At 35.1% G+C, this 42,392-nt stretch carries 41 protein-coding genes and 1 tRNA gene; 15 read left to right on the top strand and 27 right to left on the bottom strand.

Features of this window, described 5'->3' with window-relative positions; translation table 11 throughout:
- Positions 1–303, top strand: a 303-nt coding sequence (locus IQ05_RS14665) for a transposase (RefSeq protein ID WP_144894212.1), incomplete at its 5' end; no start/stop codon positions are given.
- Between the two features lie 422 nt (positions 304–725).
- On the opposite strand, the gene IQ05_RS14660 is transcribed toward IQ05_RS14665, so the two are convergent.
- On the bottom strand, positions 726–1,340 hold the full coding sequence (locus IQ05_RS14660; RefSeq protein ID WP_144894211.1) for a thioredoxin family protein: 615 nt from the start codon (positions 1,338–1,340) through the stop codon (positions 726–728).
- Positions 1,341–1,447: 107 nt separating this feature from the next.
- Here IQ05_RS14660 and IQ05_RS14655 point away from each other — a divergent pair, with 107 nt between their 5' ends.
- The 3 genes from IQ05_RS14655 to frr all read left to right on the top strand — a co-directional run bounded on the left by IQ05_RS14655 (position 1,448) and on the right by frr (position 3,638).
- The gene (locus IQ05_RS14655; RefSeq protein WP_144894210.1) at positions 1,448–2,227 is read left to right on the top strand and encodes a patatin-like phospholipase family protein; all 780 of its coding nucleotides are present in this window, start codon (positions 1,448–1,450) and stop codon (positions 2,225–2,227) included.
- 67 nt (positions 2,228–2,294) lie between these two features.
- The gene (gene pyrH, locus IQ05_RS14650; RefSeq protein ID WP_144894209.1) at positions 2,295–3,002 is read left to right on the top strand and encodes a UMP kinase; all 708 of its coding nucleotides are present in this window, start codon (positions 2,295–2,297) and stop codon (positions 3,000–3,002) included.
- A 72-nt stretch (positions 3,003–3,074) separates the two neighbouring features.
- Positions 3,075–3,638, top strand: coding sequence for a ribosome recycling factor (gene frr / locus IQ05_RS14645; RefSeq protein ID WP_144894208.1), 564 nt, complete (start codon positions 3,075–3,077; stop codon positions 3,636–3,638).
- Between the two features lie 120 nt (positions 3,639–3,758).
- Here frr and IQ05_RS14640 read toward each other — a convergent pair whose 3' ends face one another.
- From IQ05_RS14640 to IQ05_RS14605, 8 genes are all read right to left on the bottom strand, one after another.
- Complete coding sequence (locus IQ05_RS14640) at positions 3,759–4,064, bottom strand: YbjQ family protein (protein WP_144894207.1); 306 nt, start codon at positions 4,062–4,064, stop codon at positions 3,759–3,761.
- Positions 4,065–4,278: 214 nt separating this feature from the next.
- Positions 4,279–4,635: a hypothetical protein gene (locus IQ05_RS14635; RefSeq protein ID WP_144894206.1), complete on the bottom strand. Its 357-nt coding sequence runs from the start codon at positions 4,633–4,635 to the stop codon at positions 4,279–4,281.
- 142 nt (positions 4,636–4,777) lie between these two features.
- The gene (locus tag IQ05_RS14630; RefSeq protein ID WP_144894205.1) at positions 4,778–6,049 is read right to left on the bottom strand and encodes an MFS transporter; all 1,272 of its coding nucleotides are present in this window, start codon (positions 6,047–6,049) and stop codon (positions 4,778–4,780) included.
- A gap of 5 nt (positions 6,050–6,054) precedes the next feature.
- Positions 6,055–7,761, bottom strand: coding sequence for a single-stranded-DNA-specific exonuclease RecJ (recJ, locus tag IQ05_RS14625; protein ID WP_144894204.1), 1,707 nt, complete (start codon positions 7,759–7,761; stop codon positions 6,055–6,057).
- 66 nt (positions 7,762–7,827) lie between these two features.
- Positions 7,828–8,172 (bottom strand): HopJ type III effector protein, encoded by a 345-nt coding sequence (locus IQ05_RS14620; protein WP_144894203.1) that lies wholly within the window; start codon positions 8,170–8,172, stop codon positions 7,828–7,830.
- An 11-nt stretch (positions 8,173–8,183) separates the two neighbouring features.
- Positions 8,184–9,236 (bottom strand): flavin monoamine oxidase family protein, encoded by a 1,053-nt coding sequence (locus IQ05_RS14615; RefSeq protein WP_144894202.1) that lies wholly within the window; start codon positions 9,234–9,236, stop codon positions 8,184–8,186.
- Positions 9,229–9,951 (bottom strand): 16S rRNA (cytidine(1402)-2'-O)-methyltransferase, encoded by a 723-nt coding sequence (gene rsmI / locus IQ05_RS14610; RefSeq protein WP_086454766.1) that lies wholly within the window; start codon positions 9,949–9,951, stop codon positions 9,229–9,231. Before rsmI ends, IQ05_RS14615 begins: the two co-directional genes overlap by 8 nt.
- Before the next feature lie 69 nt (positions 9,952–10,020).
- Positions 10,021–11,058, bottom strand: a complete 1,038-nt coding sequence (locus IQ05_RS14605; RefSeq protein ID WP_144894201.1) for a hypothetical protein — start codon at positions 11,056–11,058, stop codon at positions 10,021–10,023.
- A 252-nt stretch (positions 11,059–11,310) separates the two neighbouring features.
- Between IQ05_RS14605 and IQ05_RS14600 the strand changes: the two genes are divergently transcribed.
- A complete protein-coding gene (locus IQ05_RS14600; protein ID WP_144894199.1) occupies positions 11,311–11,904 on the top strand; it encodes a thymidine kinase in 594 nt (197 codons plus the stop codon).
- Between the two features lie 80 nt (positions 11,905–11,984).
- On the opposite strand, the gene rpoN is transcribed toward IQ05_RS14600, so the two are convergent.
- On the bottom strand, positions 11,985–13,451 hold the full coding sequence (gene rpoN / locus IQ05_RS14595) for an RNA polymerase factor sigma-54 (protein WP_144894197.1): 1,467 nt from the start codon (positions 13,449–13,451) through the stop codon (positions 11,985–11,987).
- A gap of 117 nt (positions 13,452–13,568) precedes the next feature.
- Positions 13,569–15,014: an asparagine--tRNA ligase gene (gene asnS, locus IQ05_RS14590; RefSeq protein WP_144894195.1), complete on the bottom strand. Its 1,446-nt coding sequence runs from the start codon at positions 15,012–15,014 to the stop codon at positions 13,569–13,571.
- A 282-nt stretch (positions 15,015–15,296) separates the two neighbouring features.
- Between asnS and IQ05_RS14585 the strand changes: the two genes are divergently transcribed.
- On the top strand, positions 15,297–15,755 hold the full coding sequence (locus tag IQ05_RS14585; RefSeq protein WP_144894193.1) for an RNA methyltransferase: 459 nt from the start codon (positions 15,297–15,299) through the stop codon (positions 15,753–15,755).
- 32 nt (positions 15,756–15,787) lie between these two features.
- Here the strand turns inward: IQ05_RS14585 and IQ05_RS14580 are convergent, their stop codons facing one another.
- Positions 15,788–18,205 (bottom strand): efflux RND transporter permease subunit, encoded by a 2,418-nt coding sequence (locus IQ05_RS14580; protein WP_144894191.1) that lies wholly within the window; start codon positions 18,203–18,205, stop codon positions 15,788–15,790.
- Between the two features lie 196 nt (positions 18,206–18,401).
- On the opposite strand from IQ05_RS14580, the gene IQ05_RS14575 reads away from it, so the two are divergent.
- Positions 18,402–20,669: a cation:proton antiporter gene (locus tag IQ05_RS14575; protein WP_144894189.1), complete on the top strand. Its 2,268-nt coding sequence runs from the start codon at positions 18,402–18,404 to the stop codon at positions 20,667–20,669.
- Positions 20,670–20,671: 2 nt separating this feature from the next.
- On the top strand, positions 20,672–21,001 hold the full coding sequence (locus IQ05_RS14570; protein WP_144894187.1) for a DMT family transporter: 330 nt from the start codon (positions 20,672–20,674) through the stop codon (positions 20,999–21,001).
- 40 nt (positions 21,002–21,041) lie between these two features.
- On the opposite strand, the gene IQ05_RS14565 is transcribed toward IQ05_RS14570, so the two are convergent.
- Complete coding sequence (locus IQ05_RS14565; RefSeq protein ID WP_144894185.1) at positions 21,042–21,800, bottom strand: UDP-2,3-diacylglucosamine diphosphatase; 759 nt, start codon at positions 21,798–21,800, stop codon at positions 21,042–21,044.
- Positions 21,801–21,804: 4 nt separating this feature from the next.
- Positions 21,805–22,269, bottom strand: a complete 465-nt coding sequence (locus IQ05_RS14560) for a 6-pyruvoyl trahydropterin synthase family protein (RefSeq protein ID WP_144894175.1) — start codon at positions 22,267–22,269, stop codon at positions 21,805–21,807.
- A gap of 310 nt (positions 22,270–22,579) precedes the next feature.
- Between IQ05_RS14560 and IQ05_RS14555 the strand changes: the two genes are divergently transcribed.
- Together IQ05_RS14555 and IQ05_RS14550 are read left to right on the top strand one after the other, a co-directional pair.
- Positions 22,580–25,366 (top strand): beta strand repeat-containing protein, encoded by a 2,787-nt coding sequence (locus tag IQ05_RS14555; protein WP_144894173.1) that lies wholly within the window; start codon positions 22,580–22,582, stop codon positions 25,364–25,366.
- 50 nt (positions 25,367–25,416) lie between these two features.
- Entirely contained in the window at positions 25,417–25,638 is a 222-nt protein-coding gene (locus IQ05_RS14550) for a hypothetical protein (protein WP_144894171.1), read from the top strand.
- 117 nt (positions 25,639–25,755) lie between these two features.
- Here the strand turns inward: IQ05_RS14550 and IQ05_RS14545 are convergent, their stop codons facing one another.
- Positions 25,756–26,523: an enoyl-CoA hydratase/isomerase family protein gene (locus tag IQ05_RS14545; protein ID WP_144894169.1), complete on the bottom strand. Its 768-nt coding sequence runs from the start codon at positions 26,521–26,523 to the stop codon at positions 25,756–25,758.
- A 119-nt stretch (positions 26,524–26,642) separates the two neighbouring features.
- Between IQ05_RS14545 and IQ05_RS14540 the strand changes: the two genes are divergently transcribed.
- A tRNA-Ala gene (locus IQ05_RS14540) sits at positions 26,643–26,719 on the top strand.
- Positions 26,720–26,868: 149 nt separating this feature from the next.
- On the opposite strand, the gene mtgA is transcribed toward IQ05_RS14540, so the two are convergent.
- Positions 26,869–27,615 (bottom strand): monofunctional biosynthetic peptidoglycan transglycosylase, encoded by a 747-nt coding sequence (gene mtgA / locus IQ05_RS14535; protein WP_144894167.1) that lies wholly within the window; start codon positions 27,613–27,615, stop codon positions 26,869–26,871.
- On the bottom strand, positions 27,615–28,727 hold the full coding sequence (locus IQ05_RS14530) for an NAD(P)/FAD-dependent oxidoreductase (protein WP_144894164.1): 1,113 nt from the start codon (positions 28,725–28,727) through the stop codon (positions 27,615–27,617). Before IQ05_RS14530 ends, mtgA begins: the two co-directional genes overlap by 1 nt.
- Before the next feature lie 210 nt (positions 28,728–28,937).
- On the opposite strand from IQ05_RS14530, the gene IQ05_RS14525 reads away from it, so the two are divergent.
- Both IQ05_RS14525 and IQ05_RS14520 read left to right on the top strand, forming a co-directional pair.
- Positions 28,938–30,839, top strand: coding sequence for a S9 family peptidase (locus tag IQ05_RS14525; RefSeq protein WP_144894162.1), 1,902 nt, complete (start codon positions 28,938–28,940; stop codon positions 30,837–30,839).
- A 111-nt stretch (positions 30,840–30,950) separates the two neighbouring features.
- Positions 30,951–33,386, top strand: a complete 2,436-nt coding sequence (locus IQ05_RS14520; protein ID WP_144894160.1) for a hybrid sensor histidine kinase/response regulator — start codon at positions 30,951–30,953, stop codon at positions 33,384–33,386.
- Here IQ05_RS14520 and IQ05_RS14515 read toward each other — a convergent pair.
- From IQ05_RS14515 to pdxA, 9 genes are all read right to left on the bottom strand, one after another.
- The gene (locus IQ05_RS14515) at positions 33,383–34,729 is read right to left on the bottom strand and encodes a sigma-54-dependent transcriptional regulator (protein WP_144894158.1); all 1,347 of its coding nucleotides are present in this window, start codon (positions 34,727–34,729) and stop codon (positions 33,383–33,385) included. The genes IQ05_RS14520 and IQ05_RS14515 overlap by 4 nt on opposite strands.
- A 204-nt stretch (positions 34,730–34,933) precedes the next feature.
- Positions 34,934–35,230 (bottom strand): hypothetical protein, encoded by a 297-nt coding sequence (locus IQ05_RS14510; RefSeq protein ID WP_144894156.1) that lies wholly within the window; start codon positions 35,228–35,230, stop codon positions 34,934–34,936.
- 32 nt (positions 35,231–35,262) lie between these two features.
- Positions 35,263–35,559, bottom strand: coding sequence for a hypothetical protein (locus IQ05_RS14505; RefSeq protein WP_144894155.1), 297 nt, complete (start codon positions 35,557–35,559; stop codon positions 35,263–35,265).
- 419 nt (positions 35,560–35,978) lie between these two features.
- Complete coding sequence (accC, locus tag IQ05_RS14500) at positions 35,979–37,325, bottom strand: acetyl-CoA carboxylase biotin carboxylase subunit (protein WP_144894153.1); 1,347 nt, start codon at positions 37,323–37,325, stop codon at positions 35,979–35,981.
- A gap of 94 nt (positions 37,326–37,419) precedes the next feature.
- A complete protein-coding gene (gene accB, locus IQ05_RS14495) occupies positions 37,420–37,899 on the bottom strand; it encodes an acetyl-CoA carboxylase biotin carboxyl carrier protein (protein ID WP_144894151.1) in 480 nt (159 codons plus the stop codon).
- Positions 37,900–37,922: 23 nt separating this feature from the next.
- Positions 37,923–38,921 (bottom strand): beta-ketoacyl-ACP synthase III, encoded by a 999-nt coding sequence (locus IQ05_RS14490; RefSeq protein WP_144894149.1) that lies wholly within the window; start codon positions 38,919–38,921, stop codon positions 37,923–37,925.
- A gap of 175 nt (positions 38,922–39,096) precedes the next feature.
- Positions 39,097–39,291, bottom strand: a complete 195-nt coding sequence (gene rpmF / locus IQ05_RS14485; protein WP_007137315.1) for a 50S ribosomal protein L32 — start codon at positions 39,289–39,291, stop codon at positions 39,097–39,099.
- A gap of 9 nt (positions 39,292–39,300) precedes the next feature.
- Positions 39,301–39,843 (bottom strand): YceD family protein, encoded by a 543-nt coding sequence (locus tag IQ05_RS14480; RefSeq protein WP_144894147.1) that lies wholly within the window; start codon positions 39,841–39,843, stop codon positions 39,301–39,303.
- An 85-nt stretch (positions 39,844–39,928) separates the two neighbouring features.
- Positions 39,929–40,978: a 4-hydroxythreonine-4-phosphate dehydrogenase PdxA gene (pdxA, locus tag IQ05_RS14475; RefSeq protein WP_144894145.1), complete on the bottom strand. Its 1,050-nt coding sequence runs from the start codon at positions 40,976–40,978 to the stop codon at positions 39,929–39,931.
- A 57-nt stretch (positions 40,979–41,035) separates the two neighbouring features.
- Between pdxA and IQ05_RS14470 the strand changes: the two genes are divergently transcribed.
- Positions 41,036–41,623 carry a riboflavin synthase gene (locus IQ05_RS14470; protein WP_144894143.1) on the top strand — a complete coding sequence of 196 codons (588 nt, stop codon included), beginning with the start codon at positions 41,036–41,038 and terminating at the stop codon, positions 41,621–41,623.
- An 18-nt stretch (positions 41,624–41,641) separates the two neighbouring features.
- On the opposite strand, the gene IQ05_RS14465 is transcribed toward IQ05_RS14470, so the two are convergent.
- Positions 41,642–41,854: a hypothetical protein gene (locus tag IQ05_RS14465; RefSeq protein WP_144894141.1), complete on the bottom strand. Its 213-nt coding sequence runs from the start codon at positions 41,852–41,854 to the stop codon at positions 41,642–41,644.
- 254 nt (positions 41,855–42,108) lie between these two features.
- Between IQ05_RS14465 and IQ05_RS14460 the strand changes: the two genes are divergently transcribed.
- Positions 42,109–42,392: ISAon1 family transposase N-terminal region protein (locus IQ05_RS14460; RefSeq protein ID WP_144889776.1), on the top strand; the 284-nt coding region annotated here is incomplete at its 3' end.

Below are 42,392 nucleotides of genomic sequence, written 5' to 3'. Positions count from 1 at the left end.
AAAACATATAATTTAGCCCAAGAGTTGAGAAATATATTTGAGAAAACAACAGATAAAATCATTGGACTCTCAAGATTAGCTAAATGGCATGAAAAAGTAAGTCAATCTGGATTTAAGTCTTTCAATACAATCTCAAGATCTATAATAAATCATTACCAAACCATACTAAACTATTTTGATAACAGAAGCACAAACGCATCTGCAGAGTCGTTCAATGCTAAAATAAAAGCTTTTAGAACTCAATTTAGAGGCGTTAAAAATGTTGCATTCTTCCTTTTTAGGCTAACAACTATTTATGCTTAATTTTTCATTCCCCACAGGTTTTGGGATTGATCCGTTGAAAACTTTCTAGAAAACAATACTATTTACAATAAAAAAAACACATGATAAATACATTTTATGTTTTATCATGTGTTTTCATTTTCAAGACCTATAGTTTTAAACTAACTTATACTAAAGGTCACAGTCATTAGTTAATAATTAGGCAAATGTTTTCCACCAAAAAGTGCAAAAGATAAGTAATCATAAACCCTTTCTAATAATTTTTTCATAATAATGTTTTTTTATTGTTAAACAACAGACAAACACCTATAAAAAAAGCAAACTAAAAAGTAGACTTGGTTAGCAATGAGCAAGTTACGATTATTTTTTGATTTAAAACTAAAAAAAATTAAAAAATTTTTAAATCCGTTTAATGTATCCCGCTAGACGTTGATTTCATTAAACTAGAGGGTACTTTTATCAAGTTCACGCATTAAATTTATCAATTCGTTTTGAGTAGATAGTCCCTTATCGTGGTGGTACCAGAGTTGTAAATTTGTTTTTAAGTTTTCGTCAATAACACCAAACTCTTTTTTATAATTCAAAACTAGATCTTTTGCCGCTTGTGGTCTTGGCCCCCAATGCCCTAATACACCACCTGTTTCTTTTTTGATAATTACTAGAATTGGTATGGAACGTGCTTTATTTGTTAAGAAAGAATCCATAAACTCTAGGTTTTCATCTCTAAGTACAATTTTTAAATCAATTTTGTCCGTTGCTTCGGCCATTTTATGATATACGGGTAAAAGTTGAGCAGCATCGCCACACCAACCCTCTGAAATAACCAACCAGATATACTCTTCTTGTAACGCTTGTAACTCTTGAATTGTAGTTTCGGTAAGCACAATGGTTTTATCAAGGCGCTTCATACGGGTTTCATTGAGTTCACTGTAATGCGTTAAATCTATAGACTGTACGGGTCCAGTAGATTTTTTTTCATGCAATAAATCGATGATTTTTTTTCTATATTCAGCGTAAGAAAGACTGTTAAACAAGGCTTTAGCTACAGTAATTTTCATGATATTTGATTTGTTTTTACAAAGCTACTACAAAAATTGATTTTTAAAGTTGATATATATCATTCTCCATTCTATAAAAAAGAGTAATTTTAGCACAAATAGCGAATATGGATCTTAAAACAAAATCAATAGGACTTGTTCTTTCTGGAGGAGGTTCAAAAGGTTTAGCACATGCAGGTGTAATAAAATTTCTGGAAGAGCAAAAAATAAAACCCAGCCAAGTAGCTGGAACAAGTGCAGGCTCTATTGTGGGAGCACTATATGCCTGGGGCAAAACACCCGAAGAAATTTTAGAATTTTTTAAATCTATTTATCTTTTTCATTGGAAACACTTAACTTTTAAAAAAGCGGGATTGATAGACTCAGAGTCTTTTAGAATCTATTTTGAATCTATTTTTAAAGATGCCACAATAGGAGACCTGAAAATTCCAGTACAAATTACAGCCACAGATATGGTGCGAGGAAAGCTTAAAATTTTTGGGCCAAAAACAAAAATAGTTGATGCCATATTAGCCTCATCAGCATTTCCAGGTATTCTATCCCCATATGAAATTGATGGTAATATTTATAGTGATGGTGGCATACTCAACCATTTCCCCACAGATGTTTTACAAGGACAATGTGAAACTATTATTGGTATTTATGTGAGTCCCATTCAAAAAATTGAAGCTAAAGATTTACGCTCTATTAAAGCAGTAACTACACGCGCCTTTGACATCCTTTCGGCCAACTCGAACATTCATAAATTTAATATGTGCGATTGGGTAATTGAACCTAAGGATTTATGTCTTTACAGCACCTTTGAAACCAGTAAAATAAAGATGGACCAAGTATTTAATATTGGCTACCAAGCTGCCAAAAAATCCTTTGAAAAACTTAGTTTATAAATTACAATCAAGATTATATTAAAAAAAAAGAAAATTCTATATTTGCACCAATCAACGCAACACACACATGAAATACAAAAGAATTCTACTGAAATTAAGTGGGGAAGCTTTAATGGGCGACTTACAATACGGAATTGACCCAAAAAGACTCGCTGAATATGCTGATGAAATCAAGCAAATTCATAACAAAGGAGTAGAAATTGCCATTGTAATAGGTGGTGGAAACATTTTTAGAGGAGTAGCTGGTGCTAGTGCAGGAATGGACAGAGTGCAAGGAGACTACATGGGAATGCTAGCAACGGTAATAAACGGAATGGCCTTACAAGGCGCTCTTGAAGAAAAAGGAATGAAAACCCGTTTGCAAACGGCCTTAAAAATGGAATCCATTGCAGAGCCTTATATTAAGAGAAGAGCCGACAGACACCTTGAAAAAGGTAGAATTGTAATTTTTGGAGCTGGAACAGGAAACCCGTATTTCACAACAGATACTGCTGCTGTTTTAAGAGGAATTGAAATCAACGCTGATGTCATCCTAAAAGGAACTCGTGTTGATGGTGTTTATGATTGTGATCCAGAAAAAAATGCTTCGGCAATAAAATTTGATTTTATTTCTTTTGAAGATGTATTGAAAAAAGGATTGAATGTAATGGACACAACGGCTTTTACACTAAGTCAAGAAAATAAATTGCCTATTGTAGTTTTTGACATGAACAAAGTAGGAAACTTGCTCAAAATTTGCGAAGGAGACAATATAGGAACCGTAGTTAATATATAATAGACAGTCACAAGGAACAACTGCTGCAATGGCAAAACCGTACACTGAGACTGAAAACTGAAAACTAAAATTATGACTGAAGAAATTGATTTTATATTAGATAGTACACAAGAATCCATGATAGGATCTATTGCTCATTTAGAAAAAGAATTCTTAAACATTCGTGCCGGAAAAGCATCACCTGCTATGTTAGGAAGTGTTTTTGTGGATTATTACGGATCAGCAACACCATTATCTCAAGTATCAAAAATCAGTGTTCCTGATGCTAGAACTATTACATTACAACCCTTTGAAAAAAACATGTTACACCCTATTGAAAAAGCAATTATGATTGCTAATCTTGGGTTTAACCCAATGAACAATGGGGATGTCATCATTATAAGTGTTCCTCCCTTGACAGAAGATCGTCGTAGAGATTTAGCCAAACAAGCAAAGTCAGAGGCCGAGGATGCAAAAATAGGGATTCGTAATGCGCGTAAAGATGCCAATACCGACATCAAAAAACTAGAAAAAGACGGTACCTCAGAAGACATTTGCAAAAGTGCCGAAGAAGAAGTACAAAACTTAACTAATACGTATATCAAGAAAATAGATGAACTTTTAGTGGTTAAAGAAGCCGAAATCATGAAGGTGTAAACCTTCGTTACAAACATATTAAAACCGACTTGTTTTTCAACAAGTCGGTTTTAATATGTTTATACTAACCAATCATTCGATATATTTAATGCTAAACTAGTTTAGAAAAAAAGCAATAACCTAGCGTTTCACAACACTTACTGCCGTTCCTGTAATGATTACGGCAATTAAATTTTCGCTGCTTTTTAATTCTACATCTACTTGAATGCCTACTACTGCATTAGCGTTCAATTTCTCGGCATTTTCTCTTAATTTGGTAAATGCATGTTCTTTAACCTCTAAGATGCTGTCACTTATTCCGTCGTAGTATTTTTGCATGTTGAAAGTCATCGCCATCTTTTGCATGTTGACAGCGCTTCCAGACACTATGCCGTTATACTCTAATATTTTGTAATCTTCAATAGAATTAGTTGTCGTTAAAATCATAATTATAAGGTTTAAGTTAGTTTCTTTATTAGACTACAATTTCATACTCCTGTTACGCAATACCATCTGATAAAGCTCTAATTTATAATGGAAAACTATAATACCACAGTTGACTTAGATTTTATGACGTTACAATTGTAAAAGGAGTGCTTCATTGCAATAAAACTACTTCAGTTTTGTGTCTAAAAGTAGTATTGAAATTAATTAACAAACTTCAATTCATTCCCTCTCCAAAAAGATAATATTCTAACTTTATTTTAAACAAAGTTCCTTCTACTAAATCTTTAACAGCATTTAATTCCTCCATAGAAACGGCCAAATCAATTTGAGAACAAGGTGTTTTCAACAAAAACTTATGGCATTTGTTTTTTAGTTCGCAAGAGGCGCAACAGTTATTTTGGATGTAACTCTCGTCAATACAGCACTTAAATAGCTGCAATTCTTGTGGGGTAAAATAAAATCCCGTTTCTCTAAAAATCAGTTGGACTTTGTCCCATAGAACTGCATTGTCTTTTTTCCAGTAAAAAGCGCTGCCTAAATTATTTCGATATATCTGTTTTATTTCTTGCATCTGTATTCCGTTTGACACAAAAATACGTATTATTTATATTTATTCTAAATAATAAAAGCTAAAAAAGACATAAAATAGTTTGAGAATGATAATGGGAATCGTCTTTTAAGTAATGACTATGAGGTACTCATTTCAAAAAAAATTATTCTTCGCTTTTTTCATGATCTTCAACATCTTGTTGCAGGTCTAATTTTCTAAAAGTTGGAGATACGATACCTGTAAAAAGAACAGTAATTAAAGTCATGCTTCCGCCAAAGACCACTGCACTCACAGTGCCCATCAGTTTAGCCGTTAAGCCACTTTCAAAAGCCCCTAATTCGTTTGATGAACCTACAAAAATTGAATTTACAGCCGCTACACGACCGCGCATGTGATCAGGAGTTTTCAGTTGTAGAATGGTTTGACGAATCACCACAGAAAATCCATCAAAAACACCACTTAAAAATAACGCGGCAACGGACAACCAAAAAATAGAGGATAGCCCAAAAACAATGATGCAAATTCCAAATGCAAAAATGGCTACCAATAATTTCATTCCCGCATTTTTTGTAAAAGGAATGTATGCTGAGATAATCAGCATTAAAAAAGCGCCAACAGCGGGAGCAGCTCTCAAAACACCAAATCCCTGCGGTCCTACTTTTAAAATATCTTGCGCAAAAATTGGTAAAAGAGCTACAGCACCACCAAAGAGGACTGCAATCATATCCAGTGACAAAGCACCTAGAATGGTCTTATTGTTGAACACAAATTTTACACCTTCTTTGAGACTTTCCATAATTGGCTCACCAATTTTTGGGTTCAAAATAGGTTTGGTTCCAATTTGAGTCAAAGCCAGTAACGCAAAAAGCGAACAGCCTAAAACAATACACATAGACCAATGAACGCCAATCCAATTGATAGAGAAACCCGCTACTGCAGGCCCTAAAACCGAACTAATTTGCCAAACGGAACTGCTCCATGTAGCCGCATTTGGATACACTTTTTTAGGAACAATCAAGGCCAAAAGAGAGAATATGGTTGGTCCCAGAAAAGCACGAACTAATCCACCTAAGAACACACAAAAGTAGATAGAATATAGAATGGTTTGGGTTGCAAAATCTTTTATAAAAGGAGGCCACGTCAATAAAAACAAACCCAAACTGATGATTGCAAAACCCAATATACATTTAAACAGCAATCCTTTTTTCTCCTTTTGATCTACAATATGACCCGCAAATAAGGCCATTCCTACTGCTGGAATAACCTCCATCAAACCTATTATTCCTAATGATAAGGGACTTTTAGTCAAACTATAAACTTCCCATTCTATGACGATAAACTGCATAGACCAGCCAAAAACCATCGCAAAACGGAGTACTAAAAAAATGTTAAATTCTCTATAGCGTAATGCGGAGTACGGATCATTTTGTTTCATCGATTCTAATTTTGTGCTTTAATGTCTCTTAGACGCAATTGTAAACTTACTTTGCCGTTCCACTCATTTTCATCAATACAATAAACGGCTTGAAAAGGTTTTTGATGTGCAGTTAATTCGATTTTGTTTCCTAAATTAAACCCAATAGCTGCCAAACCTTCGGTGCCGAGGCTTCGGGATTGTTTTACAAAAAGTTTTAAATGATCGTCTTCTTGTCCCATTGTTTTTCCATAGCCCGTATCTTTAATGTTTTCGGTTAGAAAAATGGGAGTCATATTTTGTGGCCCAAAAGGTTCAAATTGTTTGAGTATTCGAATAAGTTTTGGCGTAATATCCGTAAAATTAATTTCGGCATCAACAGCAATTTCTGGTATCAACAAATCAGGATGAATCGTATTTTTAACTTCTTTTTCGAAAGCATCTTTAAATTCCTGATATTTTTCTGGAAGTAATGTCATGCCTGCTGCATACATGTGACCTCCAAATTGTTCCAAATGTTCAGCACAAGATTCAAGTGCATTATACACATCAAATCCTTTTACAGACCGAGCCGAAGCAGCGTACTTATCACCACTTTTAGTAAAAACAAGTGTCGGACGATAATAGGTTTCTATCAATCGAGAAGCAACGATTCCAATCACACCTTTGTGCCAATCTTCTTGAAAAACAACCGAAGTAAAGCGTTCTTGTTCCCCTTTATTCTCAATTTGTTGTAACGCTTCTTTGGTAATTAATTTGTCTAAATCTTTACGTTCCACATTGTAGGATTCGATTTCTGAGGCAAATTGTTGTGCTTGTTCAAAATCAAATTCGGTTAACAATTCCACAGCGTGATTGCCATGTTTAATTCGACCTGCGGCATTAATTCTAGGTGCAATGATAAAAACTACATCGGTAATGTCCAATGTTTGTTTTTTTATTTGATGAATAATTGCTTTAATTCCTGGTCTGGGATCACTGTTGATAACCTGTAAGCCAAAATGTGCCAAGACTCTATTTTCACCAGTCATAGGAACAATATCGGCCGCAATAGCTGCTGCTACTAGATCCAAGTACGGAATCAAATCAGTAATACTTTGCTCTCGGTTACTGCCTAACGCTTGAATGAGCTTAAAACCTATTCCGCAACCACACAACTCGTCATAGGGATAGGTACAATCGTCACGTTTTGGATCCAAAATTGCAACTGCATCAGGCAAAGAATCACCTGGTCTGTGATGATCACAAATGATAAAATCAATATTTTTTGCCTTAGCATAGTTGACATGATCTATGGATTTAATACCACAATCTAATGCAATAATTAAGGTAAATTCATTGTCATCAGCAAAATCAATACCTTTAAATGATACCCCATAACCCTCATCATAACGATCAGGAATATAAGTAGCCACATTGGGATAAAAGGATTTTAAATATGAGGATACTAGCGAAACAGCAGTAGTACCATCTACATCATAATCACCAAAAACTAGAATATTTTCACCATTTTTTATCGCTGTTTCAATACGAGACACTGCTTTATCCATATCTTTCATCAAAAATGGATCATGTAAATTGTCTAAACTTGGACGAAAAAAAGCTCTAGCTTCCTCAAAAGTGGTGATGCCACGTTGCACTAATAAAGTCGCCACAAAGTCTTCTACATTTAAGGCTTTCGCCAAATGTTTCACAGTCTCCTCAGGTGGATTTGGTTTAAGAGTCCAACGCATATTGATGTTATATTATAAATTTGAAATTTCGAAATGAAGTAGTATCGAAAGGGTAGTTTAGCTGTTTTATTTCAACGTTAAAGCACTGCCGTAAAAAGCGATTCCGTCCAAGCCCGTTTTCATAAAATTGCGAATGTTTTGATGATCAGTCCCGTCAGGATTTCCTAAAACATCTTCAAAATAGTATGCTCCAAAACAAGCTAAAGTTGCTTCAGGTGTTAGTTCCTGCATTTCTGCAAAAGCAAATATTTTACAAGATCCTGAGTTTTCACCAGCAGCATTGTGCTGAGTACCATTCTCAAACGCAGTGGGTTCAAAATCATAATGTTGCTCAATAATTGCAATGGTATCTGCAAATGCGATAGATTCTGGCGTTGTATTTAATTTTTCTAAAAAAGTGTTGATTGTCATAATCAAAAATATTAAAATTGAGATGAGATAGTTTTTGCGGCAGCTACCGCGCCATCCATATAACCTGGATGTTGCAAAGCGGTTTCTGAACCGGATAGATACAGTTTTCCGTTCAAAAGTGGTTTTTGAAAAACCATGTGGCCGTTGTTTTGATGTGCTAAAACAAGTTGGTCGTAAGGATGAAATGTTAGAGATTCTTCTCTCCATACCTTTTCATTATAGGAAACATAATGAGCTGCTTCGGGACCAAAAAAAGTTGTCAATTGAGTGATTACTTTTTGTTGGCGCTCCTCTTTAGAAAGTACAGACGTTCCCGCATTTAAAAAGCCTTTTAAAGCAAAACCGTTATGATCAAAAGAAGTGTGGTCATACATTTCCTGAATAATACTTGCTTGGCTGAATAGCGTTCCTGAGTAATTTTGCTCCCTCCAAAAAGGAGTTGTATAGGCTACCGCAAATTTAATACTTTCGCCCATCCAAGTATGCGTTTTCTGGGCTACTTGAACTAAATTATCGGGTAAATTAGGTTCAAAAGTTATGGTGTTAATGCCCAAATTAGGAGGAACGGTACTGATAACTTTGTCAGCAAAGTAGCTGTTCCCATTGGTGTCGGTCACAACCAATTGATTGCCTTGCTCTTTGATAGAGGTAACTTTAGTTTGTGTTTTTATATGCTCGATGCCAACTTTACTGATGAGTTGCTCTATCAATACCTTGGTTCCACCTTCTATTCGAAACGAAGGCTCTTCAGCCTCTGAGATTTCGAACTTTTGCGGTGGTACAAACGACATCGTTTCAAATAAGGAAATACCTTGAGTATGCTGTCTGAAATAGGGAATATTAAATTCGTGAACTAATGTTAAGAGATTGTGGTGTTGGTTCCCAAACCAAGTCGCACCCATTTCGACAGTAACTCCAGTTGAGGCAGTAACGGTTTTTATGCGTCCCCCTATTCGATCATTCGCTTCCAAAACTAAAACCTCAAATCCTTTTTGCTGTAGTAAATAAGCAGTATACAAGCCACACAAACCAGCACCAATAATGATTACTTTATCCTTACTCATGTAACTCCTCTCCTGAAAATTTACTCTTTTTAGGTTCTTTTGTAACAGGCTTTCCTGCAACAACAACCACGATTTCCCCTCTTGGTGCTGTTTTATCAAAATGCGCTGCTACCTCTTTTACAGTACCTCGCACATTTTCTTCATGTAATTTTGATAATTCTCTGGAAACACAAATTTGACGGTCTTCGCCAAAATAAGTACCAAACTCTACTAAAGTTTTTACTAACTTATGTGGTGAGACATATAAAATCATCGTTCTAGTTTCTTCGGCTAAAGCCAAATAACGGGTTTGACGCCCTTTTTTATCAGGCATAAAACCTTCAAAAATAAATTTATCATTGGGCAAACCACTGTTTACTAAAGCGGGTACAAACGCCGTAGCTCCAGGTAAACATTCTACTTCAACACCGTTTTCTATACAAGCACGCGTCAAAAGAAAACCAGGATCAGAGATGGCTGGTGTTCCCGCATCAGAAATCAAAGCGATGTTTTCACCCGCTTTCAATCTTGAAATAAGGTTCTCAACCGTTTTATGTTCGTTGTGCATGTGATGGCTGTACATGTGCGTGCCAATTTCAAAATGCTTCAACAATTTGCCGCTCGTACGCGTATCTTCGGCAAGAATCAAGTCGACTTCTTTTAATATTCGAATGGCTCGAAAAGTCATGTCTTCGAGATTGCCGATTGGTGTAGGAACGATATATAATTTTGACATAGTCATAGAGGTTACATACAAGCAATTGCTTGTAATTGTTCAAATTGATTGCTCAAGAAGGAGATGGATTTACAAGAATTTCTTTTCAATGATATCCATAAAACGGTCTTCGTAATCTTGTTTCCCAACCCAATTGTTATAATCCGGTTTCACCATTTCAAGAACAAAATCGCGAGTTTCATAAAAAGTATTGAAAGAGTTCAACTGACTTAAAACTCTGTTGTAATCTTCGCTACTGTTCCCAAAAAGATGCTTGATAAATGCCAAACGATCATTCAAATCGATGTTTATTCCTTTGGCCAATTTATCGTTTAATGAAACTGCTTTTACAGCTGGTATTTCATTTGTGCTTTCTGCAACAGGCTCTGGCGTTGTGTCAGGTTCAACAGCAACTTCCTCCTCGATTTCAAGGCGCTCTATTGCAGGCGTATTTTCAACTGCTTGTTTTTTTACAAAAAGCGTATCATGGTAATCACCTCCTAATAAATCCTGAAAAGAAATCTGAATAGGTTCTTGATTTGCTTTTTTAGGAGTTTCTTCAACCGTTTCTATCTCATGCGAAAGTTCAAATGCTGGCTTAAACTCTACTTCAATTACTGGCTGCTCTACTTCTATTTCTAAATCGGTTGAGGACTCTGGATCTGGAATTTCTTCGATAATTTCTTCTTCTAAATCCGTATTCGTTTCTTCAGGAGCTACTTCTACAACTTGTTCCTCAACTGTTAGCTCTTGTTCTGGTTCTTCTAGTACTGGTATCGCTTCTTCTACTGGTGTTACTTCTTCTGGAACCTCTTGATTTACTTCTGGCTCAGGAACTAGATCTTCTGTAGGTTCAACAGTACTTGTATTTTCGTTATCAACTGCAACAGTTTCATTATCAATAGGTGTATCAAGTTTTTCAAAAACTTCAACTACTTGGTCTGTCATTGCAGCAAGTCCAATAGTAGGTTTTACATCCCCAAAATTCTCCTCCACAAAGCGTAAAACAGTAAGTTTTTCATACAGTTTTTGGGTCTCAAAATACAATTGATTGATGTCGGATTTATTTTTTAGCTGTAATATTCGGTGTGCAATGCTGATCAAATCGGCTTCCAATTTCTTTTTCATAACTGTTGACATTATAGCGTTTTAGGTGATTTTTATTGTTTTGTAATTTGTTTTGGGCGCTTTGTTGAATTGTTTCAAAACCTGTTTCTAGAAATCTGATACTTTTATTTTTTTGAAATAAGTGTTCCCGAATCCCGGATTTGATATAAATTGTATACTTTTGAAACGACGTAAAAGTATAAAATTTTTAAGTCTAAAATTCTATTACAAAGTAATAAAAACTATTCATTTTTTAAGTCAGAAAAAAACAAAATGTTTCTCGAAAATACAGTAAATCACAAAGAACAATTTGGTTGGATCGAAGTCATTTGTGGCTCAATGTTTTCGGGTAAAACCGAAGAGTTAATCCGTCGTTTGAAAAGAGCGCAGTTTGCCAAGCAAAAAGTAGAAATTTTCAAACCATCAATAGACACACGCTATGACGAGGAAATGGTAGTGTCTCATGATGCCAATGAAATCCGCTCTACACCCGTTCCTGCAGCAGCAAATATCGCTATACTGGCACAAGGTTGTGATGTTGTGGGTATTGACGAAGCACAGTTTTTTGATGATGAAATTGTAAAGATTTGTAATGATCTTGCTAATCAAGGAATCCGGGTTATTGTTGCAGGGTTAGACATGGATTTTAAAGGAAATCCTTTTGGACCTATGCCTGCCTTAATGGCTACTGCAGAGTATGTAACCAAAGTACATGCGGTATGCACCAGAACTGGAAATCTTGCAAATTACAGTTTTAGAAAAACCGATAATGACAAGCTGGTAATGCTAGGTGAAACCGAAGAATACGAACCTTTAAGCCGTGCCGCCTATTATCATGCGATGCGGAAAGATGCAGATAAAAAATAAGGGGAATTATACTTTTATAAAAAAAGGGAAACTTGTATTTCAACAAATTTCCCTTTTTTAGTATTTCTAAGTCAGCAATTTTACATTTTCTTCCTCATTCTTGCCACAGGAATATCCAGTTGCTCTCTGTATTTTGCAATGGTTCTTCTAGCAATAGGATAGCCTTTTTCTTTTAGGATTTCTGCTAATTGATCGTCTGGAAGTGGTTTTTTCTTGTCTTCTTCTTCAATGGTGTTTTGTAGAATTTTCTTGATTTCTAATGTCGAAACATCCTCGCCTTGGTCGTTCTTCATGGCTTCTGAGAAAAACTCTTTAATCAATTTAGTTCCATAAGGTGTTTCTACGTATTTACTATTGGCCACACGTGAAATGGTAGAAATATCAAGACCCACCATATCTGCAATGTCTTTTAGAATCATCGGTTTCAACTTAGTTTCATCACCATCAAGAAAAAATTCTTCTTGGTAATGCATAATCGCATTCATGGTAACAAATAAAGTTTCCTGACGCTGACGGATGGCATCAATAAACCATTTAGCTGAATCCAGTTTTTGTTTGATAAACTGCACTGCATCTTTCTGCTGCGCTGATTTATCACGAGAATCCTTATAGGTTTGCATCATTTCCTGATAGTCTTTGGAAACGTGCAGCGATGGTGCGTTCCGACCGTTTAGAGTCAATTCTAGTTCACCATCTACAATTCTAATAGCAAAATCAGGAACTACATTTTCGGTTACTTTGTTGTTTCCGGTAAAAGATCCGCCTGGCTTTGGATTCAGTTTCTCAATTTCGTGAATGGCTTTTTTAAGCTGTTCATTAGAGACACCATACTTTTGAAGTAATTTATCGTAATGTTTTTTAGTGAAGGCATCAAACTGGTTTTCGATGATATCAGTGGCTAGTTCCACGTACTCTGTTGGCGTTTTGTGCTTGAGTTGCAACAAGAGGCATTCTTGCAAATCTTGCGCACCTACACCTGATGGTTCTAGTTCATGGATAACATGCATCATTTTTTGGACCATTTTTTCATCGGTGTAAATACCCTGAGTAAATGCCATATCATCAACCATATCCGCTATACTGCGGCGGATATATCCCATATCATCAATACTTCCTACTAGGAATTCAGCAATTTCGCGCTCCTCATCATTCAAGATAAAAGTATTCAACTGATTGATTAAATCTTGATGAAAACTTACTGGCGCTGCAAAAGGAGTTTCACGCTCATCATCATCGTCGCTGTAATTATTAGCTTGTGTTTTATAATCAGGCGTTTCATCGTTACTTAAATACTCATCTATATTGATATCTTCAGCTTCTATTCGCTCTGATTCAGCATCATCATAATCATCGTAATCTTCGTTTTCGAACTCGTCTTTTTCGTATTCATCTTCTTCCTTACCGGATTCCAGTGCAGGATTCTCGTTCATTTCTTCGAGTAAACGTTGCTCAAAAGCTTGCGTAGGCAATTGAATTAACTTCATCAGCTGGATTTGCTGTGGAGATAATTTTTGTGATAATTTTAAATTTAAGAATTGCTTTAGCATAAAAAAAGGGACTGAGTTACTGAGTAACAAAGTTACTAAGTAACGTATTTTGATGAATTATAATTATTTTTTGTATTTCTATTTTAAAACTTTGAACCTTTGTGACTTTAAACTTTTTTAGAATTCCGCATTCATTGGTGTTCTTGGGAAAGGAATTACGTCACGAATGTTAGTCATTCCTGTTACAAATAACACCAATCTTTCAAACCCAAGTCCAAAACCAGAGTGAACTGCTGATCCGAATCTTCGTGTATCTAAATACCACCACAATTCTTCTTCATCAATTCCTAAGGCTTTCATTTTTTCGACTAAAACATCAAAACGCTCCTCACGCTGAGATCCTCCTACTATTTCTCCAATTCCAGGGAAAAGGATATCCATAGCGCGAACGGTTTCTTTTCCTGGTTCTGTATTGTCATTCAAACGCATGTAAAACGCTTTGATATTGGCTGGATAATCAAACAAAATTACCGGACATTTAAAGTGTTTCTCCACCAAGTAACGCTCGTGTTCACTTTGTAAATCAGCACCCCATTCGTTGATAATATAATTAAATTTTTTCTTTTTGTTTGGTGTAGAATCTCTTAAAATATCGATAGCTTCCGTATACGAAACGCGCTTGAAATTGTTCTCTAAAACAAAATTCAATTTTTCTAACAAAGCCATTTCGCTGCGTTCAGCCTGTGGTTTTGATTTTTCTTCTTCTAACAAACGGCCTTCTAAAAATTTCAAATCCTCCGGACATTTGTCCAATGCATATTTTATCACGTACTGAATAAAATCTTCAGCTAAGTCCATGTTATCATTCAAATCATTGAACGCCACTTCTGGCTCAATCATCCAAAACTCCGCAAGGTGGCGAGAAGTATTTGAGTTTTCGGCTCTAAATGTTGGTCCGAAAGTATAAATCTGACCCAAAGCCATCGCAAAAGTTTCTCCTTCTAATTGTCCAGAAACTGTCAAGTTGGTTTCTTTCCCAAAGAAATCTTCTTTGTAATTTACTTTTCCGTCCTCGGTTCTTGGTGTTCCGTCAAATGGCAAAGCAGTTACTTTAAACATCTCACCAGCACCTTCAGCATCAGATCCTGTGATAATAGGCGTATTCACATACACAAAACCTTTCTCTTGAAAATAGCTATGAACTGCAAATGATAGTACTGAGCGTACTCTCATAATAGCTCCAAAAGCATTAGTACGCACGCGTAAATGCGCATTTTCACGCAAAAACTCTAGCGAGTGTTTTTTTGGCTGCATTGGGAATTTCTCAGCATCAGAGTCTCCTAAAATCTCCAATTTTGTAACCTGAATTTCAAATTTTTGACCAGCTCCTTTGCTTTCTACCAAAGTTCCTGTTACAGACACCGCTGCACCCGTCGTGATTCTTCTTAAAGTTTCGTCTGGCGTATTTTCAAAATCCACCACGCATTGAATATTATTGATTGTTGAACCATCATTCAACGCGATAAATTGATTGTTTCTAAAAGTTCTCACCCATCCTTTTGCATTTACTTCATGAAGTGTCGTTGTACTGTTTAGTAAGTCTTTAACTTTTGTATGTCTCATTTTATGTGAATTGTTGATATTAAAAATTGTCTCGTGACTGAACTGCAAATATAAATGATTTGTTTGAAAAGTCCTTGTAACAATTTGGGTAATCAGGAGCTATTTCCCGCTATTCATTACAATCGTATTGTTTTTTGCAAGCAACAACAATAAGGATTTCCATTTCTATCGGGGCTAGGGAGCTAGTTTCAGGACATATTTTAGATTAATAATTCGAAGTATCTTCTTTTTGAAGCTGTTTAAAAACTTGGCTAACCGCACAACACTTTGTACTTTTGCCCCATGAACGACAATTTTGTAACAGAGTATTTCGGCATTGGCATCCAAAATGGTAAAACACCTGAAAATCTTGGTGTATTGTGGCGCACCGCACAAAACCTAGGTGCAAGTTATATTTTCACCATTGGGAATCGATATGCCAAACAGGCTTGTGATACGCACAATGCTGTAAAATCTTTACCCTATTTTCATTATGAAAATTTTGAAGATTTCTACAACAACTTACCCAAAGGCGCTCGGTTAGTAGGCGTGGAACTTGATGAACGCGCTACCGATTTAGAAACATTCGAACACCCTAGACGCTGTGTCTATTTATTAGGAGCTGAGGATAACGGACTCTCTAAGGCGGCTATGGCCAAATGCCATCATTTGGTCAAATTCAAATCAGAGAAAAGTTTGAACGTATCTGTTGCAGGCAGTATTGTACTTTACGACCGTGGCCTTGCAAAACCAAGATCGTAAAGCATGAAGTGAAATTCATGTACTGATTTAATTTATTTTTTTTGTTCTAATTCGTCAATTTCTGCATCACTTGGTTCAATGATGTCAATTTTAGGTTCAATAAAATCTTGTTCGTTTGCCAATGTTTTATTTAAGGTGAGCACCAATGCAGGAAGTAACATTAAATTAGATAGCATTCCGAACAATAATGTTAAGGAAATCAATCCGCCTAGTGCAATGGTACCTCCAAAACTAGATAACATAAATACCGAAAACCCAAAAAACAAAACAATAGAGGTATAAAACATACTCAAGCCGGCATCCGTAAAAGTGGCGTACACTGATTTGCGAATCTTCCAGTTATTTTTCTTTAATTCCTCTCGATATTGCGATAAGAATCGGACGGTGTCATCCACTGAAAGTCCAAATGCAATTCCAAAAACCAATATCGTTGACGGTTTTAATGGAATATCCAGAAAACCCATCAATCCAGCGGTAAGCATCAACGGAAGTAAATTTGGAATAATAGAAACCAATACCATCTTGAACGAACGGAACATAAATGCAATTAAAAGCGCCGTTAACAAAAAAGCAAATGCTAGCGACGAAAGTAAATTATCTAGCAAGTAACCAGTTCCTTTTTGGAAAACCAAAGCTTTTCCAGTAATGGTTACTTTATATTGATTGGCTGGGAAAATCTTGTCTGCCTTCTTGCGAATTTCAGCTTCTATTTTAGCAATCTTATCGCCACTTTCATCGCGCATGAAAGTAGTAATTCGGGCATATTGACCGGTTGCATCCACATAGCTTTTCATCACATTATCTTTCGAATTTTTAGTCGAATTTTTAGCATACGATAAAATAAAAGATTGTTCCTGCGAGCTAGGCAATTCATAGTAATCGGGATTTCCGTTGTAATACGCTTGCTTTGAATATTTAACCAAATTGACAATCGAAATAGGCTTTGACAATTCTGGAACCTCATCAATAGCTTCCTCAAGTTCCTCCATTCGCTTCAGGGTAGACAATTTCATCACTCCTTTTTTGCGCTTGGTATCAATCATAATTTCAAGCGGCATCACTCCGTCAAACTCTTTTTCGAAGAAAACAATATCTTCAAAAAAGGCTTCTTTCTTGGGCATGTCCTCTATTAAACTTCCCGAAATTCGCATTTCATATATCCCTATAATGCTCACTACTAATAACGATACAGCTACTACATAGATTGAAAATCGATTGTATTTTACATTTCTTAAAATCCAATCCATGAAAACTTTAACGTAGTTGCGATCCAAGTGCTCAATGTGACGCTCCTGAGGCGCTGGAATAAAACTATGAAAAATAGGAATTACGATGATGCACAAAAAGAAAAGCGCCATAATATTGATGGATGTTACCACTCCAAACTCTAATAACAATTGATTGTTTGAAGCAATAAAGGTGGCAAAACCTATGGCTGTGGTAAGATTAGTCATTAAAGTTGCCATTCCTACCTTTGTAGTAACACGTTGTAATGCTTTAGCCTTATTATGGTGAATTTTATATTCTTGATGGTACTTATTGGTCAAGAAAATGCAATTCGGTATTCCAATTACGATGATTAATGAGGGAACTAAAGCCGTTAAAACAGTAATTTCATAATTCAACAATCCTAAAAACCCAAAAGACCACATCACACCAATTATTACGATAATCATTGATATTAAAGTGGCTCTAAAACTTCTAAAAAAGAAAAAGAAAAGCAATGAAGTAACCAGTAAAGAAGCTCCTATAAAAATGCTAATTTCATCCGTAATGGTTTTTGCATTCAAGGTCCTGATGTATGGCATCCCCGAAACTCGCAAATCAATTCCGGTTTCTTTCTCAAAAACTTCAACTGCAGGGACTAGTTTTTCTAAAATAAAATCTTTTCTAGCAGCTGTGTTTACAATTTTCTTGTCCATGTATACCGCAGAACGAATACTTCCTGATCTTTTATTAAATAGCAAACCCTCATAGAAAGGCATATCATTGATAAGCTCCTTTTTAATGGATTGTAAATAGGCAGGATCTAAAGTTCTATTTTGGTCAATAAAGGGAACCAACTCAAAGGTTTCCAGGGATTCATTTTTTTGAAGCTTTTTTAAATCATTAAGAGATACCACAAGATCTACAGCGGCATCATTTTTTAAAGAATTCATCATTCTAGACCAAGAAGCGAATGCCTTTGGGGTGAATATAGCATCATCTTTGACACCTATAATGACAAGATTCCCTTCTTCTCCAAATTTATTTAAAAAAGCATCGTACTCAACGTTTACAATATTGTCATTAGGCAATAAATTTGCTTCAGTAAAAGTAAAATGAATATTCTTCCATTGTAATGCTAAAAGAGCCGTAATTACAGCAATAATAGACAGCATTAAAATTCTATTCCTAAGGACAATACGAGCAATTAACTCCCAAAATCCCAAACTAAACCACTTGATCATATTTCCTATTTATTGGGCGCAAAGGTAATTAAATCGACTACAAATCATGAGTTATACACAAAAGTTTTTCGCGTGTTTACAGTATTTTAAGTGCTGTTTTTTATATTTACAATTAATTAATTTTAAACTGTAAAATTTATACATTTGGTTTCATCATCTTTGTTACTTTTAAAAAAATATTTTGTATCCTAAGCCTATGAAAAAGCATAAAAACTCCATTTTTTATTTGATGGTAAACAGTGTGTTTTTCTTTTTTATGTATCTCATTATCAATAAAGGAAAAACGCTCGAAGCTAATGAAACAATTGTATCCCCAATTAGTGACAAAGGATCTTGGGGAGATTTCATAGCCTCTATGCTTCATAATTTTCAGGATCCATTAGCCATATTATTAGCGCAAATCATAACTATCATTCTGGTTGCACGTATATTTGGTTGGATTTTTAAAAAAATAGGTCAACCCTCAGTAATTGGAGAAATTATTGCAGGTATTGTTTTGGGACCCTCTTTATTAGGTTTGTATTTCCCTGAAGTATCTGCAGCATTATTTCCTGTTGCTTCTCTTGGAAACTTAAAATTTTTAAGCCAGATAGGACTTATCCTTTTTATGTTTGTAATAGGTATGGAGCTGGATTTAAAAGTTTTAAAAAACAAAGCAAACGAAGCCATTGTTATCAGCCACGCCAGTATTATCATTCCGTTTACGCTAGGTATAGGACTCGCCTATTTTGTGTATAATCAATTTGCTCCAGAAGGAGTGAAATTTTTGTCTTTCAGTTTGTTCATGGGTATTGCACTGAGCATTACTGCTTTTCCAGTACTGGCGCGAATTGTGCAAGAAAGAGGCATACATAAAACTAAGTTAGGAGCCATTGTTATTACCTGCGCTGCAGCAGATGACATTACTGCTTGGTGTATTTTAGCAGTAGTAATTGCAATTGTAAAAGCGGGAACCTTTGTCAGTTCACTATACATTATCATGCTTGCAGTACTTTATGTTGCTGCGATGATCTATATCGTTAAACCTTTTTTAAAAAGAATTGGTGATCTATATGGAACCAAAGACAGTATTGTAAAACCTGTTGTAGCCATCTTTTTTTTGGTATTAATTGTATCCTCTTATGCAACGGAAGTAATTGGAATTCATGCTCTTTTTGGAGCTTTTATGGCAGGAGCCATCATGCCAGATGTACCTAAATTTAGAACAATATTTATAGAAAAAGTAGAAGATGTTGCCCTAATTTTACTCTTACCTTTATTCTTTGTTTTTACTGGATTAAAAACTGAAATAGGACTTATAAACGACCCTTATTTATGGAAAATAACGGGTTTCATAATTCTTGTAGCCGTTGTAGGTAAGTTTTTTGGCAGCGCACTAGCAGCAAAATTTGTGGGTCAAAGTTGGCGCGATAGTTTTACAATAGGCGCCTTGATGAACACCCGAGGATTGATGGAGTTGATTGTATTAAATATTGGTCTAGAACTCAAGGTACTTACTCCTGAGATATTTACAATGATGGTAATTATGGCATTGGTCACTACTTTTATGACGGGACCTGCACTTGATTTAATCAACTATATTTTCAACACAAAAGATGGCGGTGAGCATGTAGAATCTTCAGATGACACAAAGTTCCGTATACTGATTTCTTTTGGGAACAATGAAAAAGGAAAATCGTTACTTCGAATTGCAAATAGCTTGGTAAAAAAACAAAAAAACACCGCTGTTACCGTTATGCACCTGTCTCTGAGTGATGAAGTACATAGTTTTAATTTAGAGGACAAAGAAAAAAACAGTTTTCACCCTTTGGTTGAAGAATCTCAAATTCTAAAACAAGAAATCACGACCATCTTCAAGGCCACCACAGATATTGAAACTGAAATTGCTGATGTTGCTAATCAAGGAGATTATGATTTACTGCTGATAGGTTTAGGAAAATCTATTTTTGAAGGTACTATCCTAGGGAAAGTTATCGGGTTTACCACCAGAATCATTAACCCTGATCGTTTAATAGATAAGTTTACTGGTAAAGAAGGCTTGTTTGAAAATTCACCATTTGATGAAAGAACAAGACAAATCTTATCCAAAACAAAAATGCCAATTGGTATCCTTATTGACAAAGATTTACAACAAGTAAACCAACTTTTTATTCCCATTTTTAGTTCTGAGGATTATTTTTTAATGGACTATGTACAAAAATTAATTTACAATAATAATTGTAAAATTATACTCTTAGATGTCAATGGAAAATTAAATACTAATTTTGTGATGAATAGCGCCATCCAATCACTAGAGCAACAATTTCCGAACAACATAAGCTTAATAACAGATAAAATCATTAAAAAAGATTTCTTAGATCAGCAAGATTTAATGCTTATTAGCCTTGAGAGCTGGAAAGCACTTGTAGATTCAAGAAGTACTTGGTTGAGTGGCGTTCCTTCGGTATTAATTGTTAAGCAATAATTATGAATTGGATCTTACTGGTAATTGGAGGTCTTTTTGAAATAGGTTTTGCAACCTGTTTAGGCAAAGCCAAAGAAAGTTCGGGTGCTACAGCAACAATATGGTTGATAGGGTTTTTAGTGTGCTTATCTATAAGCATGTTATTACTATATAAAGCCTCTCAAACATTACCCATAGGAACTGCTTATGCCGTATGGACAGGAATTGGCGCAGTAGGAACCGTTCTTGTTGGGATTTTTATATTCAAAGAACCCGCTGATTTCTGGAGGATATTTTTCATCACCACTTTAATAAGCTCCATCATTGGATTAAAATTGGTATCCAGTCACTGAATATTTACATGACTGTTAACCCAATTAGGATGAAAAATGATTACTTATCGTACTTTTTAATTTCAAAATTCTCACCATCAAAAACGCCATAGGTAAAATATACAATCCAATCTCCTAAGTTGACATACTCTGCATTTTTACCAACGGAAACTTTCATCGGTAAATGGCGGTGACCAAAAATAAGGTAATTGTAGTGCTTGGTTTCTAGTTTCCTTTTGGAATACAGAATAAGCCATTCTTTGTCTTCGCCAAGAAAAGTCACATCTTCATCACCTGAAATCAGTTTGTTTTTGACCGATAAATATTGTGCCAATTTCACTCCAATATCCGGATGCAACCACCTGAAAAGCCATTTGAAAAACGGATTGGTAAATACTTTTTTCATGCGTTTGTAACCCTTATCACCAGGACCTTTGCCGTCTCCGTGGCCAATAAGAAATGTTTTATCCCCAAAAGTGTATTCTTGATTGTCATGAAAAACAGGAATGTTCAATTCCTTCTGGAAATAATCTTCCATCCACAAATCATGATTTCCCACGAAGAAATAAATAGGAATTCCAGAATCACGAAGTTCTGCTAGTTTACCCAAAACACGGATGAAACCTTTTGGGACAACGGTTTTATATTCGAACCAAAAATCAAATAAATCGCCTAATAAAAAAAGAGCTTCAGCATCACTTTTAATTTCATCAAGCCACGCTACAAACTTTTGTTCTCGTGGATAACTCAGCTCAGGCGTAGGAGCACCAAAATGCTGATCAGACGCAAAATATATTTTTTTGTTGTTGGGTAATTGCATGAAGTTACAAAATGGATTTTACATTATCACTGGCATACCATTCTGCAAAAGAGGATTCGGTCTCTTGTAATTTTAACGAAAACAGCGCAATACCTTCTGGAAGTCTATTACTGATGCGTTGCGCAAAATCAATAACCATGTTCTCACTTGTGGGTTGATAATCAACTAGAATAACATGATGCCCGCGGGCGATCAACTCATTAGCCAAATCAATATGTGGTGTAGTACCGTTGAAAACTGTAGCGTGATCAAACTGATCTACAATTTCTTCTTTTACAATTTTTTTTAAATCCGTAAAGTCAATTACCATTCCGAATTTCACATTAGAACGGTCTGTAATTGGCGTACCAATTACGGTTACTGACAATTTATAACTATGTCCATGAACATTTTTACATTTGCCATCGTAGCCATACAAGGCATGACCGGTCTCGAAACTAAATTGTTTTGTAATTCTGATATTGCTCATCGGAGTTTAATTTTGAGGCAAATTTAGTGATTTTTTGACTTGTAGTAAAAGCTTTGTTCATCAAAGCACTTGAATGCCAATAAAACCAAAAATTTTAAAAAAACATATCGTAGTAAAGCACGTTAAATCCGACCAAAATTTACAATAAATTAACATACCGATTGCGTTGTCAATATTATTAGTAATATATTTGGCCTTCAAATATTTAAAAGTAAATAATATGAGAATACGCGCTCTGTGATTATAGAATGCCTATCCTTATTTTAATTATTTGAATGAAACTAACTAACACTTATTTATTACTTTTTCTATGAAAAAAACTTTACTCAACAATGTTTTGTTTGTGTTACTCACCTTTTTGGGCTTGAGCCTGAGTTCATCACTTAACGCACAAACTACCTACACGTGGAACCAAACAGGTAGCGCCTCTTTTGGTCTTGCAGCAAACTGGTCCCCTAGCAGAGATACGCCAGCAGCAAATGATATTTTAGTTTTCAATAACGGTGCTACAACTACCGTAACCGATGTACCTACACAAACTATAGTAGGTCTTACAGTTGCAGCAAATACTAATGTAACTTTAAACACATCAGCTACACCCGCAAAAATCCTAACCATCACTAACGGTCTAAGCGGAGCAGATTTTTCTGTTGAAAGTGGTTCTCAACTTAACGTGGCCATTACAGGAGGTGCTTTCCCTTTGACTATTGCTATTGGCACAGGAGCAACTGGAATCGTTGCCGGTTCTATGACATTTTCAAGCGCAACAGCAAATACTATAAACACCATAACTGCTGCTGATGCAAGTGGTTTAACTTTCACAAATGGCGCAACACTTACGCAAAGTACAAATAGTACAGGTAGCATTTTTGGTAATGGAACAAGCAACAGTGTTATTTTTGCAAGTGGATCTACTTTTATTCAGGCAGCTGGTTCAAACCCTTTTCAAAAAACTCAACCTGCATCAGTAGTAGTTTTTCAAACAGGAAGTTTGTTTAAAATAATTGGAAACATATCTTCTGCTTTTTCAGGAAGAACTTACCCAAATCTTGAAATTGCCGCCACGGGATATAACCAGAGTCCTACTGGAGGAGCGGTTTTATCAATAGACAACCTAACAATTACCACTGGGATTCTCAACATGAATCTTACCTCAGCAGTTTCAATCAAAGGAAATGTTAATATAGCTACAGGGCAAACATTGACTTTTAGTCCTGCAACTGCAGCTGGATCTTTAACATTTAATGGTGCAACAGCGCAAACCATCAACAATTCAGGAACACTTACTTTTACTGCAAATACAAATGCAATCATAGCAAATACAAACGGAGTTACTTTTAACCAATCTCAAACATTGTTAGGAAGTACTACTGTAAATGCTGGAGCTACATTAGCAACAAATGGAATCCTTACACTTTCAGGCACACCTTCTATCAATGGAACACTACGATTAAATTCAACTGGATTACTTGCAGGTGCCGCTCCTACTTATGGTACTGCTTCAAGTCTAGTATACAATGGCGTTATTGGCGGTTCCAATGTAGGAAACGAATGGACTGGCAATTCAACAACAGCTGGGGCTGGGATTCCTAACAACGTGACTCTTAACAGCAGTAGCATCAACATCAACAGCAATAGAGGTCTTGCAGGTAATTTAACCATTGACTCTGGAAGTACAGTAACAGTGAAATCAGGAAATAATCTTTCTGTGGCAAATAATTTATTTAATAACGGTACAGAATCTTCATTCGTTCTCGAAAATAATGCAAATCTTATCCAAAATGGGACTACCAATATCAATACTGGCGCAATAACCATCAACCGAAGTGGAGCTTCATTGATGCTTTTAGATTACGGCTTATGGTCTTCACCAGTAAGCGGTCAAAAATTAAAAGCTTTTTCACCTAATACATTAGATAATCGTTTTTATACATACAATCCTACTACAAACATTTATGTACCAGTGGCTACTCCAGCTACTACTGATTTTGTAACAGGAAATGGATACTTAATTCGTGTTCCAAATGATCATCCTACCACTCCTACTATCTGGAGCGGAATCTTTAGAGGGGTTCCAAACAATGGAAACATCTCTGTTTCTGGTTTGACTACAGGAACTTTTAATGCAGTAGGAAATCCTTATCCATCTACCATTAGTGCCGATGCTTTTATCACTGCTAATAACCTTACAGAACCGTTGTATTTTTGGAGAAAAACAAATGCTGCTGCAGGAACTGCATACGCCACTTATACAATGGCAGGAGCTGTTGGAACACCAGGTAATGGCGGAATCACGCCTAACGGAACTATTCAAGTAGGACAAGGATTTATTGTAAAAACAACTTCAAATTTAGTTGCATTTACCAATGCAATGCGTACTGCCAACAATTCAAATCAAATACTAAAAACTACTACAACTGAGAAAAACAGAATCTGGTTGAATCTATCTAAAGGTACTGAATCAGTAAACCAAATGATGGTTGCTTACATGGATGGCGCCACTAGCGAAATTGACAATACATTAGACGGAAGATACATCAATGATAATGAAACTGCTCTAACCAGTTCTTTAAAAGGAGAAGAATTTGTTATTCAAGCCAAAGGATTACCATTTGATTCTAGTGACATTGTTCCTTTAAGTTTTAAAACAGAACTTGCAGGTAGTTTTACCATTGCTATAGACAAGGTAGACGGTTTGTTTTTAGGTAACCAAGAAATTGTACTTAAAGATCTAAAAGCAGGAACAGAGCAAAACCTTAAAACAGGTTCATACACATTTACCAGTGAAGCGGGCACTTTTAAAAACCGTTTCGAAATTGCTTTCAAAAACAACCAAACTTTAGATATCAGCACTCCTAACTTTGATGAAAATAGTGTAATTGTATTCAATCAAAATGGAACTTTAAACGTATCTACAGGAAAAAATGCTATCAAAAACATCCGTGTTTTTGATATAAGAGGCGTTTTAATTGCAGAACAAAAAGACGTAAATTCAAATAAAGCAAGTATCAAAAACGTTACGGCAAGCAAACAAGCTGTTTTAATCCAAATTACTTCAGAGGACAATAAAACGGTAACTAAAAAAGCTATTTTTTAGGCTGTAGCCAATAAAAACAGATACTAGAATTAAAATTTTAAAATTAAATCATGAAAAACATAGTAATACAATTTTATATCGTTGCTTTTTTTATACTCTCTAGTGTTACTATGGTAGCACAAACTCCGGGAGACACTGATGGTACAGCCGATGGACTAGAAGGAACTGATGCTCCTGCAGCACCAATAGATGATTACCTTTTGCCAATGGCACTAGTGGCTATTTTTGCAGGGTACAAATATTCTAAAAACACAGCTCAAAAAACAGTTTAAATAGAGTTGATTTTAAAACTGTAACCCAATAAAAACCCCCGAAAAATAATTTTCGGGGGTTTTGCTATTTTATCTTGAGATACAAACTCATTAATTTGAATGACTCCTTACTTAATTCTATTTTTTAAACTGTGCCAAAGCATTTTTTGTAAAATCAGAAAGAACTAATTTCCCCGAAATAGCAGCACGATCCAATAAAAGCGTGTCCCAATGTTGCGTTCCCTCCCACAGTACTTTTTTCATTTCCAGCAATGCCTGAGGATTATAGCTAGATAAAGTGTTGCTAAAGTTACTTACTGCAAGATCCAGCTCCTCTATACTGTCACAAACTACGGCATATAGCCCTTTTAATTTCGCCCATTCAGCCGACTTCCATTCCTGTGCTGCAAGAGTCATTTCGGACATAGCTGTTTTACCTATTTTTCGGGTCACAGTAGGTTCAATTACAAACGGCCCTATTCCTATAGCAAGTTCTGATAATTTAATTGCAGCATGCTGCGTAGCCATCACGTAATCACAAGCCGATGCAATTCCTACTCCACCTCCCACTGCTTTCCCATGCACTCTACCAATAATAAGCTTAGAACAGTTGCGCATGGCATTTATCAAGTTTGCAAAACCAGAGAAAAAATGCGTACCAGCAACCTCATCTTGTACCGCAAGCAACTCATCAAAAGAAGCGCCTGCACAAAATGCTCCAGTACCACTACTTTGAATCACAATTACAGACACATTTGGGTTTTGGTCTAATGTGCTAAATTCAGCTGTTAAACGATTTAATAGTTCTCTTGGAAAGGAGTTACTCGAGGGATGACTAAAAGTTACCGTTGCTACTCTATTATTGATGCTGGTCTCTAAGGAACCCATTGCGTTTTCAGAAATCATACTTTTTTTTGGGTAAAGTTAAAAAAAGTAATGCGGAATTCATCAACTCCTTGTAAGAATGAATTTGTCTTTAAAATTTGTTTTTTGGTAGATTTAAATAGTATATTTGCGCACTCCTTGGGGGATTAGCTCATTTGGCTAGAGCGCTTGCCTGGCAGGCAAGAGGTGATCGGTTCGAATCCGATATTCTCCACCAGTAAAATTCAAGCCTTGCAGCAATGTGAGGCTTTTTTATTTTATTTCACTTTAATATTAAAGTTTTTTTGATTTCAAAACACAAAAAAACCGTAATAACTACTAACCAGCTATTACGGTATTTTTTAATCTAAGCAATAACCTCAAGACCTACTTAGGATAATTGACTTTACCTACAGTTCTCATAATCCTAACAATTTTAGCCTTTCGGTTATTAATATACGTTGAGGAACTTGTTGCTGAGTACTTACGCGGGTTAGGTAATATGGCAGCAATACCTGCGGCTTGCTTCGGGGTCATGCTTGAAGCTCCTTTTCGGTACCAGTGTTCTGCTGCAGCTTGCGCTCCGTAAACACCATTACCCATTTCTATACTGTTCAGGTAAACCTCCATAATGCGTTCTTTGCCCCATATTAGTTCAATCAAAACCGTGAAATAAGCTTCTAAACCTTTTCGCAAATAACTACGGCCTTGCCATAAAAATACATTTTTTGCAGTTTGTTGGGATATGGTGCTACCCCCTTTTATACGGCGACCTCTCTCGTTACTTTTATAGGCTTTTTGCATGGCAACAAAATCAAAACCATTGTGCGTCAAAAACGTCCCATCCTCACTAGCAATAACAGCTTTTTGTAAATTCATGGAAATATTCTCAATGGGCTCCCAGTCGTGACTAAAAAAAACTTCCTTGCCAGCAACTTTATTTTCAATTACTCGTATGACCATCAACGGCGTAAAGGGCACAGGAACAAACTTGAAAAAAACCACAAAAAAAAGAGATAGCCCAAAAAACCAAAGCAATACTTTGAGCAAAAACCTACTGATCTTACTGCCAATAGAACTTGTGTTTTTTTTGACGGGTTGTTTGGATTTTTTTGGTGTAATTCGTGTTCCCATTATAATAAATCTGCTAATTCTGTACCTATTAAACTTCCTATTGCCACACCCATTCCTCCTAGACGCACACCGCAATATACGTTGTCAGAAAGAGCCGAAACAATGGGGTTTTTACTTGTTCCTATTCCCATGATTCCACTCCAGCTATACGCTATTTTAAAATCATGATTTGGCAAAATTACTTCTTTTAAGAGTTGTTCCAATTTTTTTTGTACAATTTCTGTCTGACCAAATTCAGTGGTGTTTTCTGTTGCAAAATCTAGATTTCTGCCACCACCTAATAAAATCCTATTGTCAATATTCCTAAAATAATAATAACCTCGGTCTAAATGAAAAGTACCCCTAATATCTAAATCAGCTATCGGCTCTGTAATTACAACCTGAGCTCTTGCTGGTTGTACCGCATTTTGCGTTAATTTTTGAGCAAAACCATTAGTAGCAAAAAACAATTTCTTAGTACTAAAACTAAACGATCCTAAAGCTACAGTAACCTGGTTTCCAGCGTCATGAAAATCGGTAACCGTTTGTGTGTTAAGGATTAAAATGTTCTTTGCTATTGCCTCTTTGAGCAAAGCATGCATCATTTTTCCGGTATCAATTTGTGCCTCAAAAGGATTAAAAATAAGGTATTCATGTATTCCTTTGAATCCAAAACGATCTATTTCTTTTGCAAAAACATCCGATTTAAACAAAGGCTTTAAAATTTCATTGATAAAAGGAAGTTTCCCCAAACAGTCCTGAAAAACATCTTGGTCTCCTTCTAGAAAAAGCTCATAACCACCATGAGGATTAAAATCAATGGTAGCATCCCCAAGTTTGTTTCTCAATAATTGAAGTCCTTGCCATCTTTTCTGTATCAATTGAACAACTTCTTCCTCTGTATGTGTTCTTAAATCGTCTATAATCTCCGAAAGGCTACCAAAACAAGCAAAACCAGCATTCTTAGTGCTTGCTCCCTGTGGCAAAACCCCTTTTTCTAAAACTAATATCTTGCTGTCTGGAAACTTTTCGCGCAAGCGTAAGCCCGCATGCAAGCCCACTATTCCGCTGCCTACAATGGTATAATCTACATTGGTAAACCAATTTTTTAATTCCCAATAACTCAAGTCCATTTCGAAATTTTTTATAAAAATAATACTTTTTTGGAGCTAATCCCGCTATCCGTTTCAATCTTTCTAGTCCTCTACTTGTTTCCGAATCCTGAAACAAGTAGAGAACTAGAAAGGATTTTCACTTCTATCGGGGCTAAAAAACACTACTCAACAAGACTAAAATCGGAAAAAAAGAGCTATTTTTAACATCCTAAAAAAGCAATTTTACTCATGAAAAAAACACTTTTTATATCCTTAGTAATGATCAGTTTAAATACAATGGCACAAAATACAATGACTCCAGAATTACTCTGGAAACTAGGTCGAGTAACCCCTCTAGGAATCTCCTTAGATGGCAAAAATGTGATTTACAAAGTAAGCACCCCTTCTGTTTTAGACAATAAATCGGAATCAAAAATGTATGCGCTTCCCTTACAGGGTGGAAATCCTACTGAAATTAAAGACACAAAAGACATTCTGAAAGACAAAAATATTTCGCCAGATGGGAAATACGTAATGTATCACGAAGAGGTAAAAGTTGAAAAAGTGCACGGAAAAGATTTTTATCCAGAACTTCAAAAATCAGAGGTACAAATCTACGATGGATTGAATTACCGCCATTGGGACACTTGGAATGAAGGCAAATACAACCATGTTTTTTTTAAAGAAAATAAGGATGGAACGCTAGGAATTGACATCCAAGAAGGAGAAAACTTTGATAGTCCACAAAAACCTTTTGGTGGTGACGAAGATTATATTTGGTCGCCTGACAGCAAAAATATTTATTACGTGTGCAAGAAAAAAGCGGGGACTGAATATGCTATTTCTACCAACACCAATATCTTTGAGTACAATCTAGAGTCAAAAAAAACTACAAACATAACCGAAGAAAACCAAGGTTATGACACTACTCCACAGTTCTCACCAAGCGGAAATTTAACATGGCTACAAATGAAACGCGATGGCTATGAAGCGGACAAAAATGACATCATTGTTCTCTTTAAAGGAATAAAAATAAACCTTACCGCAAATTGGGATGGCACAGTGGATCATTACATGTGGAGTGCTGATGGAAAGAAAGTTTATTTTGTAGCCCCAATTGATGGGACAAAACAGCTTTTTGAAGTGAATTTTCCTGGCGCAACACGCATTGCCATAACAGTTCGTCAACTAACTGAAGGTGATTTCGATGTGAATGATCTTATTGGTTTAACCAGTAAAAACATTCTCGTGACACGCACCGATATGAATCATGCTTCAGAAATATATTCTTATAATTTGAGTAAAAACACGTGGAAACAACTATCGAATGTTAATACAGCTACGTACTCCACTTTGGCGCTAAGCAAAACAGAGAAACGATATGTAAACACTACAGATGGTAAAAAAATGTTAGTTTGGGTGGTACTTCCTCCTAATTTTGACGCTTCAAAAAAATACCCGACACTCTTGTATTGCCAAGGCGGACCACAATCTGCATTGACTCAATTTTATTCCTACAGATGGAATTTACAATTAATGGCGGCTAATGGATATATCGTGGTAGCTCCTAATCGTCGTGGCATGCCGGGTCATGGAGTGGCTTGGAATGAGGAAATCAGTAAGGACTGGGGCGGACAGGTTATGGATGATTACCTATCAGCAATTGATGCTGTGGCCAAAGAAAATTACGTAGACAAAACTAGATTAGGATGTGTGGGAGCGAGCTATGGTGGGTATTCTGTTTTTTATTTGGCAGGAATTCACAACAACCGTTTCAAAACATTTATTGCCCATGATGGCGTATACAATACTCAAAGCATGTTTGGGACAACAGAAGAAGTTTTCTTTAGCAATTGGGATTTTGGTGGAGCGTATTGGGAAAAAAACAATGCCACTGCTCAAAAAACATACACCACATTCAACCCGATGAATTTAGTAGAAAAATGGAACAAACCTATTTTAATCATTCAAGGTGGAAAAGACTTTCGTGTACCAATAGGACAAGGACAAGAAGCTTTCCAGGCGGCTCAACTACGCGGTTTAAAAAGTAGGTTTGTCTATTTCCCCGAAGAAAACCACTGGGTTTTAAAACCTCAAAACGCTTTAGTTTGGCAAACTGAATTTTTCAAATGGCTTAAAGAAACTCTATAAATAATAGTACAAGTAAAAACCTCACCTCCCAGTGAGGTTTTTTTTTAGTTACGATTTTGAATATTTTGATTATCTTAACTATAATGTATCTTGCAATTTTTAACTTTGAAAATGGATCAAAAAAAAAGCTACATCCCTGTAAAAGTTTTTCTAGGCTACCTTCTGTTAGTACTCCTCTTTGGTAGTGTTGGGTGGTTTTTATACTCCGAAAATAAAAGTTTCACTCGACCTGAAAAAAGTATTTCTGATAAAAATGATGCTGTATTAAAAGTTAGTACTGTATTATCTGACTTATACAAAACAGAAAGTTTGGCTCGAATAGCCATTCAGTCTGATTCAGAAACTGATTTTAAGCAGTACGTAGCTAAAACCAGATCCTTGACCATTGCAATTGACTCCTTGAAAACTGCTGTGTCTACGCCAGACCAAGTACAATTGCTGAATAGTGTTCAGATTTTGTTGTCTAAAAAAACCCAAAACATTCTACAGTTAAAAGCCATAAAAAATAAAACCGAAGATGAAACCGCTGTTAGCAGTGCCATAACCGACTTGACAAAAATGGAATCTTCCATGCGGAAGCTACAATTAGAAGATTTTGTAAAAAATCCAGCGGAAATGGCAGATTATCAGCGCAATGTTTTAAAAAAATATGTTGCTTATTTAAACCAAAATATCCCTGATGATAGTAGCAACACTTTAAGCAAAAAAGAATCAGACTCTATTATTAGTACTTCAAAAATGCTTTTAAATCAAGTAAAAACGGAGACCGCAAATAAAAAAAATTTACTGATCCTAGAGGAAAATAAACTACTTCAAAACGGACTTTCTATTTCTGAACAATTGCGCAAAGTACTTGAAACAATTGAAAGAGAAATTATTGCGAAAACAGCGAAAAACTTTACCGAAAGAGAAAAATCATTACAAAAAACCAATCAAATAGTCACGAGTGCAGCTATTATTGGGCTGGTATTGACACTCTTATTTTTAATTCTTATTTTGAATGATTTTTCAAAAACACAGTCCTATAAAAAACAATTAGAAACTGCTAATCTCAAGGCAAAAAAACTAATTAGCAGCAGAGAACAACTGATTTCTACAGTGAGTCACGACTTAAAAACCCCATTGAGCACCATTGTAGGCTATACAGAATTATTAGGAAACTCAGACTTAAGCTCGAAACAATTACATTTTACCAAAAACATAAAGGGATCATCTGACTATATTTCTAAACTAGTTCAAGACTTGCTGGATTTCACTCAAATTGAAGCTGGAAAAATTACTATTGAGAAAATCCCTTTTTCACTGCCTGAAAGTATAAAAGAAATCAGTACCAGCATACAAGCCGTTTACGCTCATAAAAAAATAGAATTGCTACTGGATATTGATTCGGATTTAGAACAAAGAATAATTGGAGACCCTTTTAGATTGCGACAAATAATATCAAACATCGTAGGGAATGCTTTCAAGTTTACTGAAAAAGGTTTTATTAAAATTACCGCAAAAGCAAACAGAAATTCCAAAATAATTACAATCCTAATCGAGGATTCAGGAATAGGAATAGCGACAAAAAATCAAAAATTAATTTTTGAAGAATTTACACAAGCAGACGATCAAATTGAAAAAAAATATGGCGGAACCGGCCTTGGCCTAACCATCTCTAAAAAAATGGCTAGTATTTTAGGTGGTGATTTAAACTTAAAAAGTGAATTAGGTAAAGGAAGTATCTTCGAAATTCAAATTCCGTTGCAATATGACACGACAACGCTAGATCATTTATCTTTTACAGCAAACGAATTGCAAAGCAAACGAATTGCGGTACTTATTGATGACGATCATAACTTATTGCAATTAACAACCGACGTACTGCAACAACATAACTTTGACGTACATCCTTTTGGCAAGGCAACTGAGGCACTGAACTGGATTGCAAACCAAGCATTTGACCTAATTATAACCGACATTCAAATGCCTGTTATGGATGGATTTTTGTTTATCAAAGAATTACAGAATGCCCCAAAAACTAATTATGATAAGCAACCTATTATTGCCGTTACCGGTAGAAATGATTTGAGTCTAGCCGACTATACAGAAGCTGGATTTATTACAGTGGTAAGAAAACCGTATTCCCCAAAAGTATTGCTTAATACCATACATGCAATTTATAATAACAGCGAAATTCCCAACCAAAAAGTAAAAAATAAAAAAATAAAAACTCCTGAGAAACTGTATTCATTAAAAGAACTGAAAGCTTTTTTACCCAATGATACTCAAGCTCTAAATGATATTTTGCAATCTTTCATGTCTGGAACCTTTGAAGATATGACCTTATTAGAACAAGCAGTACACAAAAACAACCGTATTGAGACTAACGAACTTGCTCATAAAATGAATCCAATGTTTAAGCAAATCAAAGCAGGTCACATTAGTAATATTTTAGACCAATTGGAAAACAAAGACACTTCTAGTGAAGAATTTCATGCTTTGGTACTGGATTTAAAAGATAAAATACCGGTACTTTTTGCACTTTTAAACAAGGAACTGCATTAACTGATATCGTATAGCTTTAATTTATTATACAATGTTTTTCTATTGATTTTTAGCAATTTAGCCGCTTCTGTTTTATTATTATTTGTTCTGGACAAGGCTTCTAGAATAGCTTCCTTTTCGTTTTCGGATAACGAAAATTCATCACTTAGCTTGCCTGTACTTTGAAAAAATTCAGCTGGTAATGCTTCTTTCTCTACAAAATCTCCCGCTGTTAAAAGCGTAGCGCGCTTAATGCAATTTTGTAATTCTCTTAGATTTCCTGGCCATCTGTAATTTTGAAAAATACATAAGACCTCTGGGGAAAATCCAATGACATTTTTTTGTAGTTCTTGATTTGCTTTTTCTAGAAAAAAGTCTGCAAACAACATCAAATCTTCATTTCGTTCTACTAAAGAAGGAGAATGAATAGAAAACTCATTGATTCTATGGTACAAATCTTCTCGGAAATCTCCTTTCTTAACCGCTTCCCTCAAGTCTTCATTGGTAGCAGTAATAATTCGGATATCCACAGCAATTTCTTTATTGCTTCCTACAGGTTTTATTTTTCTTTCTTGTAAAGCTCGTAAAAGCTGTATTTGATTTTCATAGGATAGATTTCCTATTTCGTCTAAAAAAATGGTTCCATTATTTGCAGCTTCAAAAAAACCTATTTTATCATGAATAGCTCCTGTAAAAGAACCTTTTACATGACCAAAAAATTCACTAGCTGCTAACTCTTTTGGAATAGATCCACAATCAACAGCAATGAAATTGGTGTTTTTGCGGGCACTATTTTCATGAATACTTTTAGCGATCACCTCTTTTCCAGTTCCGCTTTCGCCAATAATCAATACTGACATCGTAGTGGGACTTACTAATTGTATGTACTCTGCAAGCTTTAATGAAGCTGTTGAAATGCCTTTTACAAAAGTATTACTAGATTTCTCTACAAGTTGTTTTACTTTTTTAGGGATTTTTTCGGTTGTAGTAGGTAGTACATTTTCATCTTGTCGCAATGCATTTGCAATTACTAACAGAACTTCCTCTGGATTAAAAGGTTTCGAAATATAATCTGCTGCGCCATTTTTTATTGCTTTAACTGCCGTACTCACATCGGCATATCCAGTCATTAGTAATACGGGAACGTCAGGAAAGATTGCTTTTATTTCAGACATAAGTAAAACTCCATCAAAATCTGGTAGTCTGACATCTGTGATTACGAGGTCAAATTCATTAGTTTTCAATATAATCCTCGCTTCAGCAGCTGAAAATGCAGTAACTACTTCAAAAGATTTTTTAACTAGAAATTTTTCTACTAACTTACAAAAAGGCACATCATCCTCTATCAACAAAATTTTAGCCATTGTGTTTTAAACTTTACTGCTAAATTAAAGTTATTTAAATAGTATTGTCCTAATTATTTCAAAAAAAAGAGAGACTGTTAAAAACAATCTCTCTTTTTTAAAAATAAAAATTACCTAATTATTTATTGATCCAGTTGCCATTAACATCCGCATATACAGTAGCGTTCTGGTCTCCAACTGTAATTTTCGATACATCACAAAAGACTACTTTTGAATCCATTTCCCGTTTGCGTCGGCAAATAAATTTCCTTTTTTGTCTCCTTGTGTAATGTCTAATTTGTACTCTTTATTAGCATTTACATAGGCCTTATCTAAAACTGCGTCAGGATATGCTTTTTTTAATGCTTCTGTTATGGCTGCAGGAACTTCTTCTAGTTTAATTTCTGTGTATTCCTCTTGCATATTTACTGTTTGCAATACTTTTTTAGCATTTAGAACTGGTGTTGCAAAAGTTGAAAAACTCCCCAAAACAATTGCTGCTGATACTATTAACTTTTTCATGATATTTAATTTTTAATGTTTATGTATACTCTTTATTTTTGAATCCATTTTCCTGATTCATCTGCAAAAAGACTTCCTTTTTTGTCCCCAATAGTAATGTCTAGTTTATACTCTTTTTTAGGATTAACATAAGCCTTATCTAAAACTGCTTCAGGATATGCTTTTTTTAATGCTTCTTTTACAGCTGTAGGAACTTCTTCTAATTTAACTTCTGTGTATTCCTCTTGCACATTTACTGTTTGCAATTCTTTATTTGCGTTTAGAACTGGTGTTGCAAAAGTTGAAAAACTCCCCAAGACAATTGCTGCTGATACGATTAACTTTTTCATGTGATGTAATATTTAAGATTATATAATTAGTTTTAATACTAATGATAATAGAATAATCATACCAATTTTAAAACACAACTATCCATTATCATAATTAACTATTTTTAAACTAGTTACAAATTTTACATTTAAGTCTGTACTGTGTAAAACGAGAAAAAATAATGTAAAACTGTGTAATAAATACACAGTTGGTTAAATTTATTTGAATCCATAACCAAAAAGAACCTTACACTGATGGAAGGTTCTTTTTAAAAAATCATGAGAGTAGCCGAACTAAATAATTTGTATGGTATAAAAAAATGCATTCCACTTCTTTAGTTCCTTTTATAAGTCTAAATAGTATAGTAACAGTAGTATCAAAAAAAATCCCGTCAAAAAAATATTTGACGGGATTTTTATATTGTTCAACAAACAAGTGTTTATTCCGGATCGTTCATTTTAAAAGTATCCATAAAAGCGGTGGTATAATCACCCACAATGTAACGTGGATCATCCATTAATTGTCTGTGGAATGGAATTGTCGTTTTGATTCCTTCTATAACAAATTCGTCTAAAGCTCTTCTCATTTTACTAATTGCTTCTTCACGAGATTGAGCAGTAGTAATCAGTTTTGCAATCATTGAATCGTAATTTGGTGGAATTGTATAACCTGAATACACGTGTGTATCTAAGCGAACTCCATGTCCGCCTGGCATGTGCAACGTAGTAATTTTTCCTGGTGAAGGGCGAAAATCATTATAAGGATCTTCTGCATTAATACGACACTCAATAGCGTGTAATTGTGGTAAATAGTTTTTACCTGAAATAGGCACACCTGCAGCAACAAGGATTTGCTCTCGTATTAAGTCATAGTCAATTACTTGTTCAGTAATAGGATGTTCTACTTGAATACGCGTATTCATTTCCATAAAGTAGAAGTTACGGTGCTTATCTACTAAGAATTCAACTGTACCAGCACCTTCATACTTAATAAACTCAGCAGCTTTTACTGCTGCTGCACCCATAGCTTGACGCAACTCGTCAGTCATGAAAGGCGAAGGAGTTTCTTCAGTAAGTTTTTGATGACGTCTTTGTACAGAACAATCTCTTTCAGATAAGTGACAGGCTTTACCGTAAGCATCACCCACAACTTGAATTTCGATGTGACGTGGTTCCTCGATTAATTTTTCAAGATACATTCCGTCATTACCAAAAGCCGCAGCCGATTCTTGACGAGCACTTTCCCATGCTTTCAATAAATCTTCTTCTTTCCAAACGGCACGCATTCCTTTTCCTCCACCTCCAGCAGTAGCTTTTAACATAACTGGAAATCCGAACTCTCTTGCTAATTGTAACGCTTGTTCGTAAGATTCTAAAATCCCAACAGAACCTGGAACACATGGAACACCTGCTTCAATCATAGTCGACTTAGCAGAGGCTTTGTCTCCCATTCTATCAATCATTTCTGGAGAAGCCCCAATGAATTTTATACCATGTTCTTGGCATATCTTTGAAAATTTTGAATTTTCAGATAAAAAACCATACCCTGGATGGATTGCATCTGCGTTTGTAATTTCGGCAGCTGCAATAATATTTGACATTTTTAAGTAAGATAAATTACTTGGAGGAGGTCCTATGCAAACCGCTTCGTCAGCAAATTTCACGTGCAAACTATCAGCATCAGCAGTAGAGTATACTGCAACTGTTTTTATGCCCATTTCTTTACACGTTCTAATAACGCGCAACGCAATCTCACCTCTATTTGCAATTAATATTTTTTTAAACATCTTATTTGAAATTTTAAATGTAAATTTTAAATCTAAGTCCTATTGATTTTCGAAATATTCGATATCAAAAATAATTTTATAATTTAAAATTTCTTTATGATGGATCAACTAAAAATAACGGTTGATCAAACTCAACTGGCGACATATCATCTACCAATATTTTAACAATCTTACCTGAAACTTCAGACTCAATTTCGTTAAATAATTTCATGGCTTCAATTACACATAAAACATCACCTTTTCCAATTGATTTACCTACTTCAACAAACATTGGTTTGTCTGGTGATGGTTTTCTATAAAAAGTTCCAATAATTGGTGACTTAATAGTAATATAATGCGCGTTTTCTACAGCTGGTGCTTCTGGAGTTGCTGCAACTGGAGCAATTTGCTGAGGCGCTACTGCCTGAGGAATTGCAGCCTGTGCTGGCATTTGTTGCACGTATGTAGTCTCAGTTACATTTCCTTCTAAAGTGGTTCTAATGGTAATTTTCACATCATCCATTTCTAATTTAACTTCTGCAACACCTGAATTTGCTACAAACTTGATTAGATTTTGAATTTCTTTTAAATCCATGATTATTTGTTTTTAGTTTAAATTTATTTTTTATCGTAAGCCCATTTTAAATAAATAGATCCCCAAGTGAATCCACCACCAAATGCTGCTAAAATTATGTTGTCCCCTTTTTTTAACAAGTGCTCAAAGTCATATAAAACTAAAGGTAAAGTAGCTGACGTGGTATTGCCATATTTCTCAATATTTACAAGTACTTTAGAGTCTTCAAGCTCCATTCTGCTTGCTGTAGCGTCAATAATACGTTTATTTGCTTGATGAGGAACCAACCAATCAACATCAGTATTGGTCAAATTATTTCTTTTTAGTATCAATTCACTAGCATCGGCCATGTTAGTTACTGCGTATTTAAAAACAGTTTTACCATCCTGCACAATACTGTGCTTATTGTCTCTAACGGTTTCATATGATGTAGGATTAAGTGATCCTCCTGCATCTATCTTTAAAAAATCTCTCCCTACTCCATCGCTACGCAAATATTCGTCTTGCAAACCTAATCCTTCATAGTTAGGCTCAAACAATACGGCTCCTGCACCATCACCAAAAATGATACAAGTAGCTCTATCTGTATAATCTACAATTGAGGACATTTTATCAGCACCTATTAACAGTACTTTTTTATATTTTCCTGAGGCTATGTAAGCTGATGCGGTTGACATACCATATAAAAAACTAGAACATGCAGCTTGCAAGTCATATGCAAATGCATTTGTAGCACCTATTTGTGTGGCTACAAAAACTCCAGTTGAAGCTACAGGCATATCTGGTGTAGCTGAGGCCAATATCACCATATCAATTTCAAGAGGATCAATATTAGCTTTTGCTATCAAATCTTGAGCAGCTTTTATAGCTAAAAAAGAGGTTCCTTTATCTGTATCCTTAAGTATTCTTCTCTCTTTAATTCCTGTACGTGAAGTAATCCATTCGTCATTGGTATCAACCATTGTTTCTAATACTTTGTTCGAAAGTACAAAATCAGGTACGTAGGCACCAACAGCGGTTATTGCGGCTGTGATTGTATTCATTGTTGCATTTATTTCAAGTCAAATGTTTCCATTTGAAAATTTTTTAAAAGACGTGAAAATTACAAAAAAATTTTCATTTTTTTTCTGAATGTGTTGCTTTATAATTAGCTCTAATTATAATCAACAAAAAAAACTCTCACGATGTGAGAGTTCGAATATCATTTACCGTAATGTATTAAGCAACAGCTACAGATTTATCTATAACAACTTGCCCTCTGTAATACATTTTACCTTCGTGCCAGTATGCTCTGTGGTATAAGTGCGCTTCTCCTGTGATAGGACAAGTTGCAATTTGTGCTACAGTAGCTTTATAATGTGTTCTTCTCTTATCTCTTCTTGTTTTGGAGATTTTTCTCTTAGGATGTGCCATTTTACTATATTATTTATCCGTTAATAGTTGCTTTAATTTGTCCCATCGCGGGTCAATATTTTCTTCTTCTTTAATTTCTTCTTTCTCTTCGCTTACAGCAAGTTCACTTAGTTTTTGCAAAGCTTCTGTTTGCAAAGTACCGTCTTTTACGCCAGGATGAACCCGTCTTAAAGGAACTGACAACACAATCATTTCATAAATATATTGTGCTATATCTATCTCAAACTCTCCGTGAGGAAGTATTAATAACTCCTCATTATCATTGTTAAATTCTTCACCAAAACGAACTATAAGTTTCATTTTTCCTTTTACAGTTAAGTTAAAATCTTCACTGGTCAAGTCACAAGGAACATTTACATATCCTTTGTGTTTAAAACTTAATTCTAGAAATGTACTTTTTTTATCTAAAACTACATTTACTTTGATATTTGAATCTTGATATTCATTGTAATCAAAGATTTCAAAGAACTTATTATCAATTTGATATTCAAAATTATGTTTCCCTAGCTTCAAACCTATAAAAGGTATCAAATATTCTTTCGTGTTCTTCATTTTAACCACAATTTGACCCTAAACTTCGGGAGTGCAAAGATATAAATTTATTGCAAATCTAATAATCTTATTCACTTTTTTTTGTTCACAACTGTTTTTCTTTTATTCTAAGCGGTTTTTTACTGATTTCGGCATATTGATTTCTAGAATGAAACACATCAATAGCTAAATAAACCGCCTCTTTAAATGAATTGAAATCAGCAATACCTTTACCCGCGATTTCATAAGCCGTCCCGTGATCTGGCGAAGTTCTAATTTTATTTAAACCTGCTGTATAATTTACTCCTTTGCCAAAAGACAATGTTTTAAAAGGTATCAATCCTTGATCATGATAGGTTGCTATTATAGCGTCGTATTTTTCGTATTGATTACTTCCAAAAAAACCATCTGCTGAAAAAGGCCCAAAAACAAGTGTTCCTTTATCAAATATTTTTTTTAAAACCGGTTTCAAAACTAAATTTTCCTCATTCCCTATCACTCCGCCATCGCCACAGTGAGGATTTAGTCCCAACACAGCAATTTTCGGCTTATTTATACTAAAATCTTGAATTAAAGATTGCTTGATTGTTTCTATCTTTCTAACAATTAACTCCTCAGTAAGATGCGATGCAACTTCACTTAAAGGAATATGATCTGTAAGCAAACCTACTCTCAAATTATCTTGAACCATCAACATCAATGCATTTCCCTCTAATTCTTGATCCAAATAATCTGTATGTCCCGGAAATGCAAACTCTTCCGATTGTATATTAGATTTGTTAATAGGAGCAGTTACTAACACATCAATTCCACCTTCCTTTAGCGCTGTTGTGGCTGCTACAAAAGACTTAATTGCATACTCTCCTGCTTTAACATCAGATTTGCCAAGATTTAACTCTACTCCTTCCTTCCAAACATTTAAAACATTAACTTTACCATGAACAAGTTGGTCTAACTCGTCTATTCCGTGCAACAATGATGTAGATTGAAATGTTTTTTTAATAAAAGTTAACATTTTTACATTTGCAAAAATAACTGGAGTACACATTTCTAACATTCGAGAATCCTCAAATGTTTTCAAAACTACCTCGCTTCCAATACCGTTTAAATCTCCTATAGAAATCCCTACAATTATATTTTCTGCATTTTTCACCATGACTACCGTTATTTATTGCTAATTTTGAACTGCAAATTTAGTAAAATAAAACAAGAAATGTTTACAGGAATTATAGAAACACTTGGTACTATCCAAGATATACGAAAAGAGAATTCTAATGTGCATATTACCATCAGCTCTTCTATAACAAATGAACTTAAAATAGACCAAAGCGTAGCACATAACGGAGTATGCCTGACAGTAGTATCCATACAAGATGACCGCTACACAGTGACTGCCATAGATGAAACTTTACAAAAAACCAACCTATCTCACTGGAGTGCAAATGATATTGTAAACCTGGAACGCGCTATGAAGCTTGGTGATAGGCTTGACGGACATATTGTACAAGGACATGTTGACCAAGTAGGTACTTGCATTCAAGCCGATGAAACGAACGGGAGCTGGAAATACACGTTTGAATACGACAGTAATTTGAATAATATAACAATCGAAAAAGGATCTATTACTGTAAACGGCGTTAGTTTAACCGTAGTAGATTCACAAAAAGATAGATTTAGCGTCGCTATTATCCCATATACTTATGAGCATACCAACTTCAACACTTTTACAGTTGGAACTAAAGTAAATTTAGAATTTGATGTTATTGGTAAATACGTATCCCGGCTTCACAGCACAAAATAACACCCACAAAAAAAACCTTTAGCTTCCTAAAGGTTTTTTTGTGTTATAAATAATGAGATAAATCCCTAAAAAAACAGCTAATATCATAACCACAAAAACACAGTCATCAATTGGAAATACAGGTGGCGGCGCACCTGGCGGAGGTGGTGGTGGCGGTTGTGCTTTTGCAAAAATTACAAAAGCAAAAGTCAACACAAACGAAAGGTGGTATTTATTTGATAGTTGTTTCATGTCGACACAAAAATAAATAAAATTAACGACACAAAAAAGAAATTAAATTACAATAACTTGTTTTTTATCAATAACATGCCTACTTATTGCTATTATAACAAATACTCACTAAAACAAGAATTACACTAAATCTAGCTCTATAACTTTTGTATTTAGAAAAACTCTTTTAAAAGTCTACAACAAGTAACGGATCAAGTCTGAAAGTTGTGGGGAAATATTAAAAACCGGTTATTTGTATTTTAAAAAATACAGAAATGCAGGATTCTTTTAAAGAACTTATCAAGTTGTTGTTACCAGAGATTATTGTGGATTATTTTGAGTTAACTTCTTATGAAAAAGACCAAGAAATACTTCATCTATACTTAAAAGAAATCAATTCTATTCCTAAAGAATATCGGGAGAGTAAATTAAGCTCAAAAGGTTTTTTTGACCAGATAACAGTTCAAGACTTTCCCATTCGAGGTCATCAAGTTTATCTGCATATCACACGCCGAAGATGGCTCAACGAAGATACTGGACAAGTAGTTTTTAGAGATTG

This window comes from Flavobacterium tiangeerense (genome assembly GCF_007830355.1).
Taxonomy (GTDB): Bacteria; Bacteroidota; Bacteroidia; order Flavobacteriales; family Flavobacteriaceae; genus Flavobacterium; species Flavobacterium tiangeerense.
This window is presented reverse-complemented; position numbering and strand designations above follow the sequence as displayed.

Coding starts and splice junctions, on each gene's coding strand:
- IQ05_RS14510 (WP_144894156.1), bottom strand. CDS start 35,230: ATGAAAAAGTTAATAGTATCAGCAGCAATTGTTTTGGGGAGTTTTTCA.
- pyrH (WP_144894209.1), top strand. CDS start 2,295: ATGAAATACAAAAGAATTCTACTGAAATTAAGTGGGGAAGCTTTAATG.
- rpmF (WP_007137315.1), bottom strand. CDS start 39,291: ATGGCACATCCTAAGAGAAAAATCTCCAAAACAAGAAGAGATAAGAGA.
- pdxA (WP_144894145.1), bottom strand. CDS start 40,978: ATGGTGAAAAATGCAGAAAATATAATTGTAGGGATTTCTATAGGAGAT.
- rpoN (WP_144894197.1), bottom strand. CDS start 13,451: ATGCTAAAGCAATTCTTAAATTTAAAATTATCACAAAAATTATCTCCA.
- accB (WP_144894151.1), bottom strand. CDS start 37,899: ATGGATTTAAAAGAAATTCAAAATCTAATCAAGTTTGTAGCAAATTCA.
- IQ05_RS14580 (WP_144894191.1), bottom strand. CDS start 18,205: ATGATCAAGTGGTTTAGTTTGGGATTTTGGGAGTTAATTGCTCGTATT.
- IQ05_RS14600 (WP_144894199.1), top strand. CDS start 11,311: ATGTTTCTCGAAAATACAGTAAATCACAAAGAACAATTTGGTTGGATC.
- IQ05_RS14575 (WP_144894189.1), top strand. CDS start 18,402: ATGAAAAAGCATAAAAACTCCATTTTTTATTTGATGGTAAACAGTGTG.
- accC (WP_144894153.1), bottom strand. CDS start 37,325: ATGTTTAAAAAAATATTAATTGCAAATAGAGGTGAGATTGCGTTGCGC.
- IQ05_RS14525 (WP_144894162.1), top strand. CDS start 28,938: ATGAAAAAAACACTTTTTATATCCTTAGTAATGATCAGTTTAAATACA.
- mtgA (WP_144894167.1), bottom strand. CDS start 27,615: ATGGGAACACGAATTACACCAAAAAAATCCAAACAACCCGTCAAAAAA.
- IQ05_RS14470 (WP_144894143.1), top strand. CDS start 41,036: ATGTTTACAGGAATTATAGAAACACTTGGTACTATCCAAGATATACGA.
- IQ05_RS14605 (WP_144894201.1), bottom strand. CDS start 11,058: ATGAAAAAGAAATTGGAAGCCGATTTGATCAGCATTGCACACCGAATA.
- IQ05_RS14550 (WP_144894171.1), top strand. CDS start 25,417: ATGAAAAACATAGTAATACAATTTTATATCGTTGCTTTTTTTATACTC.
- recJ (WP_144894204.1), bottom strand. CDS start 7,761: ATGCGTTGGACTCTTAAACCAAATCCACCTGAGGAGACTGTGAAACAT.
- IQ05_RS14545 (WP_144894169.1), bottom strand. CDS start 26,523: ATGATTTCTGAAAACGCAATGGGTTCCTTAGAGACCAGCATCAATAAT.
- IQ05_RS14560 (WP_144894175.1), bottom strand. CDS start 22,269: ATGAGCAATATCAGAATTACAAAACAATTTAGTTTCGAGACCGGTCAT.
- IQ05_RS14490 (WP_144894149.1), bottom strand. CDS start 38,921: ATGAATACAATCACAGCCGCAATAACCGCTGTTGGTGCCTACGTACCT.
- IQ05_RS14635 (WP_144894206.1), bottom strand. CDS start 4,635: ATGCAAGAAATAAAACAGATATATCGAAATAATTTAGGCAGCGCTTTT.
- IQ05_RS14530 (WP_144894164.1), bottom strand. CDS start 28,727: ATGGACTTGAGTTATTGGGAATTAAAAAATTGGTTTACCAATGTAGAT.
- IQ05_RS14660 (WP_144894211.1), bottom strand. CDS start 1,340: ATGAAAATTACTGTAGCTAAAGCCTTGTTTAACAGTCTTTCTTACGCT.
- IQ05_RS14630 (WP_144894205.1), bottom strand. CDS start 6,049: ATGAAACAAAATGATCCGTACTCCGCATTACGCTATAGAGAATTTAAC.
- IQ05_RS14465 (WP_144894141.1), bottom strand. CDS start 41,854: ATGAAACAACTATCAAATAAATACCACCTTTCGTTTGTGTTGACTTTT.
- IQ05_RS14570 (WP_144894187.1), top strand. CDS start 20,672: ATGAATTGGATCTTACTGGTAATTGGAGGTCTTTTTGAAATAGGTTTT.
- IQ05_RS14520 (WP_144894160.1), top strand. CDS start 30,951: ATGGATCAAAAAAAAAGCTACATCCCTGTAAAAGTTTTTCTAGGCTAC.
- IQ05_RS14585 (WP_144894193.1), top strand. CDS start 15,297: ATGAACGACAATTTTGTAACAGAGTATTTCGGCATTGGCATCCAAAAT.
- IQ05_RS14505 (WP_144894155.1), bottom strand. CDS start 35,559: ATGAAAAAGTTAATCGTATCAGCAGCAATTGTCTTGGGGAGTTTTTCA.
- asnS (WP_144894195.1), bottom strand. CDS start 15,014: ATGAGACATACAAAAGTTAAAGACTTACTAAACAGTACAACGACACTT.
- IQ05_RS14640 (WP_144894207.1), bottom strand. CDS start 4,064: ATGATTTTAACGACAACTAATTCTATTGAAGATTACAAAATATTAGAG.
- rsmI (WP_086454766.1), bottom strand. CDS start 9,951: ATGTCAAAATTATATATCGTTCCTACACCAATCGGCAATCTCGAAGAC.
- IQ05_RS14515 (WP_144894158.1), bottom strand. CDS start 34,729: ATGGCTAAAATTTTGTTGATAGAGGATGATGTGCCTTTTTGTAAGTTA.
- IQ05_RS14565 (WP_144894185.1), bottom strand. CDS start 21,800: ATGCAATTACCCAACAACAAAAAAATATATTTTGCGTCTGATCAGCAT.
- IQ05_RS14615 (WP_144894202.1), bottom strand. CDS start 9,236: ATGAGTAAGGATAAAGTAATCATTATTGGTGCTGGTTTGTGTGGCTTG.
- IQ05_RS14655 (WP_144894210.1), top strand. CDS start 1,448: ATGGATCTTAAAACAAAATCAATAGGACTTGTTCTTTCTGGAGGAGGT.
- IQ05_RS14555 (WP_144894173.1), top strand. CDS start 22,580: ATGAAAAAAACTTTACTCAACAATGTTTTGTTTGTGTTACTCACCTTT.
- IQ05_RS14480 (WP_144894147.1), bottom strand. CDS start 39,843: ATGAAGAACACGAAAGAATATTTGATACCTTTTATAGGTTTGAAGCTA.
- frr (WP_144894208.1), top strand. CDS start 3,075: ATGACTGAAGAAATTGATTTTATATTAGATAGTACACAAGAATCCATG.
- IQ05_RS14620 (WP_144894203.1), bottom strand. CDS start 8,172: ATGACAATCAACACTTTTTTAGAAAAATTAAATACAACGCCAGAATCT.